The 57,182-nt window shown below is 44.2% G+C and carries 58 protein-coding genes, 1 tRNA gene and 1 rRNA gene (1 of these 60 running past the window's edge); 33 read left to right on the top strand and 27 right to left on the bottom strand.

Translation table 11 applies throughout. The annotated features are described in order from the left end of the window. The 4 genes from L0659_RS15240 to L0659_RS15225 all read right to left on the bottom strand — a co-directional run. A protein-coding gene (locus tag L0659_RS15240; RefSeq protein ID WP_235127219.1) for an OmpA family protein crosses the window boundary here: on the bottom strand, positions 1–600 show its 5' portion. The gene continues 474 nt to the left of window position 1, outside the view; only the first 600 of its 1,074 coding nucleotides appear in the window; its start codon is at positions 598–600; its stop codon lies beyond the left edge, outside the window. 87 nt (positions 601–687) lie between these two features. After that, on the bottom strand, positions 688–1,446 hold the full coding sequence (locus L0659_RS15235; protein ID WP_235127217.1) for a DUF5672 family protein: 759 nt from the start codon (positions 1,444–1,446) through the stop codon (positions 688–690). A gap of 14 nt (positions 1,447–1,460) precedes the next feature. Next, complete coding sequence (locus L0659_RS15230; protein WP_235127215.1) at positions 1,461–2,438, bottom strand: glycosyltransferase family 2 protein; 978 nt, start codon at positions 2,436–2,438, stop codon at positions 1,461–1,463. Between the two features lie 69 nt (positions 2,439–2,507). Next, the gene (locus tag L0659_RS15225; RefSeq protein ID WP_235127214.1) at positions 2,508–3,806 is read right to left on the bottom strand and encodes a hypothetical protein; all 1,299 of its coding nucleotides are present in this window, start codon (positions 3,804–3,806) and stop codon (positions 2,508–2,510) included. A gap of 95 nt (positions 3,807–3,901) precedes the next feature. Between L0659_RS15225 and L0659_RS15220 the strand changes: the two genes are divergently transcribed. The 4 genes from L0659_RS15220 to L0659_RS15205 all read left to right on the top strand — a co-directional run bounded on the left by L0659_RS15220 (position 3,902) and on the right by L0659_RS15205 (position 9,175). Continuing rightward, on the top strand, positions 3,902–4,453 hold the full coding sequence (locus tag L0659_RS15220) for a hypothetical protein (RefSeq protein WP_235127213.1): 552 nt from the start codon (positions 3,902–3,904) through the stop codon (positions 4,451–4,453). A gap of 23 nt (positions 4,454–4,476) precedes the next feature. Then, positions 4,477–5,265, top strand: coding sequence for a nicotinamidase (locus L0659_RS15215; protein WP_235127212.1), 789 nt, complete (start codon positions 4,477–4,479; stop codon positions 5,263–5,265). 115 nt (positions 5,266–5,380) lie between these two features. After that, complete coding sequence (gene uvrA, locus L0659_RS15210; RefSeq protein ID WP_235127211.1) at positions 5,381–8,245, top strand: excinuclease ABC subunit UvrA; 2,865 nt, start codon at positions 5,381–5,383, stop codon at positions 8,243–8,245. A gap of 93 nt (positions 8,246–8,338) precedes the next feature. After that, positions 8,339–9,175, top strand: a complete 837-nt coding sequence (locus tag L0659_RS15205) for a fumarylacetoacetate hydrolase family protein (protein ID WP_235127210.1) — start codon at positions 8,339–8,341, stop codon at positions 9,173–9,175. A gap of 65 nt (positions 9,176–9,240) precedes the next feature. Here L0659_RS15205 and L0659_RS15200 read toward each other — a convergent pair whose 3' ends face one another. From L0659_RS15200 to era, 3 genes are all read right to left on the bottom strand, one after another. Beyond that, entirely contained in the window at positions 9,241–9,624 is a 384-nt protein-coding gene (locus L0659_RS15200; protein ID WP_235127206.1) for a hypothetical protein, read from the bottom strand. A 330-nt stretch (positions 9,625–9,954) separates the two neighbouring features. Then, the gene (der, locus tag L0659_RS15195) at positions 9,955–11,265 is read right to left on the bottom strand and encodes a ribosome biogenesis GTPase Der (RefSeq protein WP_235127202.1); all 1,311 of its coding nucleotides are present in this window, start codon (positions 11,263–11,265) and stop codon (positions 9,955–9,957) included. 64 nt (positions 11,266–11,329) lie between these two features. Beyond that, positions 11,330–12,253 (bottom strand): GTPase Era, encoded by a 924-nt coding sequence (gene era / locus L0659_RS15190; RefSeq protein WP_235127197.1) that lies wholly within the window; start codon positions 12,251–12,253, stop codon positions 11,330–11,332. 161 nt (positions 12,254–12,414) lie between these two features. Between era and L0659_RS15185 the strand changes: the two genes are divergently transcribed. Next, positions 12,415–12,487, top strand: a tRNA-Met gene (locus tag L0659_RS15185). A 180-nt stretch (positions 12,488–12,667) separates the two neighbouring features. After that, on the top strand, positions 12,668–13,261 hold the full coding sequence (locus L0659_RS15180) for a hypothetical protein (RefSeq protein ID WP_235127194.1): 594 nt from the start codon (positions 12,668–12,670) through the stop codon (positions 13,259–13,261). A 2-nt stretch (positions 13,262–13,263) separates the two neighbouring features. Here the strand turns inward: L0659_RS15180 and L0659_RS15175 are convergent, their stop codons facing one another. Both L0659_RS15175 and L0659_RS15170 read right to left on the bottom strand, forming a co-directional pair. Beyond that, a complete protein-coding gene (locus L0659_RS15175; RefSeq protein ID WP_235127192.1) occupies positions 13,264–13,734 on the bottom strand; it encodes a hypothetical protein in 471 nt (156 codons plus the stop codon). Beyond that, positions 13,697–14,185, bottom strand: a complete 489-nt coding sequence (locus L0659_RS15170) for a Panacea domain-containing protein (RefSeq protein WP_235127190.1) — start codon at positions 14,183–14,185, stop codon at positions 13,697–13,699. The genes L0659_RS15175 and L0659_RS15170 overlap by 38 nt, the downstream gene beginning before the upstream one ends. Positions 14,186–14,431: 246 nt before the next feature. On the opposite strand from L0659_RS15170, the gene rpmH reads away from it, so the two are divergent. From rpmH to L0659_RS15145, 5 genes are all read left to right on the top strand, one after another. Next, entirely contained in the window at positions 14,432–14,590 is a 159-nt protein-coding gene (gene rpmH / locus L0659_RS15165) for a 50S ribosomal protein L34 (protein ID WP_015813300.1), read from the top strand. 111 nt (positions 14,591–14,701) lie between these two features. Then, positions 14,702–15,106, top strand: a complete 405-nt coding sequence (locus tag L0659_RS15160; protein WP_235127188.1) for a ribonuclease P protein component — start codon at positions 14,702–14,704, stop codon at positions 15,104–15,106. A gap of 18 nt (positions 15,107–15,124) precedes the next feature. Continuing rightward, on the top strand, positions 15,125–16,777 hold the full coding sequence (locus L0659_RS15155) for a S41 family peptidase (protein WP_235127186.1): 1,653 nt from the start codon (positions 15,125–15,127) through the stop codon (positions 16,775–16,777). Positions 16,778–16,992: 215 nt separating this feature from the next. Then, positions 16,993–17,685, top strand: a complete 693-nt coding sequence (gene tsaB, locus L0659_RS15150; RefSeq protein WP_235127180.1) for a tRNA (adenosine(37)-N6)-threonylcarbamoyltransferase complex dimerization subunit type 1 TsaB — start codon at positions 16,993–16,995, stop codon at positions 17,683–17,685. Between the two features lie 77 nt (positions 17,686–17,762). Beyond that, on the top strand, positions 17,763–18,299 hold the full coding sequence (locus L0659_RS15145) for a DUF2480 family protein (RefSeq protein WP_235127176.1): 537 nt from the start codon (positions 17,763–17,765) through the stop codon (positions 18,297–18,299). Here the strand turns inward: L0659_RS15145 and L0659_RS15140 are convergent. Genes L0659_RS15140 through L0659_RS15125 form a run of 4 tightly spaced genes read right to left on the bottom strand, consistent with a single transcriptional unit; the run spans position 18,257 to position 21,717 of the window. Then, complete coding sequence (locus tag L0659_RS15140; RefSeq protein ID WP_235127174.1) at positions 18,257–18,886, bottom strand: ribonuclease HII; 630 nt, start codon at positions 18,884–18,886, stop codon at positions 18,257–18,259. The two genes, L0659_RS15145 and L0659_RS15140, sit on opposite strands and share 43 nt — an antisense overlap. Beyond that, positions 18,886–19,905, bottom strand: a complete 1,020-nt coding sequence (locus L0659_RS15135) for a VWA domain-containing protein (protein WP_235127172.1) — start codon at positions 19,903–19,905, stop codon at positions 18,886–18,888. The genes L0659_RS15140 and L0659_RS15135 overlap by 1 nt, the downstream gene beginning before the upstream one ends. An 8-nt stretch (positions 19,906–19,913) precedes the next feature. Beyond that, a complete protein-coding gene (locus L0659_RS15130) occupies positions 19,914–20,828 on the bottom strand; it encodes a hypothetical protein (protein WP_235127169.1) in 915 nt (304 codons plus the stop codon). Between the two features lies 1 nt (position 20,829). Then, positions 20,830–21,717, bottom strand: coding sequence for a DUF58 domain-containing protein (locus L0659_RS15125; protein WP_235127167.1), 888 nt, complete (start codon positions 21,715–21,717; stop codon positions 20,830–20,832). 69 nt (positions 21,718–21,786) lie between these two features. Here L0659_RS15125 and L0659_RS15120 point away from each other — a divergent pair, with 69 nt between their 5' ends. Further along, complete coding sequence (locus L0659_RS15120) at positions 21,787–22,161, top strand: DUF4296 domain-containing protein (RefSeq protein ID WP_235127163.1); 375 nt, start codon at positions 21,787–21,789, stop codon at positions 22,159–22,161. 34 nt (positions 22,162–22,195) lie between these two features. After that, the gene (locus tag L0659_RS15115) at positions 22,196–22,945 is read left to right on the top strand and encodes a polyprenol monophosphomannose synthase (RefSeq protein ID WP_233794660.1); all 750 of its coding nucleotides are present in this window, start codon (positions 22,196–22,198) and stop codon (positions 22,943–22,945) included. Here L0659_RS15115 and L0659_RS15110 read toward each other — a convergent pair. Beyond that, positions 22,908–24,116, bottom strand: coding sequence for a M20 family metallopeptidase (locus L0659_RS15110; protein WP_235127160.1), 1,209 nt, complete (start codon positions 24,114–24,116; stop codon positions 22,908–22,910). The two genes, L0659_RS15115 and L0659_RS15110, sit on opposite strands and share 38 nt — an antisense overlap. Before the next feature lie 195 nt (positions 24,117–24,311). Between L0659_RS15110 and L0659_RS15105 the strand changes: the two genes are divergently transcribed. From L0659_RS15105 to L0659_RS15085, 5 genes are all read left to right on the top strand, one after another. Then, on the top strand, positions 24,312–25,193 hold the full coding sequence (locus L0659_RS15105; protein WP_026629625.1) for a class I SAM-dependent methyltransferase: 882 nt from the start codon (positions 24,312–24,314) through the stop codon (positions 25,191–25,193). Positions 25,194–25,212: 19 nt separating this feature from the next. Beyond that, the gene (locus tag L0659_RS15100) at positions 25,213–26,148 is read left to right on the top strand and encodes a hypothetical protein (protein WP_235127159.1); all 936 of its coding nucleotides are present in this window, start codon (positions 25,213–25,215) and stop codon (positions 26,146–26,148) included. A 137-nt stretch (positions 26,149–26,285) separates the two neighbouring features. Then, positions 26,286–27,104, top strand: a complete 819-nt coding sequence (locus L0659_RS15095) for a phytanoyl-CoA dioxygenase family protein (RefSeq protein ID WP_082217464.1) — start codon at positions 26,286–26,288, stop codon at positions 27,102–27,104. 2 nt (positions 27,105–27,106) lie between these two features. Further along, positions 27,107–27,931: a glycosyltransferase gene (locus L0659_RS15090; RefSeq protein ID WP_235127156.1), complete on the top strand. Its 825-nt coding sequence runs from the start codon at positions 27,107–27,109 to the stop codon at positions 27,929–27,931. A 44-nt stretch (positions 27,932–27,975) separates the two neighbouring features. After that, positions 27,976–28,740 (top strand): glycosyltransferase family 2 protein, encoded by a 765-nt coding sequence (locus L0659_RS15085; RefSeq protein ID WP_235127155.1) that lies wholly within the window; start codon positions 27,976–27,978, stop codon positions 28,738–28,740. A gap of 66 nt (positions 28,741–28,806) precedes the next feature. Here the strand turns inward: L0659_RS15085 and L0659_RS15080 are convergent, their stop codons facing one another. From L0659_RS15080 to L0659_RS15070, 3 genes are read right to left on the bottom strand one after another with little or no spacing between them, the layout of a single operon-like run. Beyond that, positions 28,807–29,256 (bottom strand): hypothetical protein, encoded by a 450-nt coding sequence (locus L0659_RS15080; protein ID WP_235127153.1) that lies wholly within the window; start codon positions 29,254–29,256, stop codon positions 28,807–28,809. Further along, complete coding sequence (locus L0659_RS15075) at positions 29,256–30,416, bottom strand: 1-deoxy-D-xylulose-5-phosphate reductoisomerase (protein ID WP_235127150.1); 1,161 nt, start codon at positions 30,414–30,416, stop codon at positions 29,256–29,258. Before L0659_RS15075 ends, L0659_RS15080 begins: the two co-directional genes overlap by 1 nt. A 17-nt stretch (positions 30,417–30,433) precedes the next feature. Continuing rightward, positions 30,434–31,936 carry a GH3 auxin-responsive promoter family protein gene (locus tag L0659_RS15070; protein WP_235127148.1) on the bottom strand — a complete coding sequence of 501 codons (1,503 nt, stop codon included), beginning with the start codon at positions 31,934–31,936 and terminating at the stop codon, positions 30,434–30,436. Between the two features lie 175 nt (positions 31,937–32,111). Between L0659_RS15070 and L0659_RS15065 the strand changes: the two genes are divergently transcribed. From L0659_RS15065 to nadD, 7 genes are all read left to right on the top strand, one after another. Further along, the gene (locus tag L0659_RS15065) at positions 32,112–33,137 is read left to right on the top strand and encodes a rod shape-determining protein (RefSeq protein WP_019946014.1); all 1,026 of its coding nucleotides are present in this window, start codon (positions 32,112–32,114) and stop codon (positions 33,135–33,137) included. A gap of 34 nt (positions 33,138–33,171) precedes the next feature. Then, positions 33,172–34,011: a rod shape-determining protein MreC gene (mreC, locus tag L0659_RS15060; protein ID WP_235127147.1), complete on the top strand. Its 840-nt coding sequence runs from the start codon at positions 33,172–33,174 to the stop codon at positions 34,009–34,011. Next, positions 34,008–34,511, top strand: a complete 504-nt coding sequence (locus L0659_RS15055) for a hypothetical protein (RefSeq protein WP_235127146.1) — start codon at positions 34,008–34,010, stop codon at positions 34,509–34,511. Before mreC ends, L0659_RS15055 begins: the two co-directional genes overlap by 4 nt. A gap of 220 nt (positions 34,512–34,731) precedes the next feature. Next, positions 34,732–35,331, top strand: a complete 600-nt coding sequence (locus L0659_RS15050) for a sigma-70 family RNA polymerase sigma factor (protein ID WP_035360656.1) — start codon at positions 34,732–34,734, stop codon at positions 35,329–35,331. An 84-nt stretch (positions 35,332–35,415) separates the two neighbouring features. Next, entirely contained in the window at positions 35,416–35,706 is a 291-nt protein-coding gene (locus L0659_RS15045) for a phosphohydrolase (protein ID WP_051350062.1), read from the top strand. A gap of 10 nt (positions 35,707–35,716) precedes the next feature. Further along, a complete protein-coding gene (gene gmk, locus L0659_RS15040) occupies positions 35,717–36,283 on the top strand; it encodes a guanylate kinase (RefSeq protein WP_235127145.1) in 567 nt (188 codons plus the stop codon). Continuing rightward, on the top strand, positions 36,280–36,852 hold the full coding sequence (gene nadD, locus L0659_RS15035) for a nicotinate (nicotinamide) nucleotide adenylyltransferase (RefSeq protein WP_235127144.1): 573 nt from the start codon (positions 36,280–36,282) through the stop codon (positions 36,850–36,852). The genes gmk and nadD overlap by 4 nt, the downstream gene beginning before the upstream one ends. A gap of 1 nt (position 36,853) precedes the next feature. On the opposite strand, the gene L0659_RS15030 is transcribed toward nadD, so the two are convergent. Further along, a complete protein-coding gene (locus L0659_RS15030) occupies positions 36,854–37,246 on the bottom strand; it encodes a hypothetical protein (RefSeq protein WP_235127142.1) in 393 nt (130 codons plus the stop codon). Between the two features lie 106 nt (positions 37,247–37,352). On the opposite strand from L0659_RS15030, the gene L0659_RS15025 reads away from it, so the two are divergent. Next, positions 37,353–37,787 (top strand): nuclear transport factor 2 family protein, encoded by a 435-nt coding sequence (locus L0659_RS15025; RefSeq protein ID WP_235127141.1) that lies wholly within the window; start codon positions 37,353–37,355, stop codon positions 37,785–37,787. Positions 37,788–37,850: 63 nt separating this feature from the next. On the opposite strand, the gene L0659_RS15020 is transcribed toward L0659_RS15025, so the two are convergent. Further along, a complete protein-coding gene (locus tag L0659_RS15020) occupies positions 37,851–38,780 on the bottom strand; it encodes an AraC family transcriptional regulator (protein ID WP_026629643.1) in 930 nt (309 codons plus the stop codon). Positions 38,781–38,952: 172 nt separating this feature from the next. Beyond that, a complete protein-coding gene (locus L0659_RS15015) occupies positions 38,953–40,092 on the bottom strand; it encodes an acyl-CoA dehydrogenase (protein ID WP_235127438.1) in 1,140 nt (379 codons plus the stop codon). An 82-nt stretch (positions 40,093–40,174) separates the two neighbouring features. On the opposite strand from L0659_RS15015, the gene L0659_RS15010 reads away from it, so the two are divergent. Next, complete coding sequence (locus L0659_RS15010) at positions 40,175–41,443, top strand: hypothetical protein (protein WP_235127139.1); 1,269 nt, start codon at positions 40,175–40,177, stop codon at positions 41,441–41,443. After that, a complete protein-coding gene (locus tag L0659_RS15005) occupies positions 41,440–42,699 on the top strand; it encodes a hypothetical protein (protein ID WP_235127138.1) in 1,260 nt (419 codons plus the stop codon). The genes L0659_RS15010 and L0659_RS15005 overlap by 4 nt, the downstream gene beginning before the upstream one ends. A gap of 96 nt (positions 42,700–42,795) precedes the next feature. Here the strand turns inward: L0659_RS15005 and serS are convergent, their stop codons facing one another. The 5 genes from serS to glyA all read right to left on the bottom strand — a co-directional run bounded on the left by serS (position 42,796) and on the right by glyA (position 48,237). Continuing rightward, the gene (gene serS / locus L0659_RS15000) at positions 42,796–44,088 is read right to left on the bottom strand and encodes a serine--tRNA ligase (RefSeq protein WP_235127137.1); all 1,293 of its coding nucleotides are present in this window, start codon (positions 44,086–44,088) and stop codon (positions 42,796–42,798) included. Between the two features lies 1 nt (position 44,089). Further along, positions 44,090–45,448 carry an aspartate kinase gene (locus L0659_RS14995; protein ID WP_235127135.1) on the bottom strand — a complete coding sequence of 453 codons (1,359 nt, stop codon included), beginning with the start codon at positions 45,446–45,448 and terminating at the stop codon, positions 44,090–44,092. A 38-nt stretch (positions 45,449–45,486) separates the two neighbouring features. Next, positions 45,487–45,993 (bottom strand): 6,7-dimethyl-8-ribityllumazine synthase, encoded by a 507-nt coding sequence (ribH, locus tag L0659_RS14990; RefSeq protein WP_235127133.1) that lies wholly within the window; start codon positions 45,991–45,993, stop codon positions 45,487–45,489. Positions 45,994–46,097: 104 nt separating this feature from the next. Beyond that, positions 46,098–46,799 carry a tol-pal system YbgF family protein gene (locus L0659_RS14985; protein ID WP_235127131.1) on the bottom strand — a complete coding sequence of 234 codons (702 nt, stop codon included), beginning with the start codon at positions 46,797–46,799 and terminating at the stop codon, positions 46,098–46,100. Between the two features lie 133 nt (positions 46,800–46,932). Then, positions 46,933–48,237 carry a serine hydroxymethyltransferase gene (gene glyA / locus L0659_RS14980; protein WP_235127126.1) on the bottom strand — a complete coding sequence of 435 codons (1,305 nt, stop codon included), beginning with the start codon at positions 48,235–48,237 and terminating at the stop codon, positions 46,933–46,935. Positions 48,238–48,451: 214 nt separating this feature from the next. Here glyA and nagB point away from each other — a divergent pair, with 214 nt between their 5' ends. After that, positions 48,452–50,392: a glucosamine-6-phosphate deaminase gene (nagB, locus tag L0659_RS14975; RefSeq protein ID WP_235127434.1), complete on the top strand. Its 1,941-nt coding sequence runs from the start codon at positions 48,452–48,454 to the stop codon at positions 50,390–50,392. Between the two features lie 68 nt (positions 50,393–50,460). Here nagB and L0659_RS14970 read toward each other — a convergent pair whose 3' ends face one another. Then, positions 50,461–50,625 carry a hypothetical protein gene (locus tag L0659_RS14970; protein WP_169720018.1) on the bottom strand — a complete coding sequence of 55 codons (165 nt, stop codon included), beginning with the start codon at positions 50,623–50,625 and terminating at the stop codon, positions 50,461–50,463. A 240-nt stretch (positions 50,626–50,865) separates the two neighbouring features. Here L0659_RS14970 and mutL point away from each other — a divergent pair, with 240 nt between their 5' ends. The 4 genes from mutL (at position 50,866) to dxs (ending at position 56,537) form a co-directional block, all read left to right on the top strand. Then, positions 50,866–52,752 (top strand): DNA mismatch repair endonuclease MutL, encoded by a 1,887-nt coding sequence (gene mutL / locus L0659_RS14965; RefSeq protein ID WP_235127124.1) that lies wholly within the window; start codon positions 50,866–50,868, stop codon positions 52,750–52,752. Positions 52,753–52,807: 55 nt separating this feature from the next. Then, positions 52,808–53,593 carry a rhomboid family intramembrane serine protease gene (locus tag L0659_RS14960; protein WP_235127121.1) on the top strand — a complete coding sequence of 262 codons (786 nt, stop codon included), beginning with the start codon at positions 52,808–52,810 and terminating at the stop codon, positions 53,591–53,593. A gap of 3 nt (positions 53,594–53,596) precedes the next feature. Continuing rightward, entirely contained in the window at positions 53,597–54,514 is a 918-nt protein-coding gene (locus tag L0659_RS14955; RefSeq protein ID WP_235127119.1) for a rhomboid family intramembrane serine protease, read from the top strand. A gap of 76 nt (positions 54,515–54,590) precedes the next feature. After that, positions 54,591–56,537: a 1-deoxy-D-xylulose-5-phosphate synthase gene (gene dxs / locus L0659_RS14950; RefSeq protein WP_235127118.1), complete on the top strand. Its 1,947-nt coding sequence runs from the start codon at positions 54,591–54,593 to the stop codon at positions 56,535–56,537. Positions 56,538–57,059: 522 nt separating this feature from the next. Here the strand turns inward: dxs and rrf are convergent. Then, positions 57,060–57,171: ribosomal RNA gene (rrf, locus tag L0659_RS14945) — 5S ribosomal RNA — on the bottom strand. Positions 57,172–57,182: the final 11 nt, after the last annotated feature.

Raw genomic sequence — 57,182 nt, 5'->3', positions numbered from 1 at the left:
TTTTGGTTTGGCTGCCGGTGCTGGCTGAACCGGCTTTTTTAATGGTTTATCTGCCTTTGCAGTGGTTTGCGGCGTTTTCGCATCTTTTTTCAATGGGTTTTTAATGTGTATCCCATAAAAATTCCACGTCTGGCCGCCGCCTGTGCTCCGACCTTCGTAAAAATCAAAAACTTCAATTCCCGGATCCAGTCGCTCAAAATAAGCCACAAAATTGACCGTATCGCCCGGCATTATTTCCTTTCCGCCCGAGGTTGGAATGTTATCAGCCCTGATGAATTTGAACTTTACATCTATTTCACCCGGCTTATATAACCTGGTCTCTGGATCGAGCCAGATGGATCCTGCACTAGGCTGTTGAAATTGTTGCTGCTGTTGCCGGGGAATAGGAAAAGGAAGATTGCGCGGCATTACCTGAGTGGATCTTTTTTCAACGAACCGAAAATGAATGATCGTCTGCTCGTCCGTAAGCTCCACACGCTTAATTTTCACATATGGCACAGACTGCTCCTCAACCTTCGGGTTATTCGTAATCTGTGCAAAACCCGGACTGAATGAAAATACAATGGCAATCGCTCCTGCCAAAAGCACTTTGAAATTCATGACATTACATTTTTAACTTTTTAAAACTCACTGCAAGAACGTCCTAACATTCCTGATAGTTTGTTAAAATTTGTTAAACAATGTAACCTATTGATTTTCAGAAATAAAAGTGGACCAGAATTGCGGATCATAACGCTCCCAGGCGTGGCATCCGAAGGGCAGTTTACGCTGCGTGATCTCATAAGTGGCAGCCGGGCTTTTCTCAAAAGCAAAACCCAACGCTTCATGCCAGGAAGGAAGTTTCAAAAATAATTTCATAGGGATCAACCGCGTTGCCTCCTGCGAAAAAAGCATATCCTCATTCCCTAGCCAAGCTGGATAAACCGCATTATAGATCTTCAAATAGCGGATAATGGCCGGAATACGCCTTAACGACAGCCCGCCGTTAAACACGACGCGGTGGGTTGAGAGTGCATCCGCAAATTGCTGGTAAGATTCTGCCTGTAAAGCGTCGAGCTCGGGCATGTGCAGCGACGGAGCTCCTACGTAATCAAAACCTTTTGCACACCATTCTAAAAGTGAATCCTGGAAAACGTAAGCGTCTAGCTGATAGATCAGTATGTATTCGTAGGAAAGAAATTTTTTGTAAAAATCAATGGAGATCATTAATCGGTTATAGGCTGCAATGTCTTTGAAAAATGCGTCATCGAAGCTGATTAGCTCAATGTTCGGGTATACCTCTGTTACAGCATTCAAATCCAGGCTTTCCGGCTTTACGATCTTGATGGGATATTTTCCCAAAACCTTCATGCATTGCTTCAATGACAGCTTTTCATTCTCATTCATCGCCGATTTATAAACCGGAATGACGACCGCAACGGAGGATTTTGATTTGCTTGATTTCACTATAACCTGATCTTTTATTCGAATAAATCGCCCATCGCCGGCAACCACCAATCTTTGCTGCTGAAACGATAATGTCCCTGAATGATGTGGCCTACAACTGTGGGAAGACGTAAAAGCCGGTTATCCGGCAATGCTGCGCGTTTGAAAAAATGCTTTTGTGCGAGATCCAGCTTCATTAATTTTTCCTGCGGCACAAATGGAAGCGCTTGCAACAGCCTGTACATGCCGAGCAGTTTCTCACCTTTTTCTTTTAATGGGATTAATTTCTTGTTGCGGTCGCGTTTCAGCCGGTCTTTGAGCTGGACTTTATCCACTTTATTCCCAAAACCAACTTGCTGGCTGGCATGGATGCGATAGTAAATCAGCGTTTCGGGAATGAAATCAATTTTGCCTTCGAGGCTCAGCACCATAGCCATCCAGGCGTCGTGAATGAGGTCGGGGACATTGGTGGGAAATGGCATTAGCCTCGCCAGACTCGATTTTCTGATGGCTAAGGTGGCGCCTGTGACAATAAAACCAGTAAACAGGATTTCATGCGCCTGGCCATTTTTCCACTTATCCTGCTTTTTAAAATCAAATTCAATTTCCTCCCAGATTGTGCTGCCGACGGTCTTTGAATCGTCATCCATTTTCATGGCGTCGCAAAAAACCGCGTCTTTATCGGGATGTGCATTCAGGTAATCTGCCTGCTTTTGAACGCGATCGGGCCGCCATTTATCGTCCTGATCGCATAGGAAAATGAGGTCTCCGGTGCATAGGGAAAGGCATTTCTCGAAATTTTTGGTGGAGCCCAGGTTCGTTTCATTAATATGAATGTGAACCGGGAAAGCACTTTCTGCGGCAAAAGATTTGATAATTTCAATGGTATTATCTTTCGACCTGTCATCACAAACAACCAACTCATCAACCGGCAGTGTCTGATCAGCAATGCTCTTCAACTGCTCGGACAAATATTTTGCCCCGTTGTAAGTACACAAAGCCACTGAAATCATAAAAATCTGCAAATGAATTTAAAAACGCTGCAAGTTAGCAGTCAATTTACACTATCCACAACTGCAACCTCAATTTGGAACGGTTTCAGTTTCCCGGAATTCATTTAACTCCGGAATCCGAACCACTTTATGGTCAATGGCCCATTTCAGTGACTCAGAGGCAGGTTTTGCTTCATTAAAGTGAATAAGGCGCGTTTCAGGATCACTCTCCCAGGCAATCACTCTTTGAACCAGATCTTTATTCATTTCCCGCAGTGCCTTCCGGTTCTGAAAAAAAACAACTCCCCAAAGCAGCACGCCCGCCCAGGCTAGCAACCGCAAATGCCTGATCCGCAATATTTTAAGATCCAGAAAAATAAGCATCAGGATCACGGGAATGGTCGCCGTGAAAAACATATAGCGCGGCGCCACACCACCACCGGACTGATATTCAAACCTTGAAACAGAAATGATGAAACCGGTAAGAATGGGCATGGAGAGCATGCAATACAACAGCGGGTTTCGACGCGGGTAACCTTTGAAAAACAACCATATCCAGACAAACAGAACGGTTGTTCCGATAATCATGCAGATATAAATGTTGATATAATCATTCGCTCCGGGGTTAATGTAAACGAAGCTTCCCAGAAAAGTCAGGAGCAGACTTTTCATCCAATCGATGTTGAAAGGAATGTCGCGTTTGACAACGACCTGCGCGCCGAGTACAAATGTGATCCATAGCAACACAGCAGAAATCCCAGTCCAGGCAAACAGTTGAGGCCATTTCTTTTGAACCAAAAGCATAAATGCGCCCAAAAGCAAGCCCAGAAACCCGTTTCCAAAAGAAAACACAGCAATAATTACGGCAAGGACTGCCAGAAAAAAATACCTGCTTTTGATGGTTTGCGATTTGTTAAGCAGATAAAAGCTTAGAAAACAGAAAAGAAAAACCGCATAATGCTGACTTCCGGCCCAGTAGTAAAATGAAACCTGCCAAAACGCCAGACTGAACAAAAATACCGAAGCAAAAAGGATGCTTTCGGCATATAGCAGCCTGTTTTCGTTCATAATGACCAACATTAAAACGAAGAATCCGATCAGCATCAGGTTTTGAAAAAACACAAGATTGGCAAAATCAACCTGGTGAAAAATGCTGAAATAGGCAGCCGCGGCGAGCCTTGTGATGATGATCCTATGCTCATTATGTCTTCCAAACAGGATTTCAACTTTTCCTTTTGCTGTATAATCGTCAAAAAAGATGCGTTTGATGAATCCTATGGTCGTGTCGTAGTCGTCGAAAGAAGGGATGTTGAGCGTGTTCGTGAAAAGCGTCACGCAGAAGACCAAAAAGATAGCAATGCTCAAACCGATAGAAAGATATTTAGGCATATCTGATATTTTTGTCAAAAGCGAAGGAATATAGAGCTTATTAAAGTTAATTCCGTATTCGCAGATTGTAAATTTAAGGATGTTAAACCTACTTTATGGCATTACCCGATCAACTTAAAAAGGCGATTATCCAGATGCCGGCCAAAGAAAAGGATAAGCTGCTGCTGAGGCTGATCACCAAAGATAAAACGCTTGCCGACCGGCTGCATTTCGAATTGATCGAAGACAGCGCCACAATTCCGGAACGGCGGGAGGAAATTATCGGCCGCATTACTAGGACTTCGAAGTCAAACCAAAATACGCCTGGCTGGGTGCTCATGGACATGCGCAACCTGAGCGGCGACATTGCTTATCATGTGAAAGTTACCAAGGATAAAATTGGCAGCATTGAGCTTAACCTGTTCTTAATGAACACATTCATGGAAGAATATGCCAATATTTTAAAAACTTATTCTTCCCGTGCAGACACTTGTGCATTATATCTGGCCAAAAAGGCACAGGTTATTTTGAATGCATTCAACAAGCTCGACGAGGATTACCGCGTAGACTACATGAAGGATACCAACCGAATGCTGGCCTCGCTTTACACGCTTTGCTCCAAAATGTACGCACGGCAGATGGAAATCCCCAAAGAACTGGAAAGCTGATTGGCCTAAAAAATCTTCTTGAAATGAAAAAAACAGCCTTGTTGCTCATTGATGCCCAATTTGATTTTTGTAACCCAAAAGGCGCGCTTTACGTCCCGGGTGCCGAAACGGACGTGGAAAGAATTGCCAGACTGATTGCATTGGAAGGCGAAAAGATCGACAGCATTTTTGTCACGCTGGACACGCATAAGGTGCTGGACATTGCGCATCCGCTGTTTTGGGAAGATGCCAATGGCAACACCGTGGCGCCATTTACCCTGATTACCGCTGCAAATGTAAAATCAGGAAAGTGGACCCCGCGCTATGACCGCGATTATGTGATCCGATATCTGGAAACATTGGAAGCCGAAGGTGAATTCAAACATTTCATCTGGCCGGAACATTGCCTCATCGGTTCCAAAGGCGCAGCGCTGGACGACACCATTATGGAAGCATTGCTCGCCTGGACGCACAGAACGGGCCGGGATTATAAAGCAATAATTAAAGGAACAAACCCCTTAACCGAGCATTTTGGCGTTTTTCGCGCGCAAGTTCCGGTTGCTAATGCACCGGAAACGGAGTTGGATCAGGGGTTTTTAAATGATCTTTCAGCATTCGACCAAATACTGGTTGCTGGCGAAGCACGTTCACATTGCGTGGCGACGAGCATTAACCAGATCCTGAAATACGCGCCGGAACTGGCATCCAAAGTGACTATTTTGAGCGACTGCATGTCCGATGTTACCAACTGGGGGCATCTGGCCGATCCGATTTTTGAGGAAGCGGAGCAAAAGGGAATGACTTTTTTGAAGGCAAATGCAGTCCAGTTGTAATAAGGCTGTATCAGAAGATTCTGCTCCGAAATGCCAAACTAAATAAATGTACTTTTGGTTAGTATAAAGATCGGTGCATGACCAAACATATGCCGGCTATCCCATTAATTTCTCTATGATGCAATTACCTGTGCCGCGGATTGAGGCTGCTCAATTCGATGATCTGGATCCGAGACAATACATTCTGATCAAAGGTGCCCGAGTGAATAATCTTAAAAATGTTGATGTTGCTATTCCACGTAATAAACTCGTGGTGATCACAGGGTTATCCGGTTCAGGCAAGTCTTCATTGGCTTTTGATACATTGTTTGCCGAAGGGCAGCGCATGTATGTGGAAAGTTTGAGCAGTTATGCGCGGCAGTTTTTGGGCCGTATGGAGAAGCCTGAGGTGGAGTATATCAAAGGCATTTCGCCTGCCATTGCCATTGAGCAAAAGGTCAATACACGGAATCCTCGCTCTACCGTGGGGACTTCCACGGAAATTTATGATTATCTCAAATTGCTCTTTGCCCGCATAGGGCACACTTATTCGCCTGTTTCGGGGGAATTGGTGAGAAAAGATACGGTTACGGATGTTGTCAATTTCATGCTCGGGCATGAGGAAGGCACACGAGTCATGATCCTGGCGCCATTGCACATTCGCGAAGGGCGCACGCAGGAAGAGGAGCTAACCATTTTATTATCAAAAGGATATAACAGAATTTATCTCAATGATGAGGTTGTTTCTATTGAAGATATTCTGGAAAATCCGGACAATTATCCGCAGGCTGGAAATCAGGTTTTCATCCTGATCGACCGTGCGGGCGTAAAGCACGATGACGAGGACACGCAATATCGTCTTTCCGATTCTGTACAAACTGCGTTTTTTGAAGGAGAGGGTATTTGTATTGTGCAAGTCTTGAATGGTGAGCGTAAGGTTTTCTCCGATAAGTTCGAGCTGGATGGCATGTCATTCGAGGAGCCGACTGTGAATCTTTTTAGTTTCAATAATCCTTACGGTGCCTGCAAAAGGTGTGAGGGTTTTGGTAAAATATTGGGCATTGACCCTGATCTGGTGATTCCGGATAAAGGCCTGTCTGTATACGAAGGCGCAATTGCTCCCTGGCGGACGGAGAAAATGGGCGAATGGCTGACGCCGCTTGTCCGCAATGCTGCAAAATTTGATTTTCCGATCCACAGACCCTATAAAGATCTTACACAGGAACAAAAAGACCTGCTCTGGACGGGTAACAAGCATTTTCAGGGGCTGAATGACTTCGTCGCTGAGCTGGAAACCCAGACTTATAAAATTCAATATCGGGTCATGCTTTCGCGTTTTCGCGGCCGCACAACCTGCCCGGATTGCCGTGGATCCCGGCTGAGGAAAGACGCTTCATTTGTAAAACTGGGTGGAGCTTCCATTACAGACCTTGTGTTAATGCCGATTAAGGATGTTACTGTTTTTTTCCAAAACCTGGAAATCAGCGAGCACGACCGGCAGATTGCGAGGCGGGTTTTAACTGAAATTGAAACCCGACTGGATTACATGAACCGCGTTGGTTTGGGTTATCTGACATTAAACCGCCTTACCAGCTCATTATCCGGTGGTGAATTTCAGCGGATCAAACTGGCAACTTCGCTGGGAAGTGCATTGGTGGGCTCCATGTATATTTTAGATGAGCCCAGCATTGGTTTGCACCCGCGAGACACGCAACGCCTTGTCGGCGTACTCGAATCGTTACGCGATCTGGGCAACACAGTGATTGTTGTGGAACACGAAGAAGAAGTCATGCACGCTGCGGATCAGATCATTGATATTGGCCCGGAAGCCGGAACAGGCGGCGGGCACGTGGTTTTTCAGGGAAATTGGGAAGATATTTCTGAGTTGAAAAACAATGGCTATACCGATAATGATGATGCCGGCGTCAAGTCCCATACATTGGATTTCCTATTGGGAAATGATTCTATTCCCGTTCCAAAAGTAAGAAGGAAGTCATTGCACCACTTGAAGATCAAGGGAGCACGGGAAAATAACCTCAAAGAACTCGACGTAACCATTCCGTTGAACACATTAACGGTTGTTACCGGCGTGAGCGGTTCTGGGAAATCAACATTGATCCGCAAAATCCTTTATCCTGCATTAATGCGCATGAAAGGGGAATTCAGCGAAGAAGTTGGAAAGTTTGACGAGCTGACCGGAAGCATTGACAGGATCGAAGCAGTGGAAATGATCGACCAGAACCCGATCGGAAAATCTTCGCGCTCCAATCCGGTTACTTACATTAAAGCATACGATTATATCCGCCAAATGATGGCTGATCTGCCATTGTCGAAAGCGCGGAGTTACAAGCCTTCACATTTCTCATTCAATGTGGACGGCGGACGCTGTGAAATTTGTCAGGGCGAAGGCCAGGTGAAGATCGAAATGCAGTTTATGGCCGACATTTATCTTAAATGTGAAGGCTGTAATGGGAAAAGATTCAAGCAGGAAATTCAGGAAGTGCGTTACAACGAAAAAGACGTAGCTGAAATCCTGGATATGACCGTGGATGAAGCCATTGAGTTTTTCAAACCGACCGAACCGAAATTGGTTGAAAAGCTGATGCCATTACAGGAAGTTGGGCTTGGTTATGTGGGTCTGGGACAATCTTCCAACACATTATCGGGCGGAGAAGCGCAACGTGTGAAACTGGCCTCGTTCCTTGGAAAAGGCTCTTCGAACAAAGGAAAAACACTTTTTATCTTCGATGAACCAACAACCGGACTGCATTTTCATGACATTAAAAAACTTTTGAAAGCCATTAATGCATTGGTGGACCAGGGCGACAGCGTGATCATTATCGAGCATAATATGGAAATCATCAAAAGCGCCGACTGGATCCTGGATCTTGGTCCCGAAGGCGGCGATGGCGGCGGTTATCTCACATTTGCCGGGACACCGGAAGACATGGCGAAGATCGAAGACAATTACACAGCCGCTTTTTTGAAAGACAAAATTTAGCCAAATAGCCCGATTGCAAGTAAGAATCGTAGCTTATGCAGTAAAGACAATAAGAAAAAGTCTTATTGAACCGAAACCAAAAATGCGATTTCTATGAAGTTATATAAAACAGAAAACGGCATCCTGCTGGAAAGAGACGACCTTTTCTATCGTTTACACGAAACAGACTGGGATCTGGCAGTGAACCGGGATGATCTGTACGAGTGGCTTGAAATTCAGATCGAGAGCCTCATTCCAATAACATTCACAGACGATAACCTCATGCCGGAAATCCTGGCGCCTATTGGTTCTCAGGAAGTTTGGGCTTCGGGCGTAACTTATTTCAGAAGCCGCACGGCCCGCATGGAAGAATCCGAAAAAGCAGGCGGCGGAAGTTTTTATGACCGCGTTTACGAAGCGGAAAGACCAGAGCTTTTCTTCAAATCAACGGCCTGGCGCGTTGTAGGAAACCACGGAACCGTCCGCATCCGTCGCGATTCCACCTGGGATGTGCCCGAGCCTGAGCTGACATTGTTTGCTTCCTCATCCGGAACATTGGTGGGTTATACCATTGGAAATGACATGAGTTCAAGGAGCATTGAAGGCGAAAATCCTTTGTATCTTCCTCAGGCTAAGTCTTATACAGGCAGCGCGGCCTTGGGCCCGTGCTTATTTGTGCCGGAATTTGCGCTTGGTGAAGACACGGTGATCGACATTGCCATTGTTCGCTGCGGCGAAGAAGTTTTCAGCGGCGAAGTGACATTATCCCAGATGAAACGCAAGCCGGACGAGTTGCTTCGTTATCTTTTCCTTGAAATGGCTTTCCCGCACGGCGCTTATCTTATGACCGGCACTGGCATTATTCCCCCATCCGATTTTACATTACAACAAGGCGATATCGTCCACATTTCCATTGAGCCCATTGGGACGCTGACAAATGTGGTTGGCTGAAAAACAAAAAAGCTGCAACTATTGAAAGTTGCAGCTTTTTTAATTCATGGTGAATATTTGCCGGATCAGCTTGGCAACCCGATGAAAGTATAAATAGTGAAGCGGACGAACGCTACCAATTTGGTAACAATTGAATCACCGCTATCACTTTCTTCCTCGTTGGTAAAGAAAGAAGACGGCCCTGCTTCCAGGATCCTTTCATTTAGTGTCATCTTCTGCGTGTTGCTGCTGAATTGTGCAGTGATTGCTGTAACGCGCTTCACACTTGCGTGGTGCTTAACCAATTTTGCAGGTTTTGCTTTCTTTTCAACAATCCTTTCACTTGGCTGCGTGCATTCTTTGCCTGCCTGTAACTTTTTATGTGCTACAAACATGTTATGAGAATATCCGGTTGCACCAGCCTGAAGGCTGAAAAGAACGAGGAGCGTAAATATTTTAAGTGTTTTCATGGCTATGTTTCGGTCGTTCAGAGAAAAATCAGGATGCGATTCTGTTGTAACTAATTGACTCTACAAATATATATGTTTTAATAGGTATCTTGCAATACATAGTACCTTGTTTTTAACAATTTTTAGGAAAAATTTTTCTGACACCTAAAAATGTTGGACGGTAGCACCTTCGTATTAACAGATGTAAATATAATTTAAAAGGTTGCAGCTCAGATATAAAAAAAGACGAAACAGGTAATTTACCTGCCGAAATGTAGTAGATGAACGATAAAACAAAAACGCCGGAACAATCTCGCTCCGGCGTTTTGCCTTGTTATTATGTATTGTATCTTATTTTTCCCGGAAGAAAATGGTGATCGGTACGCCCGAAAAATCGAAGTTTTCGCGCATCCTGTTTTCAAGATAACGCAAATATGGGTCTTTCACATGCTTTGGATTACTGCTGAAAAACACGAATGTCGGCGATGGTGTTGGCAGCTGGATCATATACTTAATGTTGATATACTTTCCTCTGTCTGCCGGTGGCGGGTATTTTTCGATCTCGGCCTGCATCACTTCATTTAATTTCGAAGTCGTGATTTTTTTAGTTTTGTTTTTATAAACCTCCATTGCCTTTTCCATCACCTGGTGAATCCGCTGCTTTTCAACCACGGACGCAAAAATGATCGGCATGTAGTTCATAGGAGCAAGTCTTTCCAAAAGTGCTTTTTTAAATGTATCAGCCGTTTTAGAATCCTTTTCAACCAAATCCCATTTGTTCACCATGATCACAATGCCCTTCTTCGCCTTATCAGCCTGGCCGATAATGTTCATATCCTGACCTTCTAGGCCCAATGTCGCATCCAAAAGAATGATACAAACATCCGATTCCTCCATCGCCTTCACCGAACGCAATGTCGAGTAATATTCAATGTCTTCGTTAACGCGTGATTTGCGGCGAAGTCCGGCAGTATCCGTTAAGATAAACTCCATCCCAAATGCATTATAATGCGTGTGAATGGCGTCGCGCGTTGTGCCTGCAATGTCCGTCACAATGCTCCTGTCCGTGCCTGTAAGCACATTCAGGAAAGAAGATTTACCCACATTCGGCCTACCCATGATCGCAATACGCGGGATTCCAGCCTCAGGATCTTCAATACCCGGTGTTTCAAAATGTGTAATCACCTGATCCAGCAATTCACCGGTTCCAAAACCGGTTTGTGCAGAAATAGCGAAGATCTGATCGCCAAGTCCTAATTCATAAAATTCAGCGGCAGACTGGTAACGCTCCTGCGTTTCGGCTTTGTTAGCAACCAGATAAACTGGCTTATTAACGCGCCTAAGCACATTTGCAAAGTCCTTATCCAGATCCGTAAGCCCCGTCATCGTGTCGACCATGAACAAAACCACCGTGGATTCTTCCAATGCGAGCTCAACCTGCTCACGAATTGCGCCTTCAAAAATATCTTCTGAACCAACGACATAACCGCCGGTGTCGATTACTGTAAAATATTGATCGGTCCATTCACCATAACCATAATGCCGGTCACGGGTAACGCCGCTCTGGTTGTCCATGATCGCTTTACGGCTTTCTGTAAGGCGGTTAAATAATGTGGATTTGCCCACATTCGGACGCCCAACGATTGAAATTATATTTGCCATTTTGTATTAATTAATGTGGTCCAAGCGGTTTGCAATCAACCGCCCTTCTTTCTTTTATTATAAATTATTCGTCGTAGCCAAATTGCCTTAGCTTGTTTTCTTTACTTCTCCAGTCCGGCTCAACCCGCACGTGTTGTTCCAGAAATACTTTTTTACTAAAAAACGCCTCCATATCATGCCTGGCCTGCGTTCCGATCTTTTTCAGCATTTCCCCTTTTTCTCCAATAATAATTCCCTTTTGGCTTTTGCGTTCCACAAGGATTTCCGCGCGGATAACGATCATGTCATCCCGTTCTTTAAATTCTGTAATTACAACTTCGGAGCTGTATGGAATTTCCTGGCGATAATTCAGAAAGATCTTTTCGCGGATGATTTCGGAAGCAAAGAAACGCTCAGGTTTATCGGTAAGTTCATCCTCCTCGAAATACGGCGGGTGAAAGGGTAACCTGGTAATAACGGCATCAAAAAGCGTGGCAATGTTAGCCTGGTGCAATGCGGAAATGGGTATGATCGCATCTGGCTGGATCGCCGCTTCCCACTCAGCCATTTTTAGATCAACATGCTCCTGGTCGGACAAATCTATTTTATTCAAAACAAGCACGATCGGTGCGTCGGCGCGCTTCAATAACGGCAGAACTTCATGATCCGTGACTTTTTCTCCTACTTCCGCCACGAATAAAACCACGTCAGCGTCTTCTAATGAGCCTTTTACAAAAGTCATCATCGAATCGTGGAGCTTGTAAGCCGGCTTAATTACCCCGGGTGTATCCGAATAAACCAGCTGAAACGGAATATCTTCATGCTTACCATTCAGAATTCCCATGATGCGGTGGCGCGTGGTCTGGGCCTTCGAGGTAATGATTGACATCCTTTCGCCCACCAGAACGTTCATCAGCGTGGATTTACCAACATTAGGCTTGCCAATAATACTGACGAAACCCGCGCGGTGGTTGCGAAAAGGAGTTGTTATTTCTGTCTTGTCTTCCATGTGTTACTTAAAAATCACACAAAAGTACGGTTTTCCGCCCATGAAATTGCTATAAATGATTGTTAAGGAGCATGATTACAAAAAATCCGCATTTATTTTTCCCTCAAAACTTGCGTTATATTCCAAAATAGTCGTATGTTTGCACTCCAATTCAACAACACCGCGGGATGGAGCAGTTGGTAGCTCGTTGGGCTCATAACCCAAAGGTCGCTGGTTCGAGTCCAGCTCCCGCTACAAGAGAAAGGTCGCAAACGAAAGTTCGCGGCCTTTTTGCGTTTTTGGGATTGCCCTAAACCACCCCAAACAAAACGTATACACTCTGGGGAAATAGCTGCACGAGAGGTTGCTAAACTAGGCCGTCAGCGCCTGGAACGGCGTTTTTACCTTTGTATTGAAACATGATTATCACTACAAATGGAAGAAAATCCTCGTAAAGGAAATGCATTTAAATATATCGCTTATGTCCTGATCGCCGCTGCTGTGATTGGATTCGGCATTTATTTCCTGACCCCTAAAAAACTTACTGCCGCAGAAGGCAAGAATGTGCTACTATTTGTTCAAAACAAGATTGTTGACATTGACCGGAATTTGAAAAGTGATATGTCCAAACAGGATATCGCAACCAGATTGTCATGGCACAAGTCGAACACTTCGCTTTTTAATGAAGTAAAAGGCAGTAAAGACAAGGTGATTGAACCGCAGATTGACATTTTGGAAAAGAAAATCATTGAGGTACAAACCAAGGAATTTCCAGAACTTCGGACAACCTATGTCGAATCAAAGAAAGAAGTTCTTGGCGGCCAGAAAATCGACATTGCCGTGTCAGGTCCGAGGCAGGATACCTTGACTTTCAAAGGTGATCTATTTGCCAATGAAAAGACCAAAGATGCTTTTTTTGCTAACATCAAGCCGATCATTCAAGACCTGCGCTTTAAAAAAGTAGTTTATCAATGGTCACGAAAAGAAACCACAAATAAAGTAAGGGCAAAAAAGGATGACGAAATTTAATGTTACTCGACAGGCGGACTGTCCTTGTCAGGCGTGTTAGGGAAAAGATATTTGGTAACGACCAGAAAGAATGTAGTAATATTAACGGTTGCCGTCGTGATCAGCGCAATCAAAACTGCGTCTGAAAGCTCAAATTTAAAGCTGATATATTTGACTCCGCTGCGCAGCAATGGTTCCAGAAAATTGTAACAATATATTTCTCCAAGGCCATTCAGCCAAACGAGCATAATTACCATTACGAGCCAGATCGAAACCATCCAGAAAATATATTCGGCGTATTTCTTTCTCTCGCGGATATTTTGCGACAACCCTTCCAGACTAACCTGTTGAAGCAGGGTAAGGAAGGTTTTTTCACTAATATCTTGTTCAGTGGATTCCGGAGATGCAGAAGTTACCCAATTGCGTAATGTAGTCCTGTCAATGGGCGCATGCGGGTTAGACTGAGGGGACGGGGGATTTGATTTGCTGCTCAAAATAATTTCTAATCAGGTTATCGTCAATGACACCGTTCTCGCCAATTTGCTTATAAGTTATATCCCAGGGCGAGTTCGCCGAATGTGACCAGTTTGACAACGTTATAGCATCAACGTCTTTTGTAATTTCCCATGTATTGTTAATTGCTTCCAGCGCAGAAGGGGTAAGCTCAGAAAAATTGGCCAGCGGCTGGAAGTTTACAGTAATTGAAGTTTTCTCCATAATGGGTGAATTACCCCACTTTTTGTAAAGCTGATAAATCGTCGGCACGACCGGGCCAAACCGCCATGCGAGAAACTTCTCGCGGATCAAAGGATTTCCGTTATTCAGCGCCAAATGCAGGCCGTGTGCAAAAAAGACCATCTTTTGCAACTTCATTTGGGTTACAGGATTGCTTTCCTTGATGCCAAGGTTAACAAACTGCCCGGCGATCAAAACAGAAGAATACATAGTGAATGTGTGAAATTGTTAAAACCATACTGAATATATGCAATGTACACAGTATCAGCACAAATAAACATTGTAACCCTTTAAAAAGTTAGAGATAATCCGGCTTTAAATGGTGCAAGGAGCTGTATTTGAGGACTATTTCTTAAAAAAGTTTGTAAACTTTGTCTAAAATTAATTTTTTGTCTACCTTTGCAAGCCGAAATTAAGGGTAGACAGAGATTTATAGCGCAATAATTTGATAATGAGATGAAACGTACCTTTCAACCATCGAATCGCAAGAGGAGAAACAAACACGGTTTCCGTGAAAGAATGTCCACTGCAAATGGGCGTAAAGTAGTAGCTGGCCGTCGCAAGAAAGGCCGTTGGAAACTGACAGTATCAGACGAAAAACGTCATAAGCAATAACAGCGGTTTAAAAGTTTAAGTAGAAGACTTAAAGTCTGGGACGCATAGTCTTTTCATAGTCTGCTAAGTTCGATTTACTCAAACTTAGCAGACACTTTTTTCTACAAGAGCTTGAAAAACACATTTGGTAAAAATGAACGCTTATGCAGCCCCCGAGTAATCGGACGGCTTTTTCAGAGAGGTAGCACGGAGGTCCAAACGTTCTACCTTTTTCCTTTTAGGGTGCTCTATATTATTGAAAAAGAGTCGCCTCCCCCACTTCCGCAAGTCCTTTTTTCTGTTTCCAAAAAGTCGTTCAAACGCGCTGTCGACCGCAATCTTCTCCGTCGCCGCTGCCGTGAAGCTTACCGTTTGAACAAGGAATCGCTCCTCGCATTATCCACGGAATCAAGACCTTCCTACATTGCTTTTTTGTATCTTGCAAAAGAAATAACATCTTACGACGTTATTGAAACGGCCATGAAGCAATCGCTCAAAAAACTCGAAAAGTTGCCCCGAGCCGCCCAAAAACCTTAATCCAATTTCCGAACATAGATGAAAAAGTATCTTCGTTCCTTCTGGCTGGCCATCCCGGTGGTTGCAGGGCTTGCGTTTCTTTCATTCAAGAAAGACGACCGCCTATTCGAAATCGCGCGAAACCTGGACATTTACGCCACATTGTTCAAGGAATTGAACGCCTATTACGTGGATGAAATCAATCCCAACCAGCTCATTAAGACCAGCATAGATAACATGCTGCGCTCGCTGGATCCTTACACTGTGTATTATGCCGAGGACGACATTGAGGATTACATGACGATGACCACCGGCAAATACAATGGCATCGGCGCGATCATCAGCTCAGCCGAAGGCAAGCATACGGTCATGATGGTTTATGAAGATACACCTGCTCAGAAAGGCGGACTGCAATTGGGCGATGAAATTGTTAAAATCAATGGCGTTGATCTTTCAACCCGTGAAGATTTTGACACTGGAAAATTGCTCAAAGGCCAAACCCAATCCAATGTTACACTGACAATAAAGCGTTACGGCACAACCAAACCCCTTGAAGTTTCACTGAACAGAGACATTGTAAAAGTAACCAATGTGCCCTATTACGGCATGATCAGCGAGGATGTAGGTTACATTGACCTCAAAGATTTCACCGCAACCGCTTCCCGCGAAGTGCGCAATGCATTTCAGGAATTGAAAGGAAAAGGAATGAAATCTGTCGTGCTGGACTTGCGCGATAATCCGGGTGGCTTGCTGAATATGGCCATTGAAATCTCCAATATTTTCATTGCAAAAGGAGAAGAGATTGTTTCGACAAAAGGCAAAGTAAGCGAATGGAACAAAACTTACACCGCTTATAACCCTGCTTTGGACACTGAAATGCCCGTTGTTGTGCTAACCAATAACCGCAGCGCATCCGCAGCAGAAATCGTTTCCGGTGTAATTCAGGATTACGACCGTGGCGTTTTGATCGGGCAACGGACTTATGGAAAAGGCCTTGTGCAAACGACACGCGATCTTTCATTTAACACCAAAATGAAAATCACAACCGCCAAATATTACATTCCAAGCGGCCGGTGCATTCAAGCCATTGATTACAGCCACAGAAACGATGACGGAAGCGTTGGTAAAATTGCCGACTCGCTGATGACGGAGTTTAAAACCAAAAACGGCCGTTCTGTTTTCGACGGCGGCGGAATTTTGCCTGATATTTTAACAGAAAAAGAAACTTACTCGCCATTAGCAACTTCGTTGGGCCGGAATCGACTTTTCTTCGATTACGCTGTCAAATTCCACTTCGAGCACCCAACGATCAAACCCGCCAAGGAATTCAACCTTTCCGATGCGGATTATGCAGCTTTTACCAAATGGCTTGGTGATAAAGAATACGATTACACCACGCAAGTTGAGCGTGATTTGAATGATCTGGAAGCTTCCGCTAAGAAAGAGAAATCTCTGGAAGTGATTGAAGATCAATTAAAAGCATTAAAATCCAAGCTTTCACACAGCAAAGACAACGACTTGCAGATTTTCAAACCAGAGATCAAAAAGATCCTGGAAGAAGAAATCATCAAGCATTACTATCTGGAAAAAGGTTTGAGAGAAGCTTCGTTTAAGGAAGATCCCGAGGTGAAGGCGGCGCTGGCGCTGTTCAAAGAACCGGCACGTTATAGTGATCTTTTGAAGAAGAAATAAGTTACCTCACCTGTCACTCTGAGCCCCTGTCACCCTGAGCGCCTGTCACCCTGAGCGGAGTCGAAGGGGCGTTACTCCTAGGTGGTACCGCCCCTTCGACTCCGCTCAGGGTGACAGAGGCTTGAAGTGATAGAGGCTGAGGGCGACAGGGGCCTTGGCACGCTCGGGGCGACAGGACTAGTGACGTCCTACTCCTCTTTGTTTTAATAAATCATATGCTCCTACTTAGTATCGACACCTCTATCCGCGGCTGCTCCGTGGCAGTTCACGAAAATTCAGTTTTACTCGCCAGCGCCGACCTGCATACAGATCGTTCATCCTCTTCCATGCTGACTACGCTTATGGAAAGTGCAGTAAATCATGCAGGATTTACACTAAATGATCTGGACGCCATTGCAGTTGCCAAAGGCCCTGGCTCTTACACAGGCTTGCGCGTAGGCGTTTCGTCTGTAAAAGGGCTTTGTTACGCATTGGATAAGCCAATGATTGCCATTAACACATTGGAAGCGATGGCTTTGCAGTTGAATGCTTTTTATCCCGGGCATTTACTTTGTCCGATGATTGATGCGCGGAGGATGGAGGTTTATGCAGCTGTTTTCGATTCGACGAACAATTTCGTACAAGAGACGCAGGCCATTATTATGGATGAAAATTCATTTCAGGATCTGCTTTCGGAACATAAGGTTGTCTTCTTTGGTGACGGTGCTGCTAAATGTCAAAAGTTGCTTGGCGATCATCCTAATGCTGTTTTTCCTAAAAAAGAGATTCGACCTTCGGCTGTAACGATAGGTGAATTGGCTGCCAAGGCTTTTGAAAAGGAACAATTTGAGAATGTGGCCACATTTGAGCCTTATTATTTGAAGGATTTTATGTCTCCGCCTTCGAAAAAATCCAGCTTGCCAGCTTGACGAAGTTTGTTTTTTGTTTGGTCAAATAAACAAACTGCGCCTTTTTCGTGTTAACATTCAAGTAAAGCAAGCTTAAAATGGAAACTGAAGAAATTGTAAACCGGGTTGCGGTTAGTGGCATTGTGTCACTGGATTTGGAAGAATTGTATCATCCCGGCGAGCGTGTCTTATACGATATCAAAGACAATTTGTGGCAGGGAATGATCCTGAAAGAAAAGGATTTCAGGGAATTCTTGAAAGCACATGACTGGACGCAATATCAAGGCAAAAATGTTGCGATCACGTGTTCGGAAGACGCCATTGTGCCGACTTGGGCTTATATGCTGCTGGCGGTTCAATTGGAGCCTTATGCGAATGCAATTGTTTTTGGTGATTTGAATGCGTTGGAGGACAAGCTGTTTTTAGACGCAATTCAAAAGATCGATCTAAGCGAATATGAAGGCAAACGTGTGGTTGTGAAAGGATGCAGTAAGGTTGATGTTCCGATTGCTGCTTATGTTGAAATAAGCCGTTTGCTTAAACCAATCGTTCAAAGCCTAATGTTTGGTGAGCCTTGCAGCACAGTTCCGCTCTATAAAAAGCCTAAATCTTCCATTTCTTCTTCCATTGCCTGATCGCATTCTGCCTTCAATAATTTGAATGTCATGCGGTGATAGGGGCACGGACCGTGCAAGCCAATGGCTTTTCGATGGTGAATGGTCGGGTAACCGACATTCGTTTCCCATCCATAATGCGGGAACTGGCCGGAAAGTCTGGACATTAATTCGTCCCGGTAATTTTTGGCTAAGACAGAAGCAGCTGCAATTGAGAAATAATGTGCGTCGCCTTTGATAATGCAGGTGTGCGGGATCATGGGATAAGGCGTGAAACGGTTGCCATCTACGAGCAAATGTTCTGGTTTTGTGTGCATCTTATCCACGGCGCGATGCATGGCCAAGAAGCTGGCTTTCAATATGTTAATCCTGTCAATTTCCAGATTATCCACTTCTGCAACGGCCCAGCAAATGGCTTCGCGAATGATGTCTTTTTCCAGTTCCAGCCTTTGAATTTTGGTCAGTTGCTTGGAATCGGTAAGATAGGAATGGGTAAAATCTCTTGGTAAAATTACCGCTGCGGCCACCACTGGGCCAGCCAGACAACCTCTGCCTACCTCGTCCAGTCCAGCCTCAACCGCGTCGAAATTGTAATATGCTTTCAGCATTAATCTTCAAGAATGTTTGCCATGAATGTACTTTTTGTTCCAATTGCAATCAGCAGGAACAACACTGCCCAATATAAATAAACCCGATAAAAATCCGTCACATCACGGGACACAACATCCCTGGATTTCACTTTTTCGATCTGGTCAATTTGCTTGAAAACACCCGCAAGCGCACTATTATCGGACGCACGAAAATATTTCCCATTTCCCAAACCTGCAATATTTTTCAGCTCCGTTTCATCTACTAACGCATTCGACACCGCCGCGCTGTCTGTGCGTGCTGATTTTTTTTGCTTACCCACTGAAATCGTGTAAACTTTCACCCCAAATGCATGCGCCAGTTGCGCCGATGTCGCCGGCCCTAAATTCCCGGAGGTGTTATCGCCATCGCTGATCAAAATCGCCACTTTACTTTCACCCGGTGTTTCGCGCATGCGGTTTACGGCCACAGCAAGCGCGCTACCAATCGCCGTTCCTGCCGTGGGAACCATAGCAGGACTTATTTCATTCAAAAATCCATAAAGGAGCTCATAATCTGTCGTCAACGGGCATAGCGAAACGGCTTCTCCTGCAAAAACAATCAACCCGATCCGGTCTTGTAAACGACCTTTGATAAATTCCCTGGCAACCAGTTTTGCCGCTTCCAGACGGTTTGGGCTGAGATCTTTCTCCATCATCGAATCCGAAATGTCGAGTAAAAGCATAATGTCAATTCCTTCCGAATATTGATCTGTTCTTTCCGAAATGACCTGTGGACGCGCCAATGCAACGAGAATCAGACAAATGCCTAGTCCTACTGAAACAGGCTGAACAAACCTTAACAATGATTGCCAGTCGCGCGCGCCGCGGACCGGACTATAAGTAATTACCAGGCGCTGCTTATGCTTTCTGTGCAATGCATTGCGCAGCCAAAAAAGGAGCGGGACGAAGGGCAGCAAATACAAAAAGTAGGGATACACCCATTCGTAGGACCGAAAGACCTCATAACCAAACCATTTTAATGAAAACCACTTTTCCATAAACCAGATTAAGCGACGGGCCTGTCGAGGATGAATCTTCTTTTATTGCGGTAAATCCGCGTTGCACCACTTTTGAGGACTTCGAGCGATTCAGCCATATTTTTGGAAATTACCTGTCCGTAAATAATGCTGTCCATGTTTTTCAATGCTTCCGCAAGGGCTTCGTCGGGCATGTTATCGACGATTTCTCGCGTTGTGTAGGTTGCAAAAGGCTTGTTTTCAAGTCGTTCCAAATAATTTTTCCAGACTATAATGGCCTTTTCTGCATCCTTAATGTTGTTTTTCTCCCGCGCGTTACGCATGAGGCGGTTGAATGAGCGCACGTATTCCAAATGTCGCCGCTGCAACTTGATCAGCTGCCATTGTTTGTAAATATCTTGTCCAAAAACCCAATAAATGCTGCCTACAATGCCGATAATGAGCGCAATGCTGCCTAGTAAAATGGAAAAATTAAACTGACTGCTTAGCGGCAACAGGGAAGTTTCAGGTTTCAGTTTCGCAGTTTTGACTTGTTCAACGACATTGCTTTTGATCAAAAAAACAGAATCCGGTCTTGTGAAAACTGCTGTACAATCTTTTTTATGGAAAACATAAACGGGCAAACTGAGGGTTTGAGCGCGTTCAACATCAAAAGAAATGAGCTGATAAACAGCACTGTCCAAACTCCCCCTTTCGTCTGTGCTGGACGAGAATGCCAGTTTTGAAATGATTTCGAAAGGGGAGAAATCGTATAATGTGTCTGGGAAAAAGATTTCAGTGTTAGGATTGTGCCGAACGCTAAGCGAGAAATAAACAGGCTTACCCACTTCAATGCTGTCCGTCAGGAAGAGGCCTAATGGTTTTATTTTTTGCCCAAAACCCTCTGTTTGAAAAAGGACATTGAGCAAAACCAATGTGAAGAGCAAGGCGACGGATCTGATCATTTTACGACGATGCACTACTTTTAGTATAACGTCTCACTTTAAACAAATGGATCAGCGCGGGCACATAATCCTCCTGTGTGTTGATCGAAATGTAATCCGCGCGGTTTTGATGGCAAAGTCTTTCAAGCTCGGAGCTTCGCTTGCTGAAACGGCTCGCCATTTCCTCTTTGTATTGCTTGGAAGATGTGTTGACCCAAACCGTGCTTTGCTTTTCGGCATCGTAAAGTGGAATAATTCCCAAACCCGGCAAATTTACTTCTCTTGAATCGTACAAATGAATGACGATCAAGTCGTGTTTGCGGGCTAATGCTTTGAGGTTATGCTGATAGTTGTTGTCTATGAAATCGGAGATCAAAAAGATGAGACTTCTTCTTTTAACAACATTTAACGTTACTAAAATCGCCTCAGCAATGTTCGTCTTCGTGGATTCCGGAACAAGCTTGTAGAGTTCAGAAATAACACCATAACCGTGCTTCATGCCGTCCGACGGCCGGATATAGCGCTCATTTTTATCAGAAAAACAAAGCAGACCAACCCGCGAGGCTTCCTGAATCGCGGATAATGTTAAAACACCACAAATCTCCTTTGCAATGTCAATTTTAAGCCTTTTCAGCTCTCCTACTTGCTGCGATGCGCTTACATCGAGCATGAAAAAGGCGGTTTGCTCTTTATCTTCTTTGAAAATTTTGACAAATGTTCCGTGTCCTTTGGCAGAAGTGTTCCAGTCGATGGCTCGCACGTCGTCGCCATATTGGTAAAGCCGCAGGTCGTCGAATTCGAGTCCCGAGCCTTTGAAAACGGAGTGAAAATTGCCGTAACGCTCGCTGGTCACCGCTTTCCGCATGCGGATTTCATACTTTCTTAGCTTTCCAAGAAACTGTTCAAACATTAGTTTTGCGAAAAAATTATCACCTTTGCTACCCGGCGTATCTAAACAAAGATATACATTTTGCGTTTTATGAGGTGTCCGACAGTTAATTTCCGAAACGGATTGATCCACTTTTTACTCGCTACGCTGCTTTTTACAAGTTGTGTCAGTGACGAAAAGCCGCCTAAGGATACAATGAGCGAGGAAAAAATGGCGACGATCCTGACAGACATTCATTTGGCCGAGTCGCGGGTGAACCGGATGCAATTAAGATCGCTCGATTCGTCGCTGATGATCTTCGGCAAGCTCAAAAGCGACATTTGGAAAAAACACAAAGTGGATACTGTGGCTTACCGCAAAAGCTACGATTATTACATGACCCGTCCGGAAACGATGACGCGGATCTATGAAAAAGTGAACAAGAATGTGGAGATCCGGGAGAAAACAAATAATATTAAGCTCTGAAAATCACACATTTAATTTAACCCTATCACCAGTTGTGAATAATAGTATTGTAGTAATCCCTACCTACAACGAGATTGAAAATGTCGAGGCAATCATACGAAAAGTATTTAGCTTAAGTCAGCCATTTCACGTGCTTATCATTGACGACGGATCGCCCGACGGCACTGCGGCTGTGGTGAAAGAGCTCATGAAAACTTATGAAGGCCAACTTCACCTGGTTGAAAGAAAGGGAAAATTAGGATTGGGAACAGCCTACATTCACGGCTTCAAATGGGCCATGGAGCGGGGTTATGAGTATATTTTTGAAATGGATGCGGACTTCTCTCATCCGCCCGAAGATTTGATCCGCCTGCACCATGCATGCGCTGTTGAAGGTCACGATGTGGCCATCGGCTCGCGTTACATTACTGGGGTTAATGTAGTTAACTGGCCGATTAACAGGGTGTTAATGTCTTATTTTGCAGGATATTATGTGCGAATGATCACAGGAATGCAGATCATGGACCCTACGGCCGGATTTATTTGCTACACGAGCAAGGTTTTGAAAACCATTAACCTGGACAATATTCGCTTTATCGGTTATGCTTTTCAAATTGAAATGAAATTCAATTCCTGGAAATACGGCTTCGACATTGTAGAAGTGCCTATCATTTTCACAGACAGGACCAAAGGCGCTTCCAAAATGTCGAAAGGAATCTTTAAGGAAGCAATCCTTGGTGTTATTACATTGAAAGTCAACAGCTTTTTTAAGCGTTATATCCCGCATGGCCAAGTTCAGAAATAGCCAGCCAGGACATTAATCCGGTTGAAATTTCCAATGCACTTTCGTCAATGTCAAATGTGGGCGTGTGTACGCCGGAAATAATCCCGCGTTCTTCATTGCGGGTTCCTAATCTGTAAAAGCAAGAATCCACGACTTGTGAGTAAAATGCGAAATCTTCGCCTGCCATCCACAGATCGAGGTCAATGACATTTTCTGCACCCATATAATCTTTGGCAGAACTTCTGACGCGCCGGGTCAACTCAGGATGGTTTTTTAAGAAAGGATAACCGTGTACAATTTCAAATTCACAGCTTCCGCCCATCGCTTCTGCGATGCCTTCGGCCATTTTTTTCATTCTTTTCAAACCATCTGCCCGCCATTCTTCATCCATACAACGCCATGTTCCCTGAATGGTCACTTCGTTTGGGATCACATTGGTAACGCCATCCGCAATAAATCTTCCGAATGAAAGCACGGCTGGGTTAGCAGGATTTCTATTGCGGCTGATGATCTGCTGCAATGCGACAATGATATGTGAAGCCATCAAAACCGGATCAACCAATTGATGCGGAGCCGCTGCATGACCACCTTTTCCTTTTACTGTTAAATAAAGTTCGTCGGTGCTGGCCATGTACATGCCTTCACGGAAGCCGATTTTGCCAACCGGAATGTTAGGAGCAACGTGCTGGCCAACCATACTCGCCGGTTTGGGGTTTTCTAAAACACCTTCCTTGATCATTAACGAAGCTCCACCCGGCGCTTTTTCCTCAGCAGGCTGGAAAACCAATTTGATAGTTCCTTCAAACTCTTCTTTTAAATGATTCAAAATCCTTGCAGTTCCAAGCAGCGACGATGTATGCACATCGTGCCCGCAAGCATGCATCACACCCGGAACGGTTGACTTGTAAGGAACATCATTGGCCTCGAAAATCGGCAGCGCGTCCATATCTGCACGCAAGCCAACCACACGTTTTTCGGGATTTCTGCCTTCAATGATCGCCACAACGCCCGTTCCGGCAACGCCTTCTTCGGGTTGTAAGCCAATGGCCGTGAGTTCGGCGGCTACAAATTTTGCGGTTTTATATTCTTCAAAAGACAACTCTGGATTGCTGTGCAAATGGCGGCGGTGCGCTATAATATCGGCGGATTGATCTTTGGCGAGGGCTTTTATTTTTTCTTGCAGCTGAGACATAATTCAATTAAAATCTATTCTGAGAGACTGAGATCGATACAAATCATTCAAAGGTAAGAATAATTAGATTGTCGCACGGCAGTCGGGAAACAAGACAAATGTGCCGTCCTTTTGGTAATAAGCGGGTTGATATTGAATGTTGTTCAAAAGAAAAAAGTAATTTTGACCAGATATATATCAATCAGCCAAGCACAAATGAATCAAAAGGAGTTTTTAGAATCGTTGGTTTGTCCGCTTACAGGAACCGCACTAACAATAGCCGAAGACGGAAAATCACTGAAAAGTGAAGACGGAACAATATATGAAGTAGGCGACACGGGCATCGTTAATATGCTCTATCCCAAAGAGTTGTTGCCAGAAGATGCACGCGAGCAATATTTATACGATCAAGCGTTCCTTCGCTATGACAAAGGTGTTTCCTGGGTTTTTGAAACATTGAACCATTCGGACGAAGCATCGACCAGACAATTCTTCATCGACCTGATGGAATTGAAACCGGGCATGAAGGCGCTGGAAGTGGGCGCCGGAACGGGTAAAGACTCATCATTGATTTTAGACCGCGTAAGACCAGGCGGAACAGCAGTTCTGTCCGATCTTTCTCCTAATATGTTGAAACTAGCACAGGAAAAACTCTCGACAGAAGACGTTAATGTGCATTATTTCCTTGGAAACGGTTCTTACCTGCCATTCCCAGATGATACATTTGACGCTGTTTTCCATTTTGGAGGCATTAATACATTCTCTGAAAGAAAACGTGCATTTGACGAGCTTACACGCGTGGTTCGCCCGGGTGGTAAAGTGGTTGTGGGTGACGAGAGCATTGCGCCCTGGTTACGGAACACGCCTACTTACGCTACATTATTAAAAGCCAACCCGCTTTTCCGCGCCGAAGTGCCTCTGGAAGACGTTCCTGCCAATATTGAGAATTTCAAATTGCATTATGTGTTTGGAAATGCTTTTTATGTGATGGAATACAGGGTTACTGCGAAAGCTCCGGAAGTGGACATTGACCTGCCGATTCCAGGCAAGGATTTCGTAGACAACTGGCGTTTGCGCGCTGAAAAGGCGGTTGATTAATCAATAACATTATCATTACATGTGGGTTAAAAAAGGAGTAATATATAAGCCGGACGGAACATTGGCGCACAGTTTGTCGCACGCGCAGGTTCCGTTTGCATATAAGCACGAAGATTTTTTACGCATATATTTTTCGTCCAGAGACAAAGACGGCCAATCGCGCCCGACATTCATCGATGTAGATTCCGACGATCCCAAAAAGATCCTTTACATCCACGATAAGCCTATTCTGGAACTTGGCGGCCCGGGTGAATACGATGAAACCGGCGCTATGCCTTCCTGGTTTGTAAACCGGCCGAATGGCGACATCTGGCTTTATTACACCGGCTGGAACCGCACCTGGAACTCTTACAGACTTTCGATGGGACTGGCAGTGAGCACAGACGGCGGTTTGTCATTCAAAAAAATGTTCGTAGGCCCGATCATGGACCGCAGCATTCAAAACCCGCTTTGGGCCGCACAGCCTTCGGTAATGATCGATGAAGACGGCACCTGGCGGATGTGGTATATTTCCGGCCACAAATGCGAATACATTCACGATTATCCTGAGCCTTTTTACAGAGGTCAGTCTGCCACGAGCAAAGACGGAATCCATTGGGACATCAGCGACATTCCCGCACTGGATTTTGATGATTTTCTGCATGCAGTAGGCCGTCCGAGCGTTTTTAAAGAAGATGGAATTTACAAAATGTACTATTCTTACCGCCACACGCGTGATTACCGCACAGATCGCAACCAGAGTTACAGATTGGGTTATGCGGAATCTGTGGATGGCACGAATTGGGAGCGTAAGGACAACTTGGTAGGGATTGCGAAATCGGATAATCCGGAAGACTTTGATTACCAAATGATCGATTATGCTAACTTTTATCAGCATAACGGCAAGAAATATCTGCTTTACAATGGCAATGGCTTTGGCGCTGCCGGGTTTGCTTACGCAGTCTGGGAGGACTAAGATCTTATTAAAAGGCGGCAAAAGTCATTTATTTGATTTCAATAGAAACATAAATTTGAGAACTTATTCAGAGCCGGTTACATTATCTGACTGATTAGGTTCTCAATTTTTTTCAAACCACATAAAGTGTCATACCAATGAGCACACTTCAAGAGCAATTCAACAATGACGGCTATGTTCTTTTAAGAGATTTTTTGGACAAAGACGTTGTCAATAACATTTACACGGACGCCAGAAAAATATTCGCAACCCAAATCAAGCATGTCACCGGCAAAACGCCAGATATCGACAACCGTGATGAGTTTGAGAATGCAATGTTTGAATTTTTCGAAAAAGACTTCAATGCGTTCGTCAACACGGGTAAAACTGTTCAGCATACATTCTCGCTGCATAGACTGGGCCTTGATCCGAAGATTGAAGACATTCTAAAACAAGTCGGTCTTTCCAGCCCGATCATTGGCGCACGCGCTGCGATGCAGTTTAACAGTCGTTTCTTGTCAAAAGACGGCAGCAAACACTGGAAACTGGACGCACACCAGGACTGGCGCACAGGCCAGGGCTCATTGGACAGCACAGTAATCTGGTTCCCAATGGTTGATGCCGGCGCGGATATCGGCGCTTTGCAGGTGATTCCAGGCAGCCATAAAATTGGTTTGCAAGAATCAAACACATCCGGTTACCAAGGCGGGATCACAACCACATTAAAGGAAGAAGATTTCGTTCAAACCGAATTCAAAGTCGGCGATATCCTCGTCTTCTCCGCATTCCTGATCCACCAATCCGGCAACAACATTACCAACAACATCCGCTGGTCTGTACAACTCCGCTACAATAACCTGGACGAGCCAACCTTCATCGAAAGAGGCTACCCAATGGCGTATATTTACAAGCCAGAAACAGAGTTGGTAACGCCTAATTTCCCAAGCGTGGAGCAATTGAAAGAGGTTTTCAGCTGATAATGAAACTTTCCGTTTGCGTTCCTACATATAATCATGAGCGATACATTGGGCAGATGCTTGATGGGGCTTTGATGCAGGTTACGGATTTTGAGTTTGAGATTGTGATTGGGGATGATGCTTCTACGGATGCTACGCCTGCGATCATTCGCGAATATCAGGAGAAAAATCCGGGACGGATTCGGGCATATTTACATTCGGAAAATCAGGGACCTAAGGAGCCGCGGGAGTTTGCGGGGCGGAATAATGTGCTGCAACTGCTGAAAGCTTGCAAAGGCGAGTATGTGGCGATGTGCGAGGGCGATGATTACTGGACCGATCCGCTGAAATTACAGAAGCAAGTCGATTTTCTGGATGCGAATCCGGATTTTGCTATATCCCACCATAATGTTCTGGTGACCTACGAAGACGGGTCTCCAGAACATTTTTTTAATGCGCCTGATCAGAAGGCAGTTTCCAGCATTGAAGACATTCTGGAAGATAAGTGGTTTATGGCCACTGCGAGCTGGGTTTACAGGAATTATTTTCTTCAAAATGACTTTGCAGATTGGCATGCAACGGCCGCTGCCGGCGACTGGGCTGTGATTATTCAACTAGCCGCACAGGGTAAAATCGGCTATTTTCCAGAGCCTATGGGCGTCTATCGCAAGCATAGCGCAGGGCTGAGCAATGTTCATGCGAACACCAATCAAAAGTTTTGGCAGAACCGGCGGGATATGTTTGAGAATGTTGGTAAATGGCTGGGCAACAGCTATGATGCAGTGATCGCGAAGACATTGGCACGCTACGACGAGCAGCTATCCTTATTTGAAAAAATTGGCAGTTAGAATTAATAATCTTTAATTTGTACTGTTTTCAACAATTGCAATCTATGAAGCTAAGCGTCGTAATACCAGCATATAATGAAGAGGAATCGATTACACACACTCTGACATCGCTGCACCAAACATTAAATAAATACAATATTCCTCACGAAATATGCGTCACAAACGATAATTCCAAAGACGGAACACTTCGTGTGCTGGACGAGCTTTCGCTTCAAATTCCAACATTGGTTTATTACACAAATCCAGGCCCTAACGGCTTCGGATATGCGGTAAGATATGGTTTAGAGCGTTTTAAAGGAGATTGCGTAGCTGTTTTTATGGCCGATATGTCGGATGACCCGGAGGATTTGGTAAAATATTATTACAAAATGCTGGATGGGGATTATGACTGCGTTTTCGGATCTCGCTGGGAAAAAGGCGGCAAAGTTGTTGATTATCCTGCATTGAAAAAAGTGATCAACCGTGTTGCCAATTTTATCGTGAAGATGGTGATGGGGATCAAATACAATGATACGACCAACGCATTTAAGCTTTATAAAAGGGAAACTATTGAAGGAATAAAGCCTTTTTTGGCTCCGCATTTTAACCTTACCATTGAGCTTCCTTTAAAAGCAATGGTGCGCGGTTATAATTATGCCGTTGTGCCAAACAGCTGGACAAACCGCAAATACGGCGAATCAAAGCTGAAAATTAAGGAAATGGGAAGCCGCTATTTCTTTATCTTAATGTATTGCCTGATTGAAAAATACTTCTCGCAAGGCGATTTTATGAAGAAGACAACTGCACCTAAGAAAGAGGTTAGCCGCTGAGCAGTAGCCGCTGATCGTTAGCCGCTGGATCGCCAGCCGCTGTTCCTCAGCGAATGATCTTCCGAATCATTTAATCCATTCCTGGACAAATGTCATTTTGTGGGCGATGTAAGAAATCGCGAGGCCCCAAATGATTGCGCTTACTGACATCCACAAGAAAATGGCTGGACGTGGCACCTTAAACGCAACTGCAAGGATTGGCCCGAAAAGCGGGGTGAATAAGGGTGGCGTGAGGAATGCAATGCCAATGATGCCAAAACGTTTCCAAATATTCACTGCAATCCGGTTCGTTCTGCTGAACCTTTTAGGAGGCGTTTTTCTACGTTTTTTAATAAAATCCTGAATTGCCCCACCCACATAAGTGAGGATCAACACGCTGAACATCATGCCTATTGCAGAACAAATGGCCGTTTCAATCCAGGTTAATTTTAATACAACGCCTGCTATGGGGCCGCCAAAGAATTTTAGCGTGCTGGCCAGCGCTACGGATAAATATTTTAGAAAGGTGGTTTTCATTAAACTTTTACCTGAATCAGTTCGGAAGCAAAACGCCTTGTCGCCTCATTGGTTTGAACGTAGTCGGAATACGTTGGGGCGGAAATGTAGGACATTTTGGCAAGGCTTTCAATGATGAGGTCCGAAATTTCAAGAAATCCGATCTTATCCCGAAGAAACGCTTCTACCGCAATTTCATTGGCCGCATTAACAATGCAAGCCGTATTCCCCCCTTTTTCCAAAACTTCATAAGCGATAGCAAGGTTCCTGAAAGTGTCAAGATCCGGTTTTTCGAAGGTTAGTGAAGGATAATCGGTGAAATTGAATCTAGGAAAGGCTGATTTCAGACGGGCTGGATAACGTAGGGCATATTGTATGGGCAGTTTCATATCGGGCAAACCCATTTGCGCTTTGATACTCCCATCTTCAAATTGCACCAGCGAGTGAACAATGCTTTGCGGATGCACAATGACGTCTATCTGCGAAGCTTCCAGATCAAACAACCATTTGGCTTCAATCACTTCCAGGCCTTTGTTCATCAGCGTGGCCGAATCAATCGTAATTTTGGCGCCCATGCTCCAGTTCGGGTGCTTTAATGCTTGCTCCTTGGTAACATTGGCCAGATACGCACGGTCTTTGCCACGGAACGGGCCGCCGGAAGCTGTTAAGATAATCTTTTCGATCTTGTTTGCCTCTTCTCCAACCAGACATTGAAAAATGGCAGAATGCTCAGAATCAACCGGGTAAATGTTAACGCCGTATTGTTTTGCCAGGCCTGTTATCAGTTCGCCTGCCACAACGAGCGTCTCCTTATTGGCCAGTGCAATGTCTTTTCTTGCTTTAATGGCGTGAATAGTCGGCAAAAGGCCTGCATAACCGACCATTGCCGTAAGCACCGTGTCCACATCATCCATTTCCACAACAGAAACCAATGCTTCGATGCCGCTATATACTTTAATATTATAAGCTGAGAGCGCAGATTTTACCTTATCAAAATGCTTTTCATTTCCGATCACCACTTCTTTTGGCAGAAACTTCACGGCCTGCTCAATCAGCAGATCTGCATTTTCCTGCGCGGTAAGAACTGCCACCGAAAATATTTCAGGATTCGCCTCAATCACTTCCAGTGCCTGCGTCCCGATCGAACCTGTTGACCCTAGGATCGCTATATTTTTTTTCATTCTGATGCTTAGGTTAATTACTGCCGGTTGCTTTTGATCAGCTCGTCTGCGATCTTACGGTCATTCGATAATCTTGGCACTTTGTTCTGGCCGCCTAGTTTGCCGTTGGCGCGCATATAGTCGATAAATGTGTTTTTGCGCAAAGGCACGAGTTCCAATGTTTTCAGAATGCTGCCTTTAATCAGGTCCTTATAATAAATGTTGAGCTCGGTAAGCTTTCTATCAATGTCGACCACGAACTGCTCTTTATTATTAGGTTCAACAGCAAACTCTACCAACCATTCATGATATGGAAGTCCGCCGTTCCCAGAATTTACCATGGGCGCAACTGTAAATTCAACAACTTCAACCTCGGGATGGCGTTCCATGGCATAACGCAATGCTTTTTCAATTTCCTCTCCGATCATGTGTTCGCCAAATGCGGATATAAAATGCTTGATCCGGCCTGTTACCAAAATTTTATATGGATTCAGAGAAACAAACCGAACTGTGTCTCCGAGCGAATAACCCCATAAGCCTGCATTATTGTTAACGATCACCGCGTAATTCTGGCCAATTTTCACTTCTCCGATGGACAACCGCTTCGGTTTTTCATCAAAAAAGTTTTCAACAGGAATAAATTCATAGAAAATCCCGGTGTCCAGAAGCAGAAGCAAACCATCGTCCAGCTGCGAATTCTGATAGGCAAAAAATCCTTCGGAAGCAGGATAAAGCTCTATCGAGTCGATCCGCTTGCCGATTGATTCGAACAATTTAGCCCGGTAAGGCTCGAAATTGACGCCTCCGTAAATGAAAAGCGAAAAATCAGGGAAGACGTCTTTAATTTTTTTCCCGGTTCTTTCAGTAATCTTGTCGAAATACATCTGCACCCACGGCGGGATGCCCGAGATCAGTGACATCGGCTGATCGATCGTTTCGTCGATGATTTTGTCCAGTTTCGTCTCCCAATCTTCGATGCAGTTGGTGTCGTAACTCGGCATCTGGTTTGATTTCAGATAACCCGGAACATGGTGATTGGAAATACCTGACAACCGCCCTGTCAGTACACCGCCGGTGTCTGTCAGCACGGGGCTTCCGGATAGAAAAATGAGCTTTTTATCCAGAAACTGCGCCCTTTTGGTCTCCGCTATATACGTCAAAATGGCATTGCGGGCGGAGTCAATGTGGTTTGAAATCGAGTCTTTGGAGATGGGAATATATTTGGTTCCCGAAGTAGTGCCTGAGGTTTTGGCAAAATATAATGGCTTTCCAGGCCAGAGGATGTCTTCTTCGCCTTTTTTTACTTTATCAATGTACGTGTGAAGGTCTTCGTAATCATGAACCGGCACCGCTTCCCGGAAGTCGGAATAGGAGTTAATGTCTTTAAAAAAATGGTCTTTCCCAAACTGTGTGTTCAGCGCTTTTTTGACCAAATCCTTCCTCCATTTTTCCTGCACTTCAATGCTCCGGGAGATCCATTCATTTTGTCGTTGTACGATGTATCGAGCCAGCGGCTCACTTAATAGTGCTCTGATTCCCATAGTAAAAACAAAGGTACACAGGTTTTATAAATTCTGATCTTTAGCGTGCTCTAACAGGCTTTTTCAGGCCCAAAATGGCCATATGCCGAAATTTTTTAAATGCCTTTGTTTGTGGTTATTTATCTGTAATTTTGCCATCCTGAAATCAAAGTGAGCGAAAATTTTAAAAAAATATATGGGATTGTTTGATTTTTTGACGAGCGATATAGCGATCGATTTGGGGACTGCGAATACCCTGATCATCCATAAAGATACAGTAGTTGTTGACGAGCCTTCTATCATTGCCATGGACAAAACCACTGGCAAAGTTTTAGCCATCGGGCACACAGCTATGCAAATGCATGAGAAGACCAACGAAAATATCAAGACGATCCGCCCACTTAAAGATGGTGTAATTGCTGACTTTACTGCTGCCGAAATGATGATCCGTGGTATGATCAAAATGATCGATACGGGCAGCCGTTTTTTTACACCTTCGCACCGCATGGTGGTTTGCATTCCTTCCGGGATTACAGAGGTTGAAAAAAGAGCGGTTAAAGATTCTTGCGAGCATGCAGGTGCAAAGGAAGTTTACATGGTGCATGAGCCTATCGCAGCTGCAATAGGGATCGGCATTGACATCACACAGCCTAATGGTGTCATGATCGTTGATATCGGCGGTGGAACCACGGAAATCGCGGTTATAGCATTGTCAGGGATTGTTTGTGAGCAATCTGTGCGTATTGCGGGTGACGTTTTTACGAGAGACATTGTTGATTATATGCGTCGTGAGCACAACCTGTTGATCGGTGAGCGTTCGGCTGAGTTGATTAAAATGGCCATCGGCTCTGCTTCTCCTGAGCTTGAAATTCCACTGGACGATTACCAGATCCGCGGACGTGACTTAATGACTGGGATTCCAAAGGAAATACGCGTTACTTATAGCGAAATCGCTTATTCTCTGGATAAATCGATTTCAAAAATCGAAGAAGGTGTCATGAAGGCACTCGAAATTTCTCCTCCTGAGCTTTCTGCGGATATTTTCAAGAATGGTATTTATCTGACCGGCGGCGGGGCGCTTATTCACGGCCTCGACCGACGCATTGCTCAGAAAACCAAACTTCCGGTCCACATTGCGGATGATCCATTAAAAGCCGTAGTGAAAGGAACAGGCGAAGTCCTTAAAAATCTTGAATTGTACAAGCCGGTACTGATTTCGTAGTATTGGATCGTTCACGATGTGAACATTTTAGCCCATGCTCCAACTCGTTGATTTCGTAGTCCGGAATCGTTTCTTTTTGGTATTTGTATTGCTGGAAGTGCTCAGTGTATGGCTAATCGTGCGCAGTAACACCTACTGGGGTGCAACGTATTTTAACACTTCCAACTATTATGTCGCCAAGACATTGGCTTTTTCCAATTCAGCAAAAGAATATACGAAACTGGACGAGGTGAATTCCGCGTTGGCGAACGAAAATGCGCGGCTTCGTGCAACAGTTACCGCATTAACACAGAACAAACCCATCGATTCTCCAGCTGGCTATGTTCCGGATTCATCATTCGCGTCACGCTTTACATTTACTGTGGCGAAAGTGGTTGATAACGAGACCAATAAAACCAATAATGTGCTGACGATCGACAAAGGAAGTTCGGATGGGATCAAACCTGGGATGGGCGTCATTTCGGCTACCGGAGTGGTTGGTAAGGTGAGGTTTTGTTCAGAGAATTTTGCTGTCGTGACTTCCATCCTGCATTCGCAGTTTATGGTGTCGTCCAAGCTTGTCAGGAGCAAGGAAATCGGCTATGCAAAATGGCCTGGAAAAGATCCCAATTTCATTGATATGATCGATGTTTCGAAGTATACCAAGATCTTTAAAGGAGATTCGGCGGTGACTTCTGACCAGAATTCGGTTTTCCCTCCGGGCATCATGGTAGGAAGGGTTGAAACGGTGAGTGTGCATCCAAATCAGACATTTTATAACATTGTATTGAAGCTTGCGACCGATTTCAGGAACCTCTCTTACGTTTATGTGGTACAAAATCAACAACTTGGGGAGCAGGATAGTCTTAAATTACGTACGATAAATACCAAATGAGCTTACGAGAGGCAATACAATATTCCCTGATGATCCTGTTGTATCTGTTCCTGCAGATCTTCTTCATGCGGAATGTCGTATTGTTCAATTATGCTTTCTGTTTCATATACATTGCCGGCGTGCTGTTACTTCCGGCGGACGTCGACAGAATGTATCTCTTGCTGATCGCTTTCGGCATTGGCTTTACTGTGGACGTGTTTTCCAACACATTCGGGATGCATGCGGCGGCCACCGTTTTGATTGCTTACCTGCGACCATTCCTCATCCATTATCAAATGAAGTCCCGGGGCGCAGAGCGTGCTGAGGTTGGCATTCGGGCGCAGGGCCTGGGCGCATTTCTGGGGTACATCTTGCCGCTCATCCTGCTGCACCATTCCATGCTCTTCTTAATGGAGATCAATCACTTTGGAATGATCCTTTACACGCTGATCCGCATCGGCGCAAGTGTGCTGTTTACTACCCTTCTTATCATCCTCCTGGAACTTTTTTCCAAACGTTAATATGACATTTTGACACGAAACCTTCGTGGCTCGGAATTTGATGTTGATACATTAAATACGGCAGGAGGCAATTCAATTTGGAATATTTTAGGATGCGGTTCCGGTTGATTTATTTTTTATCGTGAAAATATGGCTGTTAAGTAGCTTCAAAAAGCCATTCATCAAATTTTAATTTGTACGATTTGGAGCTGTTGTTAATCTTTGTAAATTCAGCATTCCTATGTTAGTTGCCATGTCAGAAACGCTCACGACTAATGAATACACGGATGATCTTCGTTATGAAGTGTTTAACCGTGAGTTCATGCCACACATTGACTCCATGTATAATTTCGCCTTTCGCCTTACTATGGACGAAGACGATGCAAATGACCTGGTTCAGGACACATATTTAAAGGCTTTCCGTTTTATTTCTTCTTTTGAACAAGGCACCAATGCAAAAGCATGGCTTTTTCGGATTCTTAAGAATAGTTTTATAAATGATTACCGCAAGAAAAGTAAGGAACCTTCCAAAGTAGATTATCAGGAAGTTGAAACTACTTACAACTCTGAGGAAGCTTCTGATACAACTTACACGGTCGATCTTCGGGCTGACGCCGTTCAGGAATTAATCGGTGATGAGGTTGCAAATGCATTAAATGCACTGCCTGTTGACTTCCGGACGGTGATCATTTTGTGTGATATTGAAGGTTTTACATACGAAGAAATGGCCAAGATACTGGACATTCCAATCGGCACTGTAAGGTCTAGACTGCACCGTGCGCGTAATTTATTGAAAGAAAAATTAAAGAGTTACGCGAGCTCAATGGGATATGATTCGTAGGTTGTGAAACTTTTTTTGTAACCTCTTCGGTTATAGGGTACAACTGTACATATATTCCATTATTCCTTATTTTTCATTTTAATAATGAATGCATCCCCTACCACGCCTTCAATAACCGAAGAAGCGCAAAAACAACCCATGAAGCAGAAATGCGAGCATCATCTTGAATGCATGAAGGTAATTCAGGCTATTCTTGACGATGAAGCAACCGAGGCCGAGAAGGATCATTTTCGTGAAAACATGGATAAATGCTTGCCTTGCATTGAGTCGTACAGACTGGAAAAGTGCATCAAGGAATCCCTTAATTTTAAGATCGAAAAGAAGCCCTGCCCAGAGAGCATTCTTAAAACAATCATTTCAAAAATAAACAGTTAATGCTGTTCGTGTGAAAGGTAAGCTTATCATATTTTCCGCACCGTCCGGCTCCGGAAAAACTACAATAGTAAGACATCTTCTAAAAAAATATCCCAACCTCCTGGCTTTCTCTGTTTCCGCATCTACAAGGGAACGGCGTGACCATGAAGTGGACGGAAAGGATTACTATTTCCTCCCTAAAAAGGAGTTCCGGGAGCGCATTGCCAATAATGAGTTTGCGGAGTGGGAAGAGGTTTATGCGGGAAATTATTATGGCACTTTCAAAACTGAAATTGAGCGGCTTTGGGATGAAGGAAAGCAAGTCTTGTTTGATGTTGATGTCAAAGGCGGACTTAAATTAAAGGAAATCTATCGCGAAAGCGCATTAGCCGTTTTCGTAAAAGTTTCTTCCGAAGCCGAAATCATCCGCCGCCTCAGCGAACGAGGAACAGAAACTGAAAAATCATTGGAAACCCGCCTTGGGAAGGTTCGTTACGAGCTTAGTTTCGAAGACAAGTTTGATGTTGTGCTCGTGAATGATGATCTTGACGAAACACTCAAAAAAGCGGAAGCACTGGTTCTGGATTTTATTCAATGAAAATCGGACTCTTTTTCGGATCATTCAATCCTATTCATGTCGGCCACCTGATTATTGCCAACACCATGGCAACATCCACGGATCTGGAACAGGTTTGGTTTGTAGTAAGCCCTCAGAATCCATTTAAGAAAAACAGCAGCTTACTGCACGAATTTGACCGATATGATCTTGTTCAGCGCGCTATTTCAGATAATGCTGTACTCAGGGCCACGGACGTTGAATTTCACATGCCGAAGCCCAGCTTCACCATTGATACATTGATCCGCTTGCAGGAGAAGTTTCCGCAGCACGAGTTTAAGCTGATCATGGGAGAAGACAATCTGGCGCAGTTTCCGAATTGGAAAAACCACGATAAAATACTGGAATACACCGGCCTTTACGTATATCCACGCCCGAATTCAAAACCGCACCCGTTTAATAATCATCCGTCCGTAAAATTTGTCGAAGCGCCTTTGCTGGACATATCTGCAACGTACATCAGATCTTGTTTGCAGAAAGGGAAATCCATTCGTTACCTGGTTCCTGAGCCTGTGGAACAGCTTATTAAGATCAAGAAATTTTATCTTTGATCTATAAAGGCCGCGTTTGATAGGTAATTTCGCTCAGCAGCCCGACTGCATTAAATTTCAGGATTACTTTTGGTGCGGTTGATTTTGCTTTAATGTCAGCGCATTGTTCTCCTTTGGCCAAAAAATAAACGTAAAACTTCTGGTTTCGCTCACCCAGCTGATGAATGTCAGGCCGACCAAGCAGGTCACCGATATCATCCGCAAATTTGCCCTTTAATTGCTTCTCTATTGATTTAAAATCATTTTCGAGACCTGCGCGCACATTCGTACACCCGCCCCTGTCGCCACGCCATTTTACAAGGTCCAGACTTCCCAGCTTATCAGGTGGTGACGAGCAGGCAGTAATGGCCACAAGCATTGCTAACACCAAATTCTTGGTAATCAACTTATTCATTGAACTGTCATTATTTTATTCCAAAACAAAGACGAATCTAATCATATAATTTCAGGAGGTGAATTTGTTTTGATACTTTTAGCGCGAACAGCATACACATCGCCGCATGAAAACATTTACATTAATAATCCTGGGACTGGCTTTTGCATTCGTGGCCAAAGCACAAACTTCAAATGTGCAGCCCATGGACGGACCGGACTGTTCTAATTTATTTTTTAAGGCTCTGTTGGAGAAAGATGCCAAAGCATTGGAAAACCTCATTTCGAACGATTTCAGCGTAGTTGGGTTGCAAGGACAGCCCATCGAAGGCCGCGCATTGGTCCAGGCAGTTTTGCAGGGCATTATCGTTGTGGATTCAGGGATGCTTTCTGCCGCACGCACACGTTCATATGGGGATGTGGTGGTTGTAAACGGAATGTGGGATGTGCGCGCCAGGATCGAAAATAATGGCTTTCAGGGAGTGCTTTCTTATATGTCAGTCTGTGTAAAGTCAGGCGGACGATGGAAAGTGGTTGCGGTGCAGTTTACGCCGGTTCAATAGTGTTATAACAAAAAAAGAGAACCGGGCTGGTTCTCTTTTTTTGCTTTATCAAATCTATAAGTACTATACGTTCATCAACGACTCACGACGGCGCATTTTACCAGCCGGAATCCCGAACATCATCTTAAAACGACGGCAGAAGTAAGCGGTGTCTTTGTAACCTACGTCAGAACCAATCGCGCGGATGCTTTTCTTGGATGTACGAAGCAGATCAACCGCTTTTTCCATGCGCTGATATTCAATGTAATCCTGTGGATTGATACCAGTCAGCATTTTGAAATATTGTCCAACATAATCTTCTGAAACGTTCGCAACATTTGCCAAAACCTTGTTAGAAAGGTCGCCGCCCAAATTGTCCTTAATGTAAGCGAAAATGTCGATCAAACGAGGATCTTTGAAATAGGTGCTGTTTGTTACAAGTTGCTCAACAAACAATTTATTTTTCAGGATATAACGAATGATCTCAATAACAACCTCTTCTGTCTTAATCTTAATGATACGGCCTTTTCCCGGCGTATCTAGCATATCTTCTGTCAGGATCTGATTGATCGTGATCGCGATCTGATCGTCTCTCTTGATCAGGAACGGCGGAACGTCCAGCGAAGTGAAAAAGTTAACGGTATCAAAAACTTTTGCTTCAAAAGAGATCAAACCAAATGAATTAGGCAATTTTCCGATCAATGCCGGATCGTGACCTGCTTCAATGTAATTATCACGATTGGTCATGAACTCCTCATTTGAAACGGTCTTGGCGGTTTGCCCATTGCCATATGTCACAGTTGCGTGCTTACCACCCGGAATAAACAGCATATCACCTTCCTCAACTCTTTGCGACTCTTCAGAACCAAAAGAAACCTCACCGTCGTATAAAATTGTCAGCGAATTCTGAACGTCGTAAAAGTTTTTGATGGTTATCGGTTGCAAAATTCTGATGTGACGCGCTTTCACAAACTTTACCCCCAGCGACTCAATAATCTTATTATAGTCTTCCATACTTGATATAATTAAGGGCCCTATTGACCGTTGTTTCAAATTTTGTACAAATCTAATAAATTGTACAAAACTAATACAAGTATATATTGACAAAAAACTAAAAAAAAGTGATATTTCTGTATCATTTTAATCCAACATTTCGAATAAATCGGCCAGGATGCCCGAAATCAAATTATTTCAGGAGCTCGCGGGCGATTATAAGTTTTTGGATTTCAGAGGTACCCTCATAAATCTGAGTGATTTTTGCGTCACGCATCAGGCGCTCAACATGATATTCTTTGACATAACCATAACCGCCATGAATCTGGACCGCTTCTGTGGTCAGCCACATTGCGGTTTCGGAGGCATATAATTTTGCCATCGCCGAGGCCTGAATGTAATCTTTGCCTTCATCTTTCAACCGGGCCGCTTTGTAAACGAGCAGGCGCGCAGCTTCCAGTTTCGTAGCCATTTCAGACAATTTAAATTGAATGGCCTGGTGCTCGCTGATCGGTTTGCCGAAAGTCCTTCTTTGTTTGGAATATTCAAGGGACAACTCAAAGGCGCCCGCAGCAATGCCAAGTGCCTGCGCCGCAATACCGATCCGGCCGCCGTTCAATGTGCTCATCGCAAACCTGAATCCAAACCCGTCCTCTCCGATCCTGTTCTGTTTAGGAACTTTTACGTCTGTAAAAAGCAAGGAAGTGGTGTCAGACGCCCGTATGCCCATTTTGTTTTCCTTTTTACCAACTTCAAAACCTTCCAAACCTTTTTCAACAATAAATGCATTAATCCCCTCGTACTTCTTTCCCAAATCTGTCTGCGCCATCACGAGGCAAATGTCTGCGGTTTGTCCATTCGTGATCCAGTTTTTGGTGCCATTTAAGAGATAATAGTCTCCTTTATCAATTGCGGTGGTATGCTGAGAAGTTGCGTCTGAGCCTGCTTCCGGCTCCGACAAGCAGAATGCGCCTAAAACTTGCCCGGATGCCAGTTTGGTAAGATATTTTTCCTTTTGTTCTGCGGTTCCAAATTTTTCCAGTCCCCAGCACACAAGTGAATTATTGACGGACATGATAACCCCGGCGGATGCGTCGATCTTGGAAATTTCTTCCATGGCAATCACATAAGAAAGCGTATCCATGCCCCCGCCGCCATATTCCTGGCCGGTCATCATGCCCAGAAAACCGAGTTCTCCCATTTGTCGCAAGAGCTGCTTATCGAATTTCTGCTCTTCGTCCCTTTCCAGAACACCGGGTAATAAATGATTTTTAGCAAAATCCCTGGCTGCTTCCTGGACTGCGAGGTGCTCTTCGCTGAGGTTGAAATCCATTCCAATTAACTGCGTGTGATAAGGCATGATATGATTGTTTAAAAAGTTGTCTTAAGTTTGCGCTCAAATTTTGCTGCAAAAAATGCCCGTTCTTACTGTATTTTATACAAAACTCCTTTTAAACCTTCTGCTGACGTTTGGCATTATCTGGACGATCAGCAAATCCGGGCTGTTAGCTAAGTGGCAGAAGGACAACGACAAAATGGTTTTGGGCATTGCCTTTGTTCTGCTCAGGCTTATTCCCTGGATCGGCATTTTCCTGATTGTTAATGAAGATCCCCGGGGCGACATTCCTTTCTTTTTTTACAAAGCAGAAGCAGCAAAACAAGGCGGGTTCGTGTATCGCGATTTCTGGTCCTACCACGCGCCGTTATATGCCTACATTATCAGCCTGCCTGTGTGGATCTGGCACAATTCCCGCGCCATCGTGCTGTTTATGGTTTTGATGGAGAGTTTCATCCTCTGGCTCACTTATGATACTTATAAAAGCCGGATTAATAATGCATTGCAGCTTGCGCTAATTTATTACATGCTCCCTGCGGGTTTTATGTACATTCTGGTGGATGGGCAGGAAGAGGTCTGGTTCTGGGGTGCAGCATTGATCATCTGGCGCTTTACCATTAAAAAGCCTGTGAATTATGAAGTTGGCATCGGGTTGCTTTATGCGCTCGCCCTTCTGACTATTAAGGTAACCTTTATTTTTTTATTACCAGCCCTTTTGGTTGTTGTCAAGAAACCGATTAAAATGCTTTTGGTCATGGCGGCGGTTGGCTTGCCAGCGGTCGGATTCCTTTACTGGCAGATCGGCGATCTGTTTCTCATGCCCATTCAGCATACGGAGCAGCTCATGACGCCGAATCTCTTTTCAATTTCCAGACCATTTGTAGAGCTTTTTGTTACGGTTAATGAGAAAAAATCAACATTGATCAACTGGATCGGATTGCTGTTCACTGTTTTTGTGCCCGCATTTATGGCATATAAGGCGCGTCATAAGCACATTAATGAAGTGCTTCCGGGAATTTTCATCGCTTGTTTTGTTTGTATGATGATTTTCCAGGCCAGTGCTATGGGTGCTTATCTGATCGCTTATTTGATGGCCGTTCTGTTTGAGATTATTGATGTCCGCAAAACATTTCATGTTGTTATTTTACTGGCCGTGAACTGGCTTACGGTTGTGCAGCCATTTGTTTGGGTGTATATCAAACAACCTGCCTATACTTCTCTGGGAATGTTCAGCAACGTTTCCTACCTGTTCGAATATTGCCTGCAAATCCTGAATGTGCTTTGCTTTTTCTGGATCCTTCGAGAAACATACCGCAAAGTGGTTTCTGAAAAACTGATAACGGCATGAGCATAGTCCTGGGGAAACTGGGCATCAGCCTGATTTGTATTTTACTTGCGGGGATTGTTCTTTTCAAAAGAGAAACATTGACGAAATGGCTGGAAAACAAGCCCGTTAATGTCATGCTAAGCATTGGCTGGGCGCTCTTCCGCCTCGCTCCGTTTATTCTGATTTACCTGGTAGCCGGCCTCGAACCTACCTCTGATGTGAATGGTTTTTGGGACGAAGGCAGCAAAGCTTCATTAGGACAGGTTGTTTACCGCGATTTCTGGTCGCCGTATTCGCCGCTATATCCTTACTTTTTAGGCGCATTCCTTAAAATCTGGTATCATCCGAAAATGATTGTCCTTACAATGGCGATTATGGATGGTGCGGCACTTTGGGCATCTTATCATTTCTTTCGGCCATTCCAGTCAAAAGGGATTTTTCTATTCAAATCGCTGCTGTATTTCCTTTTACCGGGCGGACTGGTGCTTTGCATTATTGGCGCGCAGGAAGATGTCTGGATGTGGCTGTTTGTGATCCTGGCTTATCTGATCCGTGAGCGAACATTGCGCGTGGAATGGTACGCGGTCATTCTGGCGATCGGGTTGCTGATGACGAAAGCGATTTTTGTGCTGATCCTCGTGCCATTATTTCTTTTGGAGAAGCATAAGTTAAGGTTAGTAATTCCAATGGCCATTATTGGCGTTATTTCGCTTGCAATCCTTTATCCGTTAGTAGGCTGGGAATTTACACAACCATTGGACGAGGCTAAAACCTTGCGTGCTCCGAACATTCCTGCTATCATTAATCCATGGTTTTTCAATCACATTGGTGTCGGCGAGAAATTCTGGAACTGGATAGGGCTTGTTATTTCGGTGGGACTGGCTTGCCTGGCTGCATTAAGGCTTCAAAAAGCGGATTTCAGGGTCATGCTGTCCCGTGTTTGGATTGTGCTTTACGCAACGATGATGATTGTGCAGCAAAGCGCTTACAGCAATTACATTTTCCTGTTTCTGATTCCGCTTGTGTTCTATGTGATCGATTGGAAAAAACCGGTACAAGTCACACTATTACTGATTTTTAATGTGTTGTGCGTGGTGCACCCTTCATACTGGTGGCGGCTAGGCATGCCTTGCTATATGACGCCGTTTGATACATTTGCCTCATTGGAACTGTTTGTCGACTATGCTATGCAAGTTTGCATTGTTCTGCTGACAGGTTATTTTATTTGGCTGGCATTTCCCAAAAAAGATGCAGCATTGTTTCCTTTAAAATCATAAATGTTTTTCCAAAAGCATTATTCCATTTCCTAAAATCATAAAAAATGCCCTCGCTATCGACGAGGGCATTTTGCATTATAAGAAATCTAAAACGCTTTATTCTATAATATCAAAACCGCAATAAGGAACCAATGCGGCAGGAATTTTAACTGTTCCATCCGCCTGCTGATTGTTTTCCAGCAATGCTGCCACAATGCGCGGCAATGCGAGCGCCGAGCCATTCAATGTATGCAGCAACTGCGTTTTCTTATCAGCGGTTTTATATCTCAATTTCAACCGGTTTGCCTGGTAAGTTTCAAAGTTCGAAACTGAGCTGCATTCCAGCCAGCGTTCCTGCCCTGCGGACCACACTTCGAAATCGTAAGTTAATGCTGATGTGAAGCCCATATCGCCTCCGCAAAGGCGCAGAATGCGGTAAGGAAGTTCGAGTTTGCCAAGCAGGCTTTTCACATGCTCCACCATTTCGTCCAAAGCCTTGTAAGAATCCTCAGCCTTATTGATCTGCACGATTTCAACTTTGTCAAACTGGTGCAACCTGTTCAGTCCGCGCACGTGTGCGCCCCAGCTGCCTGCCTCACGACGAAAACACGGTGTATATGCGACATTTTTGACCGGCAATTCGCTTTCAGCAACAATTACGTCCCGATACAAGTTGGTAACCGGAACTTCGGCAGTAGGAATTAAATAAAGGTCGTCCTGCGCGTCATGATACATCTGGCCTTCTTTGTCAGGCAACTGTCCCGTAGCAAATCCGGAATCCGCATTGACTACAATAGGAGGCTGCACTTCGGTATAACCTGCTTTTCCCGCTTCATCCAGGAAAAACGCGATCATTGCCCGTTGTAGCCTGGCCGCCTTTCCTTTATAAACCGGAAATCCGGCTCCTGAGATTTTATTTCCTAACTTAAAATCAATGATAGGCGCCTGGTTTTTGCCAAGCTTTTCAATTAATTCCCAATGTGGTAATGCGCCTTTTGGCAGAACAGGCTTCTCACCTGCTTCCAGCACATTTACATTATCCTCAGCTGTTCTTCCTTCCGGAACGCTTTCGTGCGGCAAATTGGGGAGCTTAACGAGCTCTTGAAGCAATTTGCCCTCAACTTCTTTATGCGCTTCATCCAGCGCCTTAGAGCGTTCTTTCAATACGGCCGTTTCTGCCTTGGCTGCCTCTGCTTCCGCAGTTGCCCCGGCTTTCATTAATCCGCCGATCTCCCTGGCTTTTGCATTAGATTCAGATAATGTTTCATCCAGGTCTTGCTGCAATTGTCTGCGCTTCTTGTCTAGTTCAATAATCTGATCTACAACTTCCGCGGCATCCTTGAAATGCTTTTTTGTTAATCCGGCGATGGTAAAATCTCTGTTCTCGCGGATAAAATTCGTTTGTAACATATTATGGAGCTGTAAAAATGTCTTTCATTGCATCTTCGTAATAAAACAGGCGCTCATTCAGCACATTCAATGCCTCAGCCTTGTATTTGGAGTGAATAAGCAGTGATAAGTTGTGTTCCGATGCACCATACGAAATCATTCGTATAGGGATGTTTTTCATCGCATCCAGCACTTTTAACGCAATTCCCTCTTTATCCGCACTGAAATTTCCTACTATACAAATGATGTTCTGATCACGATCATGTTCTTCAAGGTCAGCAAATTCCCGCAGCTCGGCAGTGATTTGTTCCAGGTTCTCAGAATTGTCGATTGTCACGGAAACCGAAACTTCGGAAGTCGTGATCATATCGACAGGTGTTTTGTATTTTTCAAAAATTTCAAACACCCTACGAAGGAAGCCGTAAGCATTCAGCATACGGGTTGAATGTATATAAATTGCAGTAATGTTGTCCTTAGCCGCAATGGCTTTAATGTCACGGTCCGAAGTCTGGTTGGCGATTAATGTGCCCGGGGCTTCTGGCTGCATGGTGTTCTTCAACCTCACCGGAACACCACGAAGCTTGGCTGGCGTGATTGTACTTGGGTGCAAGATCTTTGCTCCGAAATAAGCCAGTTCTGCTGCCTCTTCAAATGTCAGCTCACGGATTGGGAAAGTTCTTTTTACAATGCGCGGATCATTATTATGCATTCCATCAATGTCTGTCCATATCTGGATCTCGTCTGCCCGAATGGCGCCACCGATCAGAGACGCCGTGTAATCAGATCCTCCTCTTTTCAGGTTATCAACCTCTTCACGCGGATTTCTGCAAATGAAACCTTGCGTAATGATGGTTTGCTTGTCTGTATATTGATTTAAAATCGTTACCAATTTGTCTTCAATCGTAGCCAGTTCCGGCTCACCGTCTGCATCAATGCGCATGAAATCGAGCGCAGGCAGCAATACAGAATTTTCTCCTTTTTCTTCCAGATATGCCTGGAACATTTTGGTGCTCAGGATTTCACCTTCGGCAACAAGTTCTTTTTCCTGTTTGATCGTAAAAGGCTTGATCCCCACCAGCGACTTAATGAAGCCAAACTCAGTTTCAACAATGTTCTTTCCTTCCTCTAAGCCTGCCTCGGTTGCATATAACTCGTTAATAAACAACAGATAATGCGATTTCAAATCTTCTATCAGCGAATTCGCTTTTGCATCATCATATGCCTTCGCAGCTTCGCCAATGGCAATAAGCGCGTTTGTAGAACCGGATAACGCGGACAAAACAACGATTTTGCGATTGGAGTCGCCGTTAAGAAGTTCGCGGATTGAATGCATGCGTTCCGGCTTTCCTACCGATGTCCCGCCAAATTTCCAGACTTGCATAATAATTTTGAATGAGTGAGTTTTGAATGAGTGAATGCTTAGTATGACCTTGCCGTGGCGATCTGATTCCAAAGGCCTAACATTTTGACAGCGGTTATAGCGGCTTCGTCGCCTTTGTTTCCGTGAACGCCGCCTGCGCGGTCTAATGCCTGTTCCATATTGTTGGGCGTCAGGACTCCGAAAATTACCGGCTTGCCTGATTTCAAACTAACATTGGTAATGCCTTGTGCCACAGCATGGTTAATGTAATCATTGTGCTTGGTTTCGCCCTGGATCACCACGCCTAATGCGATCACGGCGTCGATATCCCTGCGTTCTGCGAACCATTGCGCGCCTAATGTGAGCTCGAAGCTGCCCGGCACATTACCTCTTTCAATGTTCTCAGGAGTGGCCCCGTGATTAATTAATGTCTGGTAAGCTCCTTCGAAAAGCTTTTCGGTCACCTCTGTATTCCATTCGGCGACCAGGATACCAAACCTTTTTGAGCTAATGTCGGGCAGGCCTTCCGTTTTGAAAACACTTAAATTCTTATCAGCACTTGACATAATTGAAATCAGAGGATAGTTGAAAACATATGATTACTTGGGCAATAAAAAAGGATAAAACCTTTGTCGGCTTTATCCTTTTTAGAAACAGTAATGGTTAACCATTATTTGCCGACCTGTCCCTCTAATACACCCATGTATTTCTTCGCGTTTACCACTTCCGATGAAAGAGGAAACTCGTCGATAACACGTTTATATGTGGACACCGCGTCAGCAGGCTGGTTTGCTTTTTCCTGCGCGATAGCTAATTTCATTAAATAAACCGGCGTGAAGTATTCGTTTTTCTCATAATCCGCAGCCTTTTTGTAAAAAGATATAGCCTCAGCAGGTTGGTTTTTTTCAAGATATGCATCACCGATCAAAGATTGCGCACGCGCATGAACCAAAAGATCTGATGAACTGAATGATTGAAGATGGCTGATCGCATCATCATATTTTCCTTGCTTCAATAATGCAACGCCTGCATAGAAATTCGCCAAATTACTAGCGTCAGTTCCTTTATAAGAGTCAGCGATGGATAAAAGTCCTTCGTTACCACCGCTTCCGTTTAATGCTTTTTGTAATGAATCTGCCTCAAAATCGTAAACGACATTAGCAAGCGCATCCTGAGCTGTTCCTTCTTGTCCGTCGATGTAAAAGCGATATCCGGCAAAAGCGACAACTGCTAAAACAACCGCCCCCGCTATCCCTAAAACAATCTTGCGATTTTTAATAAAAAAAACCTCCGCTTTATTGATCTGGCCAGCTAATGCTTCCGGAGTTTCAATAATTTCAAGCCCGGATTCGTCCGTGTTTTTCTTGCTCATATCAATTAATTCGATTTTGGAGTGCAAAGTTATGAAAAGTAAACGAAATTTTATTGCTAAAAAACATCGGAATAAACAAAAAAAACAGCGCACCGGATAACCGATGCGCTGCCGCTATTTGAAATGCTAAATATCAGAGATACAACGGAAATTGTTTCATCCAGTTGTTGATCTCGCCTTTCACAGCTGCGATCTTCGCATCCTGATCATGGTTAACAAGCACAGTATCAATGAAATCCACAATGCGCTCCATATCCGTTTCTACCATTCCGCGAGTCGTAACAGCAGCTGTTCCAACACGGATACCGGATGTGATCATAGGTGATTTGTCGTCGAAAGGCACCATGTTCTTGTTAATGGTTATATCTGCCTTAATCAGTGTATTCTCTGCCAATTTACCTGTTAAGCCCGGATTTTGACCATTTTTCGTACGCAGGTCGATCAGCATCAAATGGTTATCTGTTCCACCTGAAATAATCCCGTAACCTTTATCTACAAATGCTTTGGCCATCGCCTGTGCATTCTTTTTCACCTGAACTGCATAATTGTAGTAACCCTCGCTCAATGCTTCTCCAAATGCAATCGCCTTAGCTGCAATGATATGCTCCAAAGGTCCGCCTTGTGTTCCTGGGAAAACACCCGAATCCAAAAGTGAAGACATGGTGCGCAGTTGTCCTTTTGGTGTTGTAATGCCAAATGGATTTTCAAAATCATTACGCATCATAATCACACCGCCACGAGGTCCGCGAAGGGTTTTGTGTGTTGTGGTTGTTACAATGTGGCAGTGATCGAACGGATCATTCAATAAACCTTTGGCGATCAAGCCCGCAGGGTGAGCAATATCAGCCATTAACAATGCACCAACCTGATCGGCGATCGAGCGCAAACGTGCGTAATCCCAATCGCGGCTATATGCGGAAGCGCCGCAAATCAATAGTTTCGGACGCTCTCTTACAGCAGTTTCTTCTACTTTATCCCAATCTATTAATCCCGTTTCCGCTTCTACCCCGTAAAATATAGGCTTAAAATACTTTCCAGAAATGTTAACCGGCGAACCGTGCGTCAGGTGACCACCGTGTGACAGGTTGAAACCCATGATTTTATCGCCCGGATTAAGGCAAGCAAGAAACACAGCTGTATTCGCCTGCGCACCCGAATGTGGCTGAACATTGGCCCAGGTTGCTCCGAAAAGCTCCTTCAAACGGTCAATTGCAATTTGTTCTATTTCATCTACAACCTCACAGCCACCATAATAACGCTTGCCTGGCAGTCCTTCTGCATATTTGTTAGTCAAAACGCTTCCAGCCGCTTCCATAACCTGTCTGGACGTGAAGTTCTCAGACGCGATGAGCTCGATGCCAGATTCCTGACGATGTTTCTCTCTATTAATAAGATCAAAAATGGTGGTGTCACGTTCAACGCTTGTGAGTGTAGACATGGGTTGTATTGGGAAAATGGTGTGATGATTTCGTAGATTTGGGTGCAAAAATAAGAATATTTCTGGATGCGTTTATTTTTTAAATTTTTTTAATAATATTCGTTTTGAGTTGTATTTTTGCTCCTGATTTCCTACCCTGTCTATTCATAAACTCTTAATAAATAACTTCAAGCATAATATGAGCCAGCAATCGGTGAATTCACAAACAATTTTGATGCAAGCTTCCAACAACGGGAAAGGAACACCCGGAACGATAGGACAGCCAATCACCTACGAAAAAATACCAACTCAGATTTTCGCCGATTCCAAAGAGGCTTCCAATGCAGTAGCAAGGGAAATCGCTGATTTGATCCGCCAGAAGCAAAAAGAGGGTAAGAAATGTGTTTTGGGCTTAGCGACTGGATCTTCACCAAAAACTGTTTATGCGATTCTCGTGCGCATGCACAGGGAAGAAGGTTTGAGTTTTAAGAACGTAATTTCATTCAACCTGGATGAATATTACCAAATGGAGCCGGAATCGATTTACAGTTACCACCGGTTCATGAAAGAGCAGCTGTTCGACCACGTTGACATTCCGAAAGAAAACTATTTTCTTCCGGACGGCACCGTTCCGCCAGCTTTGCTACGCGATTACTGCACATCTTATGAAAATAAAATAAATGCCGTTGGCGGCCTGGATTTCCAGCTTTTGGGGATTGGGGGAAATGGTCACATTGGTTTTAACGAACCGGGCTCGCTGATCAATTCACGCACGAGGCTGATCACGCTCGACCATTCAACCCGCGTTGCGGCAGGGATGGAATTTGGCGGATTGCATAATGTGCCCCGTAAAGCGATTACATTGGGTGTTGCGCCTATTTTGAATGCACGCCGCATTGTTCTTCTGGCTTGGGGTGAAAGAAAAGCTTCGGTGATCCGCGGAGCTGTTGAAGGTCCGGTGACGGAACTGAACCCCGCATCTTACTTGCAAGCACATCCGGACGTTTCTTTCGTTGTGGACGAAAGCGCGGCTTCCGAACTTACCCGCATTAAGACGCCATGGGCCGTTGACTCGGTGGTTTGGGATAATAAAATGATCAAAAAGGCGATCACTCATTTGTCGAGCTCGCTGAACAAGCCAATCCTTAAACTGACGGATAAAGATTACAATGATAATGGTATGAGCGATTTGCTGGCCCAATATGGTTCCGGCTATGAGATCAATATCAATGTATTTAACCAATTACAACATACCATTACGGGATGGCCGGGCGGTAAGCCTAATGCAGACGACACGCACCGTCCTGAAAGAGCGCAGCCATCCAAAAAGCGCGTGTTGATTTTCAGCCCGCACCCGGACGACGACATTATATCCATGGGTGGAACATTCCAGCGATTGGTGGATCAGGGACATGAAGTGCATGTGGCTTATCAAACTTCCGGTAACATTGCCGTTGCCGATGATGAAGCATTGCGTTTCATCGATTTCGTAGTTGACTTTAATAAAGGTTTTGGAATCGAGAGCCCGCAGGCAAACCAGCTTTTCCTGGATGCGAAGGAGTTTTTGAAACATACTAAGGACAGTGAGATCGACACGCCGGAGATCCGGAAAGTGAAAGGACTGCTTCGCCAGGGAGAAGCGAAGGCGACTTGCCGGTTCGTAGGCATACCCACCACCCAGGCGCACTTCCTCAACATGCCTTTTTACGAAACAGGAACGGTTCAGAAAAAACCGATTGGTGAAGAGGACATTAAGATCATTGAAAACCTGATCGAAGAAATTAAACCTCATCAAATTTATGCAGCAGGTGATTTCGCCGATCCGCACGGAACGCATAAAGTGTGCTGGGACGCTATTGAGGCTGCATTACAGCGTTCGAAACATAAAAACTTCATGAAGGATTGCTGGGTATGGTTATACCGCGGCGCATGGGCTGAATGGGATATCTATGAAATCGAAATGGCTGTTCCAATGAGCCCGGATCAGGTTTTGAAAAAACGTCAGGGGATTTTCAAACACCAGTCTCAAAAAGACGGCGTTGTGTTCCAGGGCGAAGATTCGAGGGAATTCTGGCAGCGTGCGGAAGAGCGTAACCGCGCAACTGCACATTTGTACGACGAACTTGGATTAGCGGAATACGAAGCGATGGAAGCTTTTGTGAGATGGAAATTCTAAGTTTTAATGATAAAAGCAAAAAGCCCGATGTTCACACACCGGGCTTTTTCTTGATATATGCTTTGGTTTTATAATTCCATATCCATCCACATTCGCTGGGCCATTTTTTCGACCATTTTTACAACGCCTTCGATAGCGCCGAAGATTATGCAGAGCGGCAGAATAATTGGCAAAAATATCAGCCACTGCAATGCCATCGTAAAGTTAAATCGTTTTGAAATTGGCGTTTTCATATCAGGTTCAGGTTATTAACATAGGAGTTTGATATCCCAAGTTAGCGTTTTTATTTATTCTCAACAAAGTAATTCTCTAAAAACGTTCTAAAAATGTAGAAAATTTTTATAAACAATGTAATTATTCTATTGTAGTTTCTACTAAAAGTCACCACTACAAGCTTGCTACCCGCCAAAATTGAACCCGCTCTTAAAAAAATTTTGTTTATTTGTTATAGTTAAATAAATCAAAATTCCGACATGCCGTCTTCCGACATCATACAATTATTACCAGATTCCATAGCCAATCAAATTGCCGCCGGCGAGGTTGTTCAGCGACCTGCATCGGTGGTGAAAGAGCTTATGGAAAATGCCATTGATGCGAAGGCGAACCATGTGCAGGTTATTTTGAAAGAAGCCGGAAGGACATTGATCCAGATCATAGACGACGGTTCCGGAATGTCTGAAACGGATGCCCGGATGAGCTTCGAGCGGCATGCTACTTCCAAGATCCGGCAGTCGGAAGATCTGTTCAGGATCAGGACAATGGGTTTTCGCGGCGAGGCGCTTGCGTCTATTGCCGCTATTGCGCAGGTCGAGCTCAGGACACGCCAGGAATTCGACGAATTAGGTACAATGATCCGGATCGACGGTTCGGAAATCAAGGCACAGGAAGCAGTGGCTTGTTTGAAAGGGACAAACTTGTCGGTTAAGAACCTGTTTTTTAATGTTCCTGCGCGACGGAACTTCCTGAAATCCAATTCGGTTGAAATGCGGCATGTTCTGGACGAATTTCAACGCGTTGCGCTAGCGCATCCACAGGTTGCTTTCACATTGCACCATAATGATACGGAGGTTTTCAACCTGCAATCAGGCAAGTTGGTGAAGAGGATTGTGGACATTTATGGCAAGAGTTATCGGGAGCAACTTGCTTTTTGCCAGGAAGATACGTCCTACATCAGCGTTCGGGGATACATTGGCAAACCTGAATTTGCCAGAAAGACACGCGGCGAGCAGTTCTTTTTTGTGAACGATCGCTATGTGAAGCATAGTTATATGCACCATGCGGTTATCAGCGCATTTGACGGCACTATTCCGGAAGGAAGCCATCCATTTTACGTCCTCTTCATTGAAATTGATCCTTCACACATTGATATAAACATTCATCCGACGAAAACGGAGATCAAATTTGATGACGAGAAGTCAGTGTATGCCATTGTAATGGCTGCGGTGAAAAAGGCTGTGGGCGTTTATAATTTATCTCAATCCATTGATTTTGATGATAATATTAATTTTCTGAACCCAACATCATCTGATCAAAACCATAATTTGATTCCAAGAACCGTTATGCCTGACTGGGCGGCGCAATCGAAAAAAAGCGAGGGCGGACAGTCCAGATCGAACCTTACCAATTGGAATAAACTCTTTGAAGGACTTCAAAATACAGAGGACCGTAACCGGGAGCTGGCTGCATTTGAAATTAACGCAACCACGGTGTCCAGGCCCTCTTTTCAGGAGCAGCCCAAAACCATTGCCAGCAAGATCAACAGAATGGCCTCGGAGGTTATTTCTGCGCCTGAAAGCGATGCAGTGCTTTTTCAGCTTCATAACCGATACATTCTTTCGCAAGTGAAGGACGGCATTATGTTAATCGATCAGAAGGCCGCTTATGAACGGATCCTCTACGAACGATATCGTAAGATGCTTACGAACCGAAATGGCGCTTGCCAGCAACTGCTTTTTCCGAAAACGATCAGGCTGACGCATTCGGATATGCAGCTTGTGAATGAGACGAAAAAAGAAATCAGAAGCCTGGGATTTGAATTTGATGAGTTTGGATCCAATGAGCTGATCATTCGGGGTATTCCGGCGGATTTACCGGAAGAAAGTGAGCAGGATCTTTTTGAAGAGTTGATCGAGCAACTTAAACAAAGCTATTCTGACCTTAAATTAAATAAACCGGAAAGCCTTTCACGTTCGTTGGCGAGACGTTTTTCGGTTCGCTATGCAGTGAAGCTTTCATTTGTCGAAATCCACACATTAATTGACCAGCTTTTTGCATCCACAGACCCTAACAGAACGCCCAGTGGAGAAGCAATCATTGTTTTGCTCACAATGGATAAACTTACCAGTATATTTAAAGCCTGACGAACAAAAATATAGGGTCATCAGTTATTGAATAAATCTTGATTAAACACAAAATATGTTATCCATAACCCCTACTGTCAAGAACTTACTTATTCTTAATATTCTCTTTTTTGTAGTCGATTCCTACATTTTTAATCTTACGAATGTCTTTGCGCTGCGGTCGTTGTTTTCTCCCGCATTTCTGCCTTTCCAGTTTGTAACATATATGTTCCTGCATGGAAGTTTCGGGCATTTGTTCAGCAATATGTTTGGTTTATTCATGTTCGGACCATTGCTGGAACGGGGTTGGGGACCTAAGAAATTTCTGTTTTTTTACTTTTTTACAGGCATAGGAGCAGGAATGCTTTTCACCGGGATTGATTATTTTGAAAACAACCAGGTTAGGCAGGCTGTTGAAATATTTACTCAAAATCCAACCCCGGACGGACTCGTGGATTTCATGAGCAAACATGCTGAAAGAATTTACGAAGCCAACCTTGATTTTTTAAATAAGTTTGAAGACAATCCAACAAATTCTGGCTACATTCAACAAAGTGTAGATTTCGTAAATTCTTATTATCAAAGTTTGATTAATACGCCTTTGGTTGGTGCTTCCGGAGCAATTTTCGGCATCCTAATGGCGTTTGGTTTATTGTTTCCGAATACTGAGCTTTTCCTCCTTTTTGTTCCGTTCCCGATTAAGGCTAAATATTTCGTTGCTTTTTACGGTCTGTACGAATTATACGCAGGATTTCAGAATGCTCAGTCAGACAATGTGGCGCATTTTGCACACATAGGAGGAATGCTATTTGCATATATATTATTGCGTTACTGGAATACGCAAAGAACAAATTTCTATTGAGAGATGAGCAATATTGTTGATGACGTAAAGAGGGAGTTTGCCAAATCAGAGAATGCACTTGTAAAGATAATCCTCGTTAATGTGGCGGTCTTCCTGACTTTGCTGCTATTAAAGATTATTCTGACTCTTTCTCAATCTGCAAATGTTTACAATGCAGTGATTAACACGGTGCAACTTCCTGCTGCAACCAATGAGTTTTTGTACAGGCCCTGGACGCTGATCACCTATTTTTTCACACACGATGATATTTTCCATATTCTGTTTAATATGCTCTTCCTTTATTGGTTTGGAAAGCTTATTGATGAATATCTGGGTGCAAAGCGCGTGATAGCGCTATATATGCTCGGTGGAATCGCGGGCGGATTGATTTACATTGTTCTTTATAATGCCTTGCCTTACTTCCAGGCCCATGTGGAAGGATCCAGAATGCTGGGTGCTTCGGCGGCGGCGTTTTCTGTGGCAGTAGGAGCTTCTACATTGCTTCCTAACTACACTTTCAACCTTATTTTCTTAGGGCCGATCAGGATAAAATTCATTGCACTTTTTTACATTATCCTTTCTCTTGCTCAAACTGTTGGTCCAAATGCCGGAGGTAATCTGGCACATTTAGGTGGTGCTTTTGTTGGGTATGTATTTATCAAACTGTTGCAAAGCGGAACGGACCTTGGCAAGCCGCTATATGCCGTTATGAATGTCTGGTCTCGGTTATTCCGTAAACGTCCTTCTATGCAGGTTACTTATCGCGAAAGACAAGTTTACCGAAGCACAAGTGTTTACTCGTCTGCATCATCGTCGGGAACAATTGAAATGCCTGATCAAACGGAAATTGACTCTATATTGGATAAAATTTCAAAATCGGGCTACGAAAGTTTGACGAGAGAAGAAAAGCAAAAGCTGTTCAAGGCAAGTCAGCAAAAATAAAGTCGGACTTAATGTCCTTATTTGCTTAATTTTGTCTGCATAAATTCCGCAAAAATTTGATTTCAAAAGCTTGAATATGCTTATAAAACCTGGGAAATTATTAGCTAAGATTGATTCCCCTGAGGACTTACGAAAGTTAGACAGTTCCCAGCTTCCACAAGTATGTAACGAATTACGTCAATATATCATTGATAATGTTTCCGTCTATGGCGGACATTTTGGTGCGAGCCTGGGCGTTGTTGAGCTCAGCGTCGCGCTTCATTATGTGTTCAATACACCGGACGATCAGATGGTTTGGGATGTAGGTCATCAGGCTTACGGTCACAAAATTTTGACTGGCAGACGGGATAATTTTCATTCCAACCGCACTTATGGAGGTCTTTCCGGCTTTCCGAGACGCAGTGAAAGCATTTACGATGCATTTGGAGTAGGGCATTCGTCTACTTCTATTTCGTCTGCATTGGGAATGGCAGTTGCATCCGCATTAGAGAAAAATTTCGAAAGACAACATATCGCCATTATAGGGGACGGCGCGATGACCGCGGGAATGGCCTTTGAAGGCATGAACCACGCCGGAGCAACAGATTCTAACCTGCTTATCATCTTGAATGATAATTGCATGGCTATTGACCCGAATGTTGGTGCGCTTAAAGAATATTTGACCGATATCACCACTTCTCAAACTTATAACAAGTTCAGGGACGAGGTTTGGAATATGCTTGGGAAGATGAGCAATTTTGGCAAAAGCGCTCAGGAGATCGTTTCCAAAGTAGAAACGGTTATGAAAACGGCCATTCTTCGTCAAAGCAATCTTTTTGAATCATTAGGCCTTAGATATTTTGGACCAATTGACGGCAATGATATTAGCCATCTTACGGAGGTTTTAAAAGACCTTAAAAGCATTCCGGGACCAAAATTATTGCATTGCCTTACTGTAAAAGGAAAAGGTTACGGTCCTGCTGAAAAAGATCAAACCAAATGGCATTCACCCGGGATTTTCGATAAGATCACCGGAGAAATTAAAATAAAGGTTTACGATCAGCCCCAAGCACCGAAATATCAGGATGTTTTTGGGAACACCATTGTTGAGCTTGCAAAGCAAAATCCAAAAATTGTAGGAGTAACGCCAGCCATGCCATCTGGTTCATCATTGAATATTATGATGGAGTTAATGCCGGAAAGAGCATTTGACGTCGGCATTGCTGAGCAGCATGCTGTAACATTCTCTGCCGGGATGGCAACTAGGGGCGAAGTTGTTTATTGTAATATATATTCAACTTTCATGCAACGGGCATATGATCAGGTTATTCACGATGTCTGCATTCAAGAGCTCCCGGTCATATTTTGTTTAGACAGGGCAGGATTGGTGGGCGCAGACGGGCCTACGCACCATGGGCTATATGACATCGCTTTTATGCGTTGCATTCCAAATATGGTTGTTTCTTCTCCGATGAATGAGCAGGAGCTCAGGAACCTGATGTACACTGCGCAGTTAGATTCTTTCCAATCGGGCAAACAAGCATTTACGATCAGATACCCGAGAGGATCAGGAGTTATGCCAAATTGGAATACTCCTTTTGAAGAGATTGAGATTGGGAAGGGCAGAAAACTGAAAAATGGTGAGGATCTTGCCCTCCTATCTTTCGGTCCGTTGGGAAATTATGCTTTGAAAGCTTGTGAACAGTTAGAACATCAAGGCATATCAGCCGCGTTATTTGACATGCGCTTCGCAAAGCCATTAGACGAAACCCTACTTCACCAAATATTTAAAACCTATAACAGAGTCATAACCTTAGAAGATGGCTGCTTACAAGGCGGATTTGGCAGCGCAGTGGTGGAATTCATGGCCGACAACGGTTATTCATCTACCATTAAACGACTAGGCATTCCAGACAGCATCATCGAACACGGCGAACCAAGCGAGCTTTACCGAGAATGTGGTGTAGACGAACAAGGCATTATCAAAACAGTTCACGAATTTATGGATACCAAGTCTTCTGCTAAGACTGTTGTTTTGAATTAGACTAGGCGATTATAGGAAGACGAAGGCTGCTAAATAAACTTAAGCGGCCTTTTTCTATTTGTGACCTCTTAAAATCAAATTGGAGGTTGATAAACAATTTGATCAAAGCGTATATATTAGCCCACAGCTGCGCAATAGATAAGCTTATCTTTTACGATTAAGACTCCTTATAGGCGCAAACTTTAAACATGAGAAAGCTGTATTTCTTCCAATCCCGGCTGTCATCATGGCGCCGCATTACATTATATATCCAAGATGTTTCGCAGAATACTCAATCAGAGAAACGAATGTAAATCTTCTAGCAGGAGCCCGTTGATGTTATTTCGGTCCTCGTATTAGTTGGGAGAGACTCCGTCCTAAATCGATAACTTTTGGTGCTGATCAACTTAGCCGGCCATACCTAACTTCTATGCTAGGGAGAGCAGGTACATACTTCGCCTCTCGGCCTGGTAAGCGGTAAACACGAGCTAATAGGCACAAAAAAAAGCCTCACATTTCTGGGAGGCTTTTAGATTAATGGTATTGTGGCGACTACCTACTTTACCAGGTTTGATCCAAGTATCATCGGCGGTTCTGGGCTTAACTTCTCTGTTCGGGATGGGAAGAGGTGAACACCAGGCCAATAGTCACCAACAAGGTCTTTGT

The organism is Dyadobacter sp. CY347 (assembly GCF_021502655.1).
Taxonomy (GTDB): domain Bacteria; phylum Bacteroidota; class Bacteroidia; order Cytophagales; family Spirosomataceae; genus Dyadobacter.
The sequence above is the reverse complement of the archived record's forward strand: the minus strand, read 5'-3'. Positions and strand labels throughout refer to the sequence as shown.

Bases quoted from the DNA above. Each gene is read 5' to 3' on its own strand.
- L0659_RS15230 (WP_235127215.1), bottom strand. From the start codon at position 2,438: ATGATTTCAGTGGCTTTGTGTACTTACAACGGGGCAAAATATTTGTCC.
- L0659_RS15225 (WP_235127214.1), bottom strand. From the start codon at position 3,806: ATGCCTAAATATCTTTCTATCGGTTTGAGCATTGCTATCTTTTTGGTC.
- L0659_RS15220 (WP_235127213.1), top strand. From the start codon at position 3,902: ATGGCATTACCCGATCAACTTAAAAAGGCGATTATCCAGATGCCGGCC.
- L0659_RS15215 (WP_235127212.1), top strand. From the start codon at position 4,477: ATGAAAAAAACAGCCTTGTTGCTCATTGATGCCCAATTTGATTTTTGT.
- uvrA (WP_235127211.1), top strand. From the start codon at position 5,381: ATGATGCAATTACCTGTGCCGCGGATTGAGGCTGCTCAATTCGATGAT.
- L0659_RS15205 (WP_235127210.1), top strand. From the start codon at position 8,339: ATGAAGTTATATAAAACAGAAAACGGCATCCTGCTGGAAAGAGACGAC.
- L0659_RS15200 (WP_235127206.1), bottom strand. From the start codon at position 9,624: ATGAAAACACTTAAAATATTTACGCTCCTCGTTCTTTTCAGCCTTCAG.
- der (WP_235127202.1), bottom strand. From the start codon at position 11,265: ATGGCAAATATAATTTCAATCGTTGGGCGTCCGAATGTGGGCAAATCC.
- era (WP_235127197.1), bottom strand. From the start codon at position 12,253: ATGGAAGACAAGACAGAAATAACAACTCCTTTTCGCAACCACCGCGCG.
- L0659_RS15180 (WP_235127194.1), top strand. From the start codon at position 12,668: ATGGAAGAAAATCCTCGTAAAGGAAATGCATTTAAATATATCGCTTAT.
- L0659_RS15170 (WP_235127190.1), bottom strand. From the start codon at position 14,185: ATGTATTCTTCTGTTTTGATCGCCGGGCAGTTTGTTAACCTTGGCATC.
- rpmH (WP_015813300.1), top strand. From the start codon at position 14,432: ATGAAACGTACCTTTCAACCATCGAATCGCAAGAGGAGAAACAAACAC.
- L0659_RS15155 (WP_235127186.1), top strand. From the start codon at position 15,125: ATGAAAAAGTATCTTCGTTCCTTCTGGCTGGCCATCCCGGTGGTTGCA.
- tsaB (WP_235127180.1), top strand. From the start codon at position 16,993: ATGCTCCTACTTAGTATCGACACCTCTATCCGCGGCTGCTCCGTGGCA.
- L0659_RS15145 (WP_235127176.1), top strand. From the start codon at position 17,763: ATGGAAACTGAAGAAATTGTAAACCGGGTTGCGGTTAGTGGCATTGTG.
- L0659_RS15140 (WP_235127174.1), bottom strand. From the start codon at position 18,886: ATGCTGAAAGCATATTACAATTTCGACGCGGTTGAGGCTGGACTGGAC.
- L0659_RS15135 (WP_235127172.1), bottom strand. From the start codon at position 19,905: ATGGAAAAGTGGTTTTCATTAAAATGGTTTGGTTATGAGGTCTTTCGG.
- L0659_RS15130 (WP_235127169.1), bottom strand. From the start codon at position 20,828: ATGATCAGATCCGTCGCCTTGCTCTTCACATTGGTTTTGCTCAATGTC.
- L0659_RS15125 (WP_235127167.1), bottom strand. From the start codon at position 21,717: ATGTTTGAACAGTTTCTTGGAAAGCTAAGAAAGTATGAAATCCGCATG.
- L0659_RS15120 (WP_235127163.1), top strand. From the start codon at position 21,787: ATGAGGTGTCCGACAGTTAATTTCCGAAACGGATTGATCCACTTTTTA.
- L0659_RS15110 (WP_235127160.1), bottom strand. From the start codon at position 24,116: ATGTCTCAGCTGCAAGAAAAAATAAAAGCCCTCGCCAAAGATCAATCC.
- L0659_RS15105 (WP_026629625.1), top strand. From the start codon at position 24,312: ATGAATCAAAAGGAGTTTTTAGAATCGTTGGTTTGTCCGCTTACAGGA.
- L0659_RS15100 (WP_235127159.1), top strand. From the start codon at position 25,213: ATGTGGGTTAAAAAAGGAGTAATATATAAGCCGGACGGAACATTGGCG.
- L0659_RS15095 (WP_082217464.1), top strand. From the start codon at position 26,286: ATGAGCACACTTCAAGAGCAATTCAACAATGACGGCTATGTTCTTTTA.
- L0659_RS15090 (WP_235127156.1), top strand. From the start codon at position 27,107: ATGAAACTTTCCGTTTGCGTTCCTACATATAATCATGAGCGATACATT.
- L0659_RS15085 (WP_235127155.1), top strand. From the start codon at position 27,976: ATGAAGCTAAGCGTCGTAATACCAGCATATAATGAAGAGGAATCGATT.
- L0659_RS15080 (WP_235127153.1), bottom strand. From the start codon at position 29,256: ATGAAAACCACCTTTCTAAAATATTTATCCGTAGCGCTGGCCAGCACG.
- L0659_RS15075 (WP_235127150.1), bottom strand. From the start codon at position 30,416: ATGAAAAAAAATATAGCGATCCTAGGGTCAACAGGTTCGATCGGGACG.
- L0659_RS15070 (WP_235127148.1), bottom strand. From the start codon at position 31,936: ATGGGAATCAGAGCACTATTAAGTGAGCCGCTGGCTCGATACATCGTA.
- L0659_RS15065 (WP_019946014.1), top strand. From the start codon at position 32,112: ATGGGATTGTTTGATTTTTTGACGAGCGATATAGCGATCGATTTGGGG.
- mreC (WP_235127147.1), top strand. From the start codon at position 33,172: ATGCTCCAACTCGTTGATTTCGTAGTCCGGAATCGTTTCTTTTTGGTA.
- L0659_RS15055 (WP_235127146.1), top strand. From the start codon at position 34,008: ATGAGCTTACGAGAGGCAATACAATATTCCCTGATGATCCTGTTGTAT.
- L0659_RS15050 (WP_035360656.1), top strand. From the start codon at position 34,732: ATGTTAGTTGCCATGTCAGAAACGCTCACGACTAATGAATACACGGAT.
- L0659_RS15045 (WP_051350062.1), top strand. From the start codon at position 35,416: ATGAATGCATCCCCTACCACGCCTTCAATAACCGAAGAAGCGCAAAAA.
- nadD (WP_235127144.1), top strand. From the start codon at position 36,280: ATGAAAATCGGACTCTTTTTCGGATCATTCAATCCTATTCATGTCGGC.
- L0659_RS15030 (WP_235127142.1), bottom strand. From the start codon at position 37,246: ATGAATAAGTTGATTACCAAGAATTTGGTGTTAGCAATGCTTGTGGCC.
- L0659_RS15025 (WP_235127141.1), top strand. From the start codon at position 37,353: ATGAAAACATTTACATTAATAATCCTGGGACTGGCTTTTGCATTCGTG.
- L0659_RS15020 (WP_026629643.1), bottom strand. From the start codon at position 38,780: ATGGAAGACTATAATAAGATTATTGAGTCGCTGGGGGTAAAGTTTGTG.
- L0659_RS15015 (WP_235127438.1), bottom strand. From the start codon at position 40,092: ATGGATTTCAACCTCAGCGAAGAGCACCTCGCAGTCCAGGAAGCAGCC.
- L0659_RS15010 (WP_235127139.1), top strand. From the start codon at position 40,175: ATGCCCGTTCTTACTGTATTTTATACAAAACTCCTTTTAAACCTTCTG.
- L0659_RS15005 (WP_235127138.1), top strand. From the start codon at position 41,440: ATGAGCATAGTCCTGGGGAAACTGGGCATCAGCCTGATTTGTATTTTA.
- serS (WP_235127137.1), bottom strand. From the start codon at position 44,088: ATGTTACAAACGAATTTTATCCGCGAGAACAGAGATTTTACCATCGCC.
- L0659_RS14995 (WP_235127135.1), bottom strand. From the start codon at position 45,448: ATGCAAGTCTGGAAATTTGGCGGGACATCGGTAGGAAAGCCGGAACGC.
- ribH (WP_235127133.1), bottom strand. From the start codon at position 45,993: ATGTCAAGTGCTGATAAGAATTTAAGTGTTTTCAAAACGGAAGGCCTG.
- L0659_RS14985 (WP_235127131.1), bottom strand. From the start codon at position 46,799: ATGAGCAAGAAAAACACGGACGAATCCGGGCTTGAAATTATTGAAACT.
- glyA (WP_235127126.1), bottom strand. From the start codon at position 48,237: ATGTCTACACTCACAAGCGTTGAACGTGACACCACCATTTTTGATCTT.
- nagB (WP_235127434.1), top strand. From the start codon at position 48,452: ATGCAAGCTTCCAACAACGGGAAAGGAACACCCGGAACGATAGGACAG.
- L0659_RS14970 (WP_169720018.1), bottom strand. From the start codon at position 50,625: ATGAAAACGCCAATTTCAAAACGATTTAACTTTACGATGGCATTGCAG.
- mutL (WP_235127124.1), top strand. From the start codon at position 50,866: ATGCCGTCTTCCGACATCATACAATTATTACCAGATTCCATAGCCAAT.
- L0659_RS14960 (WP_235127121.1), top strand. From the start codon at position 52,808: ATGTTATCCATAACCCCTACTGTCAAGAACTTACTTATTCTTAATATT.
- L0659_RS14955 (WP_235127119.1), top strand. From the start codon at position 53,597: ATGAGCAATATTGTTGATGACGTAAAGAGGGAGTTTGCCAAATCAGAG.
- dxs (WP_235127118.1), top strand. From the start codon at position 54,591: ATGCTTATAAAACCTGGGAAATTATTAGCTAAGATTGATTCCCCTGAG.